General features: G+C 35.1%; 66 protein-coding genes (2 of these 66 running past the window's edge). 38 read left to right on the plus strand and 28 right to left on the minus strand.

The features are described 5' to 3' along the window. Together CIB95_RS09650 and CIB95_RS09655 are read left to right on the plus strand one after the other, a co-directional pair. Positions 1-770, plus strand: the 3' portion of a protein-coding gene (locus CIB95_RS09650) for a hypothetical protein (RefSeq protein WP_094924617.1). 277 nt of this gene lie to the left of the window's left edge; 770 of the gene's 1,047 nt are visible here — the last part of the coding sequence; its start codon lies off the left edge, out of view; its stop codon occupies positions 768-770. Beyond that, a complete protein-coding gene (locus tag CIB95_RS09655) occupies positions 767-1,222 on the plus strand; it encodes a TadE/TadG family type IV pilus assembly protein (RefSeq protein WP_094924618.1) in 456 nt (151 codons plus the stop codon). Before CIB95_RS09650 ends, CIB95_RS09655 begins: the two co-directional genes overlap by 4 nt. A 42-nt stretch (positions 1,223-1,264) precedes the next feature. Here the strand turns inward: CIB95_RS09655 and CIB95_RS09660 are convergent, their stop codons facing one another. Continuing rightward, a complete protein-coding gene (locus CIB95_RS09660; RefSeq protein ID WP_094924620.1) occupies positions 1,265-2,173 on the minus strand; it encodes an HD-GYP domain-containing protein in 909 nt (302 codons plus the stop codon). 39 nt (positions 2,174-2,212) lie between these two features. Beyond that, positions 2,213-2,623, minus strand: coding sequence for a hypothetical protein (locus CIB95_RS09665; RefSeq protein WP_094924622.1), 411 nt, complete (start codon positions 2,621-2,623; stop codon positions 2,213-2,215). Between the two features lie 220 nt (positions 2,624-2,843). Between CIB95_RS09665 and CIB95_RS09670 the strand changes: the two genes are divergently transcribed. The 4 genes from CIB95_RS09670 to CIB95_RS09685 all read left to right on the plus strand — a co-directional run bounded on the left by CIB95_RS09670 (position 2,844) and on the right by CIB95_RS09685 (position 5,614). Continuing rightward, positions 2,844-3,380: a sigma-70 family RNA polymerase sigma factor gene (locus CIB95_RS09670; RefSeq protein ID WP_094924624.1), complete on the plus strand. Its 537-nt coding sequence runs from the start codon at positions 2,844-2,846 to the stop codon at positions 3,378-3,380. Positions 3,381-3,383: 3 nt separating this feature from the next. Then, complete coding sequence (locus CIB95_RS09675) at positions 3,384-4,199, plus strand: hypothetical protein (RefSeq protein WP_094924626.1); 816 nt, start codon at positions 3,384-3,386, stop codon at positions 4,197-4,199. Continuing rightward, positions 4,193-4,585, plus strand: coding sequence for a DL-endopeptidase inhibitor IseA family protein (locus CIB95_RS09680; protein WP_094924628.1), 393 nt, complete (start codon positions 4,193-4,195; stop codon positions 4,583-4,585). The genes CIB95_RS09675 and CIB95_RS09680 overlap by 7 nt, the downstream gene beginning before the upstream one ends. Positions 4,586-4,774: 189 nt before the next feature. Then, on the plus strand, positions 4,775-5,614 hold the full coding sequence (locus CIB95_RS09685; RefSeq protein ID WP_094924630.1) for a YihY/virulence factor BrkB family protein: 840 nt from the start codon (positions 4,775-4,777) through the stop codon (positions 5,612-5,614). Positions 5,615-5,811: 197 nt separating this feature from the next. Here CIB95_RS09685 and ytzI read toward each other — a convergent pair whose 3' ends face one another. Both ytzI and CIB95_RS09690 read right to left on the minus strand, forming a co-directional pair. Continuing rightward, entirely contained in the window at positions 5,812-5,979 is a 168-nt protein-coding gene (gene ytzI / locus CIB95_RS16070) for a YtzI protein (RefSeq protein WP_142296488.1), read from the minus strand. Positions 5,980-5,992: 13 nt separating this feature from the next. Next, entirely contained in the window at positions 5,993-7,924 is a 1,932-nt protein-coding gene (locus CIB95_RS09690) for a heavy metal translocating P-type ATPase (RefSeq protein ID WP_094924632.1), read from the minus strand. A 220-nt stretch (positions 7,925-8,144) separates the two neighbouring features. On the opposite strand from CIB95_RS09690, the gene CIB95_RS09695 reads away from it, so the two are divergent. After that, positions 8,145-8,621, plus strand: coding sequence for a VanZ family protein (locus CIB95_RS09695; RefSeq protein WP_094924634.1), 477 nt, complete (start codon positions 8,145-8,147; stop codon positions 8,619-8,621). A 25-nt stretch (positions 8,622-8,646) separates the two neighbouring features. Here the strand turns inward: CIB95_RS09695 and CIB95_RS09700 are convergent, their stop codons facing one another. Next, positions 8,647-9,096 (minus strand): TlpA family protein disulfide reductase, encoded by a 450-nt coding sequence (locus CIB95_RS09700; RefSeq protein WP_094924636.1) that lies wholly within the window; start codon positions 9,094-9,096, stop codon positions 8,647-8,649. 160 nt (positions 9,097-9,256) lie between these two features. After that, on the minus strand, positions 9,257-10,426 hold the full coding sequence (locus CIB95_RS09705; RefSeq protein ID WP_094924638.1) for an MFS transporter: 1,170 nt from the start codon (positions 10,424-10,426) through the stop codon (positions 9,257-9,259). Positions 10,427-10,594: 168 nt separating this feature from the next. Here CIB95_RS09705 and CIB95_RS09710 point away from each other — a divergent pair, with 168 nt between their 5' ends. After that, positions 10,595-10,981, plus strand: coding sequence for an OsmC family protein (locus CIB95_RS09710; protein WP_094924640.1), 387 nt, complete (start codon positions 10,595-10,597; stop codon positions 10,979-10,981). 48 nt (positions 10,982-11,029) lie between these two features. Beyond that, the gene (locus CIB95_RS09715; RefSeq protein ID WP_094924642.1) at positions 11,030-12,637 is read left to right on the plus strand and encodes a hypothetical protein; all 1,608 of its coding nucleotides are present in this window, start codon (positions 11,030-11,032) and stop codon (positions 12,635-12,637) included. A 9-nt stretch (positions 12,638-12,646) separates the two neighbouring features. Here the strand turns inward: CIB95_RS09715 and CIB95_RS09720 are convergent, their stop codons facing one another. After that, the gene (locus CIB95_RS09720; RefSeq protein ID WP_233144104.1) at positions 12,647-13,522 is read right to left on the minus strand and encodes a mechanosensitive ion channel family protein; all 876 of its coding nucleotides are present in this window, start codon (positions 13,520-13,522) and stop codon (positions 12,647-12,649) included. A gap of 142 nt (positions 13,523-13,664) precedes the next feature. Between CIB95_RS09720 and CIB95_RS09725 the strand changes: the two genes are divergently transcribed. Continuing rightward, on the plus strand, positions 13,665-14,300 hold the full coding sequence (locus tag CIB95_RS09725) for a YczE/YyaS/YitT family protein (protein ID WP_094924644.1): 636 nt from the start codon (positions 13,665-13,667) through the stop codon (positions 14,298-14,300). 85 nt (positions 14,301-14,385) lie between these two features. Continuing rightward, positions 14,386-15,201, plus strand: coding sequence for a YfkD famly protein (locus tag CIB95_RS09730; protein WP_094924646.1), 816 nt, complete (start codon positions 14,386-14,388; stop codon positions 15,199-15,201). Positions 15,202-15,255: 54 nt separating this feature from the next. Here CIB95_RS09730 and yfkAB read toward each other — a convergent pair whose 3' ends face one another. Beyond that, on the minus strand, positions 15,256-16,374 hold the full coding sequence (gene yfkAB, locus CIB95_RS09735) for a radical SAM/CxCxxxxC motif protein YfkAB (RefSeq protein ID WP_408607212.1): 1,119 nt from the start codon (positions 16,372-16,374) through the stop codon (positions 15,256-15,258). A gap of 112 nt (positions 16,375-16,486) precedes the next feature. Between yfkAB and CIB95_RS16210 the strand changes: the two genes are divergently transcribed. After that, a complete protein-coding gene (locus CIB95_RS16210; protein ID WP_158217608.1) occupies positions 16,487-16,645 on the plus strand; it encodes an SE1561 family protein in 159 nt (52 codons plus the stop codon). 116 nt (positions 16,646-16,761) lie between these two features. Further along, on the plus strand, positions 16,762-18,306 hold the full coding sequence (locus tag CIB95_RS09740; protein WP_142296489.1) for a fumarate hydratase: 1,545 nt from the start codon (positions 16,762-16,764) through the stop codon (positions 18,304-18,306). Between the two features lie 94 nt (positions 18,307-18,400). Here the strand turns inward: CIB95_RS09740 and CIB95_RS09745 are convergent, their stop codons facing one another. The 3 genes from CIB95_RS09745 to CIB95_RS09755 are packed head-to-tail and all read right to left on the minus strand — an operon-like array spanning position 18,401 to position 19,419. Then, on the minus strand, positions 18,401-18,607 hold the full coding sequence (locus CIB95_RS09745; protein ID WP_233144105.1) for a hypothetical protein: 207 nt from the start codon (positions 18,605-18,607) through the stop codon (positions 18,401-18,403). Between the two features lie 35 nt (positions 18,608-18,642). Further along, positions 18,643-19,023 (minus strand): MmcQ/YjbR family DNA-binding protein, encoded by a 381-nt coding sequence (locus CIB95_RS09750; protein ID WP_094924649.1) that lies wholly within the window; start codon positions 19,021-19,023, stop codon positions 18,643-18,645. An 18-nt stretch (positions 19,024-19,041) separates the two neighbouring features. Further along, complete coding sequence (locus CIB95_RS09755; protein WP_094924651.1) at positions 19,042-19,419, minus strand: VOC family protein; 378 nt, start codon at positions 19,417-19,419, stop codon at positions 19,042-19,044. 104 nt (positions 19,420-19,523) lie between these two features. Between CIB95_RS09755 and pdaA the strand changes: the two genes are divergently transcribed. The 4 genes from pdaA (at position 19,524) to CIB95_RS09775 (ending at position 24,439) form a co-directional block, all read left to right on the plus strand. Next, a complete protein-coding gene (gene pdaA / locus CIB95_RS09760; RefSeq protein WP_094924653.1) occupies positions 19,524-20,321 on the plus strand; it encodes a delta-lactam-biosynthetic de-N-acetylase in 798 nt (265 codons plus the stop codon). Between the two features lie 122 nt (positions 20,322-20,443). Further along, positions 20,444-21,343 (plus strand): DNA-3-methyladenine glycosylase family protein, encoded by a 900-nt coding sequence (locus CIB95_RS09765; protein WP_094924655.1) that lies wholly within the window; start codon positions 20,444-20,446, stop codon positions 21,341-21,343. Beyond that, positions 21,340-22,725 carry a 23S rRNA (uracil(1939)-C(5))-methyltransferase RlmD gene (gene rlmD, locus CIB95_RS09770; protein WP_094924657.1) on the plus strand — a complete coding sequence of 462 codons (1,386 nt, stop codon included), beginning with the start codon at positions 21,340-21,342 and terminating at the stop codon, positions 22,723-22,725. Before CIB95_RS09765 ends, rlmD begins: the two co-directional genes overlap by 4 nt. Positions 22,726-22,774: 49 nt before the next feature. Continuing rightward, positions 22,775-24,439, plus strand: a complete 1,665-nt coding sequence (locus CIB95_RS09775) for a glycoside hydrolase family 13 protein (protein WP_094924659.1) — start codon at positions 22,775-22,777, stop codon at positions 24,437-24,439. 104 nt (positions 24,440-24,543) lie between these two features. Here the strand turns inward: CIB95_RS09775 and CIB95_RS09780 are convergent, their stop codons facing one another. From CIB95_RS09780 to CIB95_RS09790, 3 genes are all read right to left on the minus strand, one after another. Then, the gene (locus CIB95_RS09780; RefSeq protein WP_094924661.1) at positions 24,544-24,927 is read right to left on the minus strand and encodes a hypothetical protein; all 384 of its coding nucleotides are present in this window, start codon (positions 24,925-24,927) and stop codon (positions 24,544-24,546) included. A 13-nt stretch (positions 24,928-24,940) separates the two neighbouring features. After that, positions 24,941-25,471, minus strand: a complete 531-nt coding sequence (locus tag CIB95_RS09785; RefSeq protein ID WP_094924663.1) for a GNAT family N-acetyltransferase — start codon at positions 25,469-25,471, stop codon at positions 24,941-24,943. Positions 25,472-25,590: 119 nt separating this feature from the next. After that, positions 25,591-27,276, minus strand: coding sequence for a M4 family metallopeptidase (locus CIB95_RS09790; RefSeq protein ID WP_408607219.1), 1,686 nt, complete (start codon positions 27,274-27,276; stop codon positions 25,591-25,593). A 359-nt stretch (positions 27,277-27,635) separates the two neighbouring features. On the opposite strand from CIB95_RS09790, the gene CIB95_RS09795 reads away from it, so the two are divergent. The 6 genes from CIB95_RS09795 (at position 27,636) to CIB95_RS09820 (ending at position 35,947) form a co-directional block, all read left to right on the plus strand. Next, the gene (locus CIB95_RS09795; RefSeq protein ID WP_094924667.1) at positions 27,636-29,852 is read left to right on the plus strand and encodes an amidohydrolase family protein; all 2,217 of its coding nucleotides are present in this window, start codon (positions 27,636-27,638) and stop codon (positions 29,850-29,852) included. Positions 29,853-30,058: 206 nt separating this feature from the next. Next, positions 30,059-30,826, plus strand: a complete 768-nt coding sequence (locus CIB95_RS09800) for an LSm family protein (RefSeq protein WP_094924669.1) — start codon at positions 30,059-30,061, stop codon at positions 30,824-30,826. Between the two features lie 27 nt (positions 30,827-30,853). After that, on the plus strand, positions 30,854-31,153 hold the full coding sequence (locus tag CIB95_RS09805; protein ID WP_332893205.1) for a hypothetical protein: 300 nt from the start codon (positions 30,854-30,856) through the stop codon (positions 31,151-31,153). A 15-nt stretch (positions 31,154-31,168) separates the two neighbouring features. After that, positions 31,169-31,468: a hypothetical protein gene (locus CIB95_RS09810; protein WP_233144106.1), complete on the plus strand. Its 300-nt coding sequence runs from the start codon at positions 31,169-31,171 to the stop codon at positions 31,466-31,468. Positions 31,469-31,488: 20 nt separating this feature from the next. After that, positions 31,489-35,133, plus strand: coding sequence for a multicopper oxidase domain-containing protein (locus CIB95_RS09815; protein WP_094924671.1), 3,645 nt, complete (start codon positions 31,489-31,491; stop codon positions 35,131-35,133). A gap of 34 nt (positions 35,134-35,167) precedes the next feature. Further along, entirely contained in the window at positions 35,168-35,947 is a 780-nt protein-coding gene (locus CIB95_RS09820) for a hypothetical protein (protein WP_233144107.1), read from the plus strand. Positions 35,948-35,986: 39 nt separating this feature from the next. Here the strand turns inward: CIB95_RS09820 and CIB95_RS09825 are convergent, their stop codons facing one another. Together CIB95_RS09825 and CIB95_RS09830 are read right to left on the minus strand one after the other, a co-directional pair. Continuing rightward, on the minus strand, positions 35,987-36,526 hold the full coding sequence (locus CIB95_RS09825; protein ID WP_142296491.1) for a hypothetical protein: 540 nt from the start codon (positions 36,524-36,526) through the stop codon (positions 35,987-35,989). Between the two features lie 715 nt (positions 36,527-37,241). After that, positions 37,242-37,448 (minus strand): PLDc N-terminal domain-containing protein, encoded by a 207-nt coding sequence (locus tag CIB95_RS09830; RefSeq protein WP_408607214.1) that lies wholly within the window; start codon positions 37,446-37,448, stop codon positions 37,242-37,244. A 514-nt stretch (positions 37,449-37,962) separates the two neighbouring features. Between CIB95_RS09830 and CIB95_RS09835 the strand changes: the two genes are divergently transcribed. Beyond that, entirely contained in the window at positions 37,963-38,583 is a 621-nt protein-coding gene (locus CIB95_RS09835; RefSeq protein ID WP_094924677.1) for a TetR/AcrR family transcriptional regulator, read from the plus strand. A gap of 395 nt (positions 38,584-38,978) precedes the next feature. On the opposite strand, the gene CIB95_RS09845 is transcribed toward CIB95_RS09835, so the two are convergent. From CIB95_RS09845 to CIB95_RS09865, 5 genes are all read right to left on the minus strand, one after another. Next, positions 38,979-39,167, minus strand: coding sequence for a YfhD family protein (locus tag CIB95_RS09845; RefSeq protein WP_094924681.1), 189 nt, complete (start codon positions 39,165-39,167; stop codon positions 38,979-38,981). 83 nt (positions 39,168-39,250) lie between these two features. Next, positions 39,251-39,376, minus strand: a complete 126-nt coding sequence (locus CIB95_RS09850; RefSeq protein ID WP_094924683.1) for a YfhE family protein — start codon at positions 39,374-39,376, stop codon at positions 39,251-39,253. 63 nt (positions 39,377-39,439) lie between these two features. Continuing rightward, the gene (locus tag CIB95_RS09855) at positions 39,440-39,988 is read right to left on the minus strand and encodes a GNAT family N-acetyltransferase (RefSeq protein WP_408607215.1); all 549 of its coding nucleotides are present in this window, start codon (positions 39,986-39,988) and stop codon (positions 39,440-39,442) included. 210 nt (positions 39,989-40,198) lie between these two features. After that, on the minus strand, positions 40,199-41,326 hold the full coding sequence (locus tag CIB95_RS09860) for an amidohydrolase (protein ID WP_094924685.1): 1,128 nt from the start codon (positions 41,324-41,326) through the stop codon (positions 40,199-40,201). Further along, positions 41,313-42,230 (minus strand): TIGR01777 family oxidoreductase, encoded by a 918-nt coding sequence (locus CIB95_RS09865; protein ID WP_094924687.1) that lies wholly within the window; start codon positions 42,228-42,230, stop codon positions 41,313-41,315. The genes CIB95_RS09860 and CIB95_RS09865 overlap by 14 nt, the downstream gene beginning before the upstream one ends. An 86-nt stretch (positions 42,231-42,316) precedes the next feature. Here CIB95_RS09865 and recX point away from each other — a divergent pair, with 86 nt between their 5' ends. After that, positions 42,317-43,138 carry a recombination regulator RecX gene (gene recX, locus CIB95_RS09870; RefSeq protein WP_233144108.1) on the plus strand — a complete coding sequence of 274 codons (822 nt, stop codon included), beginning with the start codon at positions 42,317-42,319 and terminating at the stop codon, positions 43,136-43,138. On the opposite strand, the gene CIB95_RS09875 is transcribed toward recX, so the two are convergent. Beyond that, positions 43,135-43,809, minus strand: a complete 675-nt coding sequence (locus tag CIB95_RS09875; protein WP_094924689.1) for an SDR family NAD(P)-dependent oxidoreductase — start codon at positions 43,807-43,809, stop codon at positions 43,135-43,137. The two genes, recX and CIB95_RS09875, sit on opposite strands and share 4 nt — an antisense overlap. Before the next feature lie 87 nt (positions 43,810-43,896). Here CIB95_RS09875 and CIB95_RS09880 point away from each other — a divergent pair, with 87 nt between their 5' ends. After that, on the plus strand, positions 43,897-44,226 hold the full coding sequence (locus tag CIB95_RS09880) for a YfhH family protein (RefSeq protein ID WP_094924691.1): 330 nt from the start codon (positions 43,897-43,899) through the stop codon (positions 44,224-44,226). Positions 44,227-44,248: 22 nt separating this feature from the next. On the opposite strand, the gene CIB95_RS09885 is transcribed toward CIB95_RS09880, so the two are convergent. Together CIB95_RS09885 and sspK are read right to left on the minus strand one after the other, a co-directional pair. Continuing rightward, complete coding sequence (locus tag CIB95_RS09885) at positions 44,249-44,413, minus strand: YpzG family protein (protein ID WP_094924693.1); 165 nt, start codon at positions 44,411-44,413, stop codon at positions 44,249-44,251. 20 nt (positions 44,414-44,433) lie between these two features. Beyond that, positions 44,434-44,577 carry a small, acid-soluble spore protein K gene (gene sspK / locus CIB95_RS09890; RefSeq protein WP_094924695.1) on the minus strand — a complete coding sequence of 48 codons (144 nt, stop codon included), beginning with the start codon at positions 44,575-44,577 and terminating at the stop codon, positions 44,434-44,436. Between the two features lie 86 nt (positions 44,578-44,663). Here sspK and CIB95_RS09895 point away from each other — a divergent pair, with 86 nt between their 5' ends. Then, positions 44,664-44,930 carry a YfhJ family protein gene (locus tag CIB95_RS09895; protein WP_094924697.1) on the plus strand — a complete coding sequence of 89 codons (267 nt, stop codon included), beginning with the start codon at positions 44,664-44,666 and terminating at the stop codon, positions 44,928-44,930. Between the two features lie 605 nt (positions 44,931-45,535). On the opposite strand, the gene CIB95_RS09900 is transcribed toward CIB95_RS09895, so the two are convergent. Then, positions 45,536-46,516 carry a metal-dependent hydrolase gene (locus CIB95_RS09900; RefSeq protein WP_094924699.1) on the minus strand — a complete coding sequence of 327 codons (981 nt, stop codon included), beginning with the start codon at positions 46,514-46,516 and terminating at the stop codon, positions 45,536-45,538. 70 nt (positions 46,517-46,586) lie between these two features. Here CIB95_RS09900 and CIB95_RS09905 point away from each other — a divergent pair, with 70 nt between their 5' ends. Then, positions 46,587-46,898, plus strand: coding sequence for an MFS transporter (locus CIB95_RS09905; RefSeq protein ID WP_094924701.1), 312 nt, complete (start codon positions 46,587-46,589; stop codon positions 46,896-46,898). Between the two features lie 29 nt (positions 46,899-46,927). After that, a complete protein-coding gene (gene mutY, locus CIB95_RS09910) occupies positions 46,928-48,016 on the plus strand; it encodes an A/G-specific adenine glycosylase (RefSeq protein ID WP_094924703.1) in 1,089 nt (362 codons plus the stop codon). On the opposite strand, the gene CIB95_RS09915 is transcribed toward mutY, so the two are convergent. After that, a complete protein-coding gene (locus tag CIB95_RS09915; protein ID WP_094924705.1) occupies positions 48,013-48,237 on the minus strand; it encodes a hypothetical protein in 225 nt (74 codons plus the stop codon). The genes mutY and CIB95_RS09915 overlap by 4 nt on opposite strands. A 78-nt stretch (positions 48,238-48,315) precedes the next feature. Here CIB95_RS09915 and fabL point away from each other — a divergent pair, with 78 nt between their 5' ends. The 6 genes from fabL (at position 48,316) to CIB95_RS09945 (ending at position 52,860) form a co-directional block, all read left to right on the plus strand. Further along, on the plus strand, positions 48,316-49,065 hold the full coding sequence (gene fabL, locus CIB95_RS09920) for an enoyl-[acyl-carrier-protein] reductase FabL (protein ID WP_094924707.1): 750 nt from the start codon (positions 48,316-48,318) through the stop codon (positions 49,063-49,065). A 78-nt stretch (positions 49,066-49,143) separates the two neighbouring features. Next, a complete protein-coding gene (locus CIB95_RS09925) occupies positions 49,144-49,347 on the plus strand; it encodes a gamma-type small acid-soluble spore protein (RefSeq protein ID WP_094924709.1) in 204 nt (67 codons plus the stop codon). 185 nt (positions 49,348-49,532) lie between these two features. Further along, positions 49,533-49,793 (plus strand): YgaB family protein, encoded by a 261-nt coding sequence (locus CIB95_RS09930; protein WP_094924711.1) that lies wholly within the window; start codon positions 49,533-49,535, stop codon positions 49,791-49,793. 250 nt (positions 49,794-50,043) lie between these two features. Next, positions 50,044-50,571 (plus strand): nucleoside tri-diphosphate phosphatase, encoded by a 528-nt coding sequence (gene ntdP / locus CIB95_RS09935; protein ID WP_094924713.1) that lies wholly within the window; start codon positions 50,044-50,046, stop codon positions 50,569-50,571. A gap of 51 nt (positions 50,572-50,622) precedes the next feature. After that, a complete protein-coding gene (locus tag CIB95_RS09940) occupies positions 50,623-52,368 on the plus strand; it encodes an ABC transporter ATP-binding protein (protein ID WP_094924715.1) in 1,746 nt (581 codons plus the stop codon). Positions 52,369-52,467: 99 nt separating this feature from the next. Then, the gene (locus CIB95_RS09945) at positions 52,468-52,860 is read left to right on the plus strand and encodes a hypothetical protein (protein WP_094924717.1); all 393 of its coding nucleotides are present in this window, start codon (positions 52,468-52,470) and stop codon (positions 52,858-52,860) included. Positions 52,861-53,012: 152 nt separating this feature from the next. Here the strand turns inward: CIB95_RS09945 and CIB95_RS09950 are convergent, their stop codons facing one another. Together CIB95_RS09950 and CIB95_RS09955 are read right to left on the minus strand one after the other, a co-directional pair. Beyond that, the gene (locus tag CIB95_RS09950) at positions 53,013-54,086 is read right to left on the minus strand and encodes an FUSC family protein (protein WP_094924719.1); all 1,074 of its coding nucleotides are present in this window, start codon (positions 54,084-54,086) and stop codon (positions 53,013-53,015) included. Positions 54,087-54,201: 115 nt separating this feature from the next. Next, entirely contained in the window at positions 54,202-55,503 is a 1,302-nt protein-coding gene (locus tag CIB95_RS09955) for a glutamate-1-semialdehyde 2,1-aminomutase (protein WP_142296492.1), read from the minus strand. Between the two features lie 138 nt (positions 55,504-55,641). Between CIB95_RS09955 and CIB95_RS09960 the strand changes: the two genes are divergently transcribed. The 3 genes in view from CIB95_RS09960 to CIB95_RS09970 are tightly spaced (at most 4 nt apart) and all read left to right on the plus strand, a layout consistent with a single transcriptional unit that may run on beyond the window. Next, on the plus strand, positions 55,642-56,652 hold the full coding sequence (locus CIB95_RS09960; RefSeq protein WP_094924723.1) for an ABC transporter ATP-binding protein: 1,011 nt from the start codon (positions 55,642-55,644) through the stop codon (positions 56,650-56,652). Next, on the plus strand, positions 56,645-57,436 hold the full coding sequence (locus CIB95_RS09965) for an ABC transporter permease (RefSeq protein WP_094924725.1): 792 nt from the start codon (positions 56,645-56,647) through the stop codon (positions 57,434-57,436). Before CIB95_RS09960 ends, CIB95_RS09965 begins: the two co-directional genes overlap by 8 nt. Positions 57,437-57,440: 4 nt before the next feature. Continuing rightward, positions 57,441-57,671, plus strand: the 5' end (the start) of a protein-coding gene (locus CIB95_RS09970; protein WP_094924727.1) for an ABC transporter permease. Its footprint extends 555 nt past the window's final position; only the first 231 of its 786 coding nucleotides appear in the window; it begins with the start codon at positions 57,441-57,443; its stop codon lies beyond the right edge, outside the window.

Raw genomic sequence — 57,671 nt, forward strand, 5'->3', positions numbered from 1 at the left:
TTATCCATCCGTATGCTTCTGATCAAATGGTGGAGTTCATTAATTTAATGGAAATTAGCCGTCATAATCATTTGCCGCCTAATCAATATAAAAATTGGGTAAGTAAGTTAGTTAAAAAAGCAGGATATAACTCTGGAAATACTGTCGACAATTTGCAAATTATTGAGCGAATGGAAAGTGAACGGGAATATCTCTTTTTTACAATAAAGAAAAGTGTGATTGAACCGTTAACTCATATGGAAATGAAGTTAAAAGATAATACTGATGGTACTGAAGATGTTACGGGGCTAGAAGTTGTCAGTAAAGTATTAACTGATTTACAAACGTTAATTCAGCATTTTGATCCTTCTTTATTTATCGGCAATACGTTATTTCCGAATTTAACAGCATTAATTGAAGACTTTTCAAAGCGTTCCGATGTGACTGTCCTATTAAGTGAGACAGGGAAAGAATTAAAAATAAATCAAACAGTTGGAATTAGTATTATTCGGATGATTCAAGAAGCATTAGAACTTTGTGAAAGAGAGCGTAATGCAACTGAAATTGACATTCGTATCCGCTGGGGAATAAAGAAAGTTTATGTGCAAATAAAAGATAACAGTAATAAAGTTTTTAACCGAAAAAACTCACAGAAATCACTTAGATTTATTGAGGAAAGACTTCATTTATTAGATGGAAGCTTACGTCTGAATGTATTACAAGATCAAGGAGTTCGCTTTTTACTAGCAATTCCTATCGAAGAACCAGGCGAAAGTGAAGAAGATCAATGAGAAATGATGAGAAGGGACAAAGTTTAGTAGAGTGGGCAATTATTTTACCAATTATAATACTGCTATTCGTTGGAATGATAGATTTTGGTTATGCATTTGCTAAGCAACATGCCGTTAGCCAAGTGGCAAAAGAGCTTGCTAGATCTGCTAGTATTGGTGAAACGATTGCTGATTTACAAACAGAGGCCTTTAATATGGCTGGAGCAATCATTAATCCAGACACTATTACACATACTGAAGTAAGTAATACATCAGTATTTACAATTACAGCTACTGATGGGAAACAAGTGATTATTACTTTTGATGAATCTTTAAAAACAAGAGCAAAAGGGAAAAAATTTAGAGTATTAGTCGAGTATACGTATGTACCATTTACGCCAATCGTTAACAATGCTGACATCCCATTAGCCTCGCAATATTATACAAAATCGGAAACAATGCAAAGTAATTAAAATGAAAAAAATCCCCAAGTTTGTTTATGGGGATTTTCTATGTTAGATGATTTTTTCGTCCTTTAAGATGTCTATAAATAAGCGTACGATTTCTGGATCGAATTGTGTTCCTTGACAACGTTGTAACTCTTTTACTGCCATTTCAGGAGCAAGACCTTTTCGATATGGACGGTCAGATGTCATAGCATCATAACAATCAGATACAGCAATAATCTTTGCTTCAATGAGGATTTCATCATCTTTTAAGCCGTGAGGATATCCTTTTCCATCTAAACGTTCATGGTGTTGAGCAATGATTTCACTTAAATTTTTGAAGTAAGTGCCTTCAACCATCTTTGAGCCATCTAACGGGTGTTTTTTTATTATTTCGTATTCTTCGTTTGTTAGACGACCAGGTTTATTTAAGATTTCGATAGGAGTATGTATTTTACCGATGTCATGAAACAAAGTCGCATAAAATAATACTTCTAATTTATCTTTTGGCCAGTGAAGACGTCTAGCTATTTTCAGTGCATAATCTTGAACGCCAAGGCTATGTTCTAGCGTATATAAGTCTTTGTTTTGCACTTCCTGAACAATTTTCTTAAGTTCTTTCACTCGTTCACTTAAGTAATGAAAGACAGGCTTTGTCGATACATATAAAAGTTTCACTTTTGTCATTGCAGTAAAGTAAAAAGGCTCAGTCAAATTTTGTGTATAGAAGTACTCACCTTTTTGTAAGGTGGTTTTTGATGTAGTGCTTTCTGAGAATATTTCACCTTCAATGATATAGAAAAATTCTAGCGTTGCATCACTACCACTAGGGTCTAAACAAAATGCCATATCCTTCTCAATATCTTGGAACATAATTTCTGCGCCATCGCCTTTAGCTATTAGACATAACTGGTCGAAATCTTGGACTGTTTTTTCTATACATGATGTTTCTTTTCCTAAGAATAATCCATTTGTCATTTCTTTCACCTCTTGGCGCTAGCTTGTCATAGTATATAATTAGCGATCTAGTTTTCCGATTACTCGAAGTGGATCTACAGGGACTGTTTTGTCACCAATCGTAACATCTATAAAGTAAATTTCTACCTTATATCCTTTATTTTCAGCATAATCCTTCGTTTTTATTGAGATATCTTCCGTTTTCTCTTGAAGTTGATCAATAACAGCTTCTCTTTCAGAAGTATACTCTTCTAAAGACATCTCACCAGTTTGATAGGCATTGTAGAGATCAGAGCCTTCTGCAACGGCCTTAGCAATTAACTCGTCAATTTTCTCATTAGCATTATCAACTTTTTCTTGAACAGATTGCATGTCTTTATCTTCGTTAGAATTTACATCGGCAAATGCACTTGGAATCGATAGTGTTAATGCCATAACAATAGCTAATGTTGTATTTAGTAGTTTTTTCAAGTGATTACCTCCAGCTAAATAATAGTTTCCTTATCTTATATAATGCCATAAAGTCGCTATTTCTTGCTACAATTATTTTTAGAAAATACTTACTTTTTGTATGTTTATGTCGTTTAATTTAAATATGTAAAATCATGACAAGTTGTATTATGAAAATTGCAACCTGAAATGAATGTGTTACGTCTAAATAGTGAATTACAGTAGAAAGGAAGTGATAAAGTTGAGTGACCGAAAACACTTCGCAGATAAGGACAACTCATTAGAAATATTAATGGATGTTTATGGAGAAGAAATTGTCAGATTATGTTACACATATGTAAAGAGTTGGGCTGTTGCTGAAGATGTTACGCAGGAAGTTTTCCTTACTGTTTATCAAAAGCAAGCTCAATTTAAAAGAAACTCTTCTATAAAAACTTGGATATACAAGATTGCTATAAATAAATGCAAAGATCATTTAAGAACGTGGCACCATAAAAATACAATACTTTCTGAATTTGTGTCGAAGTTTATTAAGAGTAATGAAGTCTCAGTTGAAGAACAAGTGACAATGTTGGAAGAACAAACAGAGTTAACGGAAAAGGTCATGAAATTACCTTTGAAATACAGGGAAGTCATTTTACTACATTACTATAAAGACTTTTCAATTAAGGAAATGAGTCAGCTCTTAGTTTGTAAGGAATCAACGATAAAATCAAGGTTATTTCGTGCTCGTGCTTTATTAAAAGTAGAGATGGATGAAAAAAAGGAGGCGAGTTAAGGAATGGCTAACGATAAATTAAAGTGTTTAAAACATGAGATGGACCCATACTTATCAAAAAAGCAAAAATTCACCCCTGATTTAAGGAAGAGAATTCGTAGTAGTGTTAAAGCATTGGAACAGGAAAAGGATAGTAGGGCTCGCCTGCCAAAGTTTCTCTTTCCAAAACTGATGACAGCTGCCTTATCACTAGTACTAGTACTTAGTATTGGCTGGGTTATTTATGAAAATACTTCTTTTGGGACAAAAAGTGGAAACGAAGGAAAAGATGATCCGATAGTACTAAAGGATGTAGAGGGAAATAAGGATAAGGAAGAGTCACCTCCTATAGGTGAGGAAGAAAGAGAAGAAAAGTTTTATTTAGAAGGTGTTTATCTAATGGATGATGCCGCTGAAGTACTTGCTACTTACGGAGAGCCGGAAGAAAAGTATTATGATGATAAAACTGGGATTGAAACAATGAAGTATTCAATTCAAGAAGAACCATTCGTCTGGATACATTTCAGCATCTTAGATTCAAAAATCGTTGGACTTTCTATGTATTATGATGGGCCGATTCACGAAGAAGGCGTTTATAATAAAAATAGATATATCAGTGACTTTGGAGAACCAAGTGAAGTACGTGAAGTATCCTGTTACCACACAGCTACTTGTGAGGAATTAGTGTATCGAACGAAAACAGCTGAAAAAGTAGTCCGCTTTTCATGGGAAGGACATTTAGAATTTGTTACGATTAAAAATACTGAAGTGTACCGTACTGCCCTTTCGGAAGAAGATATTTTGTCGCTAATTCTAAAAGGAAGCGAGCATTTCTGGTAGCCTTTCATGGTGGGAATGATACAAACCATGAGACTTTTAGCTATAATGATTGGGAAGTAGAGTTCGACTATTTTGGTGAAGATTTAGACACAGCTGAAAAGATGATCGACTACTTAGATGTTGTATACTCACAACGAATGATTGAGTATCTATTTATGAAATATGATTGGATTGAACATGATGGGAAGTTAGCACGACCACTAACGGGGTTAGGAAGCTTAGCTAGTTGGCAAGATTTAGTTTTTCTTAATATTGAGCGAACCGCAACTGAAATGGTTGTATCGGTTGAAGTTCCACTTGGAGATACTGGACAAGTGATTGAAGAAGAAGTGATCTTAATCTATTCGGAAGAAAAAAGTTGGTTATTGGATACAGAAATTCGCTAATGTATTTAAGACTTAGAACTTTACCGGTTCTAAGTCTTTTTTTCATAGTAAGAAGGACTTCTGACGTCGGTTATGGAAGTGGGTTAAGGCAAGAAATTTTCAAACGAAAAGAACTTTATAAAAGTCATAATAAAGAAAAAAGCCTGTCATATACTATATCTAATGTCTTTATATTAATGAGGTGATGAAATGAGTCAAGCAACTAAGCCGGTCTCGCTAAGCCGCTTTTTGAAAATAGTCTTCAAACGGTTTATAGATGATGATGTAATTGGGCTTTCCGCACAGCTTGCTTTTTTCTTTTTGTTATCATTATTTCCTTTCTTATTATTTACAATGACCTTACTAAGTTATTTGCCAATTTCGGTAGATGACGTTTTAAATATCATTAATAAATATGCGCCAGGGGAAGCAATGAAAGTAATTGAAACAAATTTAAGTTCCATCTTAAACGTTCATAGAGGTGGACTATTATCAGTCGGAATTATCGTAACCATTTGGTCGGCTTCAAATGGTATTAATGCTGTCATACGCGCACTTAACCGTGCTTATGATGTTCAAGAAAGCAGGCCATTTCTGTTAGCAAGATTAATGGCAATTTTACTCACAATTGCAATGATTGTTGTTATTATTATCGCATTATTATTACCAGTGTTTGGAGAGCAAATTGGTATTTTTGTTTTCTCTCACTTTGGCTTATCTAATACATTTTTAACGGTTTGGAATACAATTCGTTGGTTATTGAGCTTCGTCGTAATTATCACTGTGTTTGGCTGTCTATATTTCTTTGCACCAAATAGACGCTTACCATTTAAAGAGGTGTTAGTTGGAGCTTTTTTTGCCACGCTAGGGTGGCAAGTTGTATCATTAGCATTTTCCTACTATGTAACGAACTTCGGTAACTTTACTGCAATGTATGGTAGTATCGGAGGTATTATTATTTTGATGTTTTGGTTTTATTTATCGGCAATGATCCTCATATTAGGTGGGATAATTAACGCAACTATCTTTAAGTTGAAGCATAACGTATGATTTTTCTTATCGAGGTTATTCTAACAGTGTATCTTGGATTTCTAGGATGAGAAAGGTGGGCAACGATGAGCGACAATAAGGAAAATAACAATGTGAAAAACAATAAAAAGCAAAAAAGTGGTGGAAAGCATAAAACAAGTAGTAGTGCTAATAAGAAAAATAACTTCCATTAAAAAGAAGAAACCGCTACCTATAGGTTAGCGGTTTTCTTCTGCGCTCTGTTCCTTTTTATCTTCTGGTAATGGATCTATTTTACTAGCTTCTGGGAGAACTTCATAAGCTTTATTCGTAACTGCAATCGTCAAACCGACAACAATAGCTATAATAACGAATGATACAATCATAATCCACATCATTGTAGTCATGCTTGTGTTCCTCCTAACGTAACAGACGTAAGCTGTTTAGAATAACTAAAATGGTACTGCCTTCATGTCCTATAACAGCAAAAGGTAAATCAAGGAATTGTAAAAAGTTCGATATAATAAGCATAACAATAACTGTTATTGAAAAGAAGATATTTTGTTTAATAATGCGATTCATTTTTTTCGATAATTTAATTGCATCAGCAATTCGTGACAGGTCATTTTTCATTAAAACGACATCTGATGTTTCAAGTGCTACATCAGTTCCTTCCCCCATGGCAATTCCGACATTAGCTGTCGCAAGAGCAGGGGCGTCATTAATGCCATCACCGACCATCGCCACATGGCGATATTGTTTATTTAATGTTTTAATGTGATTAACTTTTTCTTCTGGTAAACATTCAGCAATAAAGTTTTTTACCCCTGCTTCGCTAGAGATTGCTTCTGCAGTTTTTTGACTGTCTCCAGTAATCATCATTGTATATAGTCCTGCATCATTTAACTGTTTTACCGCAGCATTACAGTTCTGTCTTATTGTATCTTTTAAGGCGAAAATCCCTGCTATTCCGTTTTCATCACTAACGTAAACGATTGTTTTTCCTTCTTCTTCAAGTTCCTTGCTAATCCCATTTGCAAAGGAGTTTGCTTCCTCCTCGCCTACGAACCCTTTTTTTCCAATCGTCCACTCTTTTCCGTTAAGAATCGCTTTAACTCCCCATCCTGACACATCTTTCATTTCATCAACAGACATAAAAGTCGTAATATCTCTGCTTTTTGCATAAGTAACGATTGCTTGTGCAAGAGGATGGTTAGAGTGATTTTCGATGGATGCAGTAATAGTAATTAATTCATTTTCATCCATACCTATTCTTTGCTTCATATCTGTTACTACAGGTTTACCATTCGTCAATGTTCCTGTTTTATCAAATGCGATTGCTTCAAGTAGTCCTAATTGTTCGATGTGGCTTCCGCCTTTAAACAAAATTCCTTTTCTTGCGCCATTTGAAATGGCTGACAATGTTGCTGGCATTATCGATGCTACTAGTGCACATGGCGATGCGACAACGAGTAACACCATTGCTCGATAGATGGTTTCTTCCCAGCCCCATCCAAGCGCATAATGGGGTAAAAATAACATAAGTCCAACGAATGCTAAGACAGCTTTTACATAATAGCCTTCAAACTTTTCAATAAATTGCTGTGAAGGGGATTTTTCATTTTGTGCTTCTTGTACTAAATGAACGATCTTCTGGAATAGTGTTTCATCACTTCTTTTCGTAACTTCAGCAGTAATCGAACCTGTTAAGTTAACCGTACCTGTATAAATAACACCGTCGTTTTCTTTACTAACAGGAATAGATTCTCCCGTAATTGCCGATTCGTCAATTGTAGTTTTTCCAGTAAGAATTTTACCATCGGTAGGAATGCGTTCCCCTGGTTTAATTTTAACGATATCACCAAGGTTTAATTGAGAAACAGGAACGACAATCTCATGATTCCCATCAATAACTAAAGCTTCATTTGGTTGGAGATCCATTAGTGATTCGATTTCTTTATGACTTTTGTTTAATGTATATGTTTCCAATGCACCGCTAAGTGCGAAAATAAAAATTAGGATTGCACCCTCAGCCCAATAGCCAATAATTGCAGAACCTATTGCAGCTAGTATCATAAGTATTTCCACGTTTAATTCTTTATTTGCAATTGTATCTTCAATACCTTCTTTTGCTTTTGCAAAACCTCCGATGGCAAAGGCTGAAAGATAGAGAATGACAGAGGTAGATTGATAGTTTTCAAATAGTAACCAGCCGATTAAAATGAGTAATCCACTAAAAAGTGCAGCGATAAGCTCACTATGTTTCATTATAAGTGGTATAAGTTTTTTAATTGGCTGTGCTTGATTATTATGGTGTTTAGGAGTTTCCACGTTTACTTTTCCTAGTTCCATTTCGCTCACCGCTTTCTTATTGAGAATGAAAATCATGCTTATAAAACGACGAATGCTGCCATCAATAGACGGCAGCAGGCATAAATACAAGTTTTCTTTCGAACAATTATTAAGTTAATGAAATTATACCATTATAGGTCTTAAAAGGGAAGGCAAACCGTTTTAATGAACTTCGATATGTGATAATATGCTAGTATGAAAATGGATTGGGGAATACAAAATGGAAATAGAAAAGAATGATATAAGTTATAGCTATTTACGGACACGCATCAAAAGGTTTGCTTTTCTTTGTTTTGTTCTCTATTTTTTCTTTCTAGGATATATCACATTGTTCACATATAACTATTACGTATACGGACCTTCCTTTAATGTTGTAATCTTCGATAGTATTAAATTAATGCTTAGAAGTGGAAACTACTGGCTGTTCTTTAAGAATGTCATTGGCAATGTGTTGTTATTTATGCCTTTAGGCTTCTTACTGCCACTCATTCATAGAAAAATGAGAAACTTCTTTTATATGTTTGCTACAGGCTGGTTACTAAGTACGTTTATTGAGCTAATTCAATATACGGTTGCTAAAAGAATTTTTGACATTGACGATATCCTTTTAAATACAATAGGCACAGTTGTTGGGTTTATACTGTTTCACCTTTTTGCTTTCATATATAAGTTAACAATTAAAATATTTGTAAAATAAAAGGAGAACCGCAATGCGGCTCTCCTTATTTTGTTTCTTCACCTAGAACACGATTAACACGTTTCGTTAACATTTTCATTCCGCTTCCACCAGCTTGGAAGTGACGTAAGTTTCCTTCACGGTCAAATACGTAATAAGCGGGTACATATTGATTTTCAAAAGCATCAGTTAATTTATGGTCATTGTCGACATAAATAGGTTGTGTAATATCGTGCTCAGCTGCAACTTCTTTTACTTGTTCTAAATCTGTATCTTTTTCAGAACGAGGCATATGAACAGCGATAACATTTAATTTATCTTTATATTCATCTCGGAAATTGTTAATGTCCGGCATAGCTTCTTTACACATTCCACAGCTTACTGACCAAAAATGAATGAGTGTTGGTTTATCGCCTACAAGATCACTTTTAGACACTTCACCATTTAACCAAGTAGTAGCACCTGTTAGTTCTGGCATTGGTTCACGTAACTTCATAAAATCACCTCTATTTTTTATTGTTATTACATTGTAATCATTATAATTAAAGTATAGTAGTGAGCTTTAATGATGTCAATGTTCCAGCTTAGAGATTGTAGTATTCCACAATCACAGTCTTTCCATATACATTACATATTATATGCTTGTGAAAAAAGTGTTATTTCGCTAACACGGTGTTTTTCCCAACTGAAATATAAGTGATAAAAGTGATTAGAAATAACCCACTAATAATAGCGAAAAAACTAATATTATAGAAATATTGGATAAATAGTCCACCAATAGATGGTCCCATTAAACTACCGATGCTAAAAAAGATACCACACATTAAATTGCCAGTTGGTAGCAAATTTTTAGGCATTAAATCGGCCATATAAGTAATTCCCAGTGAGAATGTTGAACCGACTAACATCCCAGCAATAAATAAGCAAATAGTTAAAGCAGTAAAGGAATGTTCTAATAAACTTGCTAAAGTAAAGCTAATAAATCCGAGAAAAAGAATTGTTTTCAAAACGATACTCCGGCCAAATTTATCACTGATCATTCCTAAAGGTAATTGAAAGATAATTGCTCCAATTGCAAATGCTGCTAAAATAATTGAAACACTTGGCACATCGAGCCCGATTCGCAATGCATAGACTGGAAAACTACCATTAAGTGAAGCTTCTAAAAATCCGTATATGAGTGGCGGTAAAAAAGCGACCCAAGCATACTTCCAGGCAGTTGAAAAACGTTTAAGTGTATCAAAAAATGAGTTTACACCAATATCTTGTTCGGGAAGTTCATTTTTAAGTGCAAATAAAAATAGCCAAGCGATTAAACATAATAAGGACGATACGATAAAAGGAATTGCTTCATTTATTTCAACAAGTGGTGTCATTAATGGCCCTAATGCAAAGCCAATTCCAAAAAAAAGTCCATAAAGTGAAATGTTACGTCCTCGTCTATTCTCAGGTGAAAAGTCGGTAATCCATGTTTGGGTTGCAAAATGTAAGGCGTGATCGCCAACACCGATTGCTAAACGGAGAAAGAACCAAAACCAAAAAGATTGCCATAACGGAAATAAGGCAAGAGAGACTATAACTAACAATCCGCCTAAGATAATAATTGGCTTATATCCAAATTTTCTTAGTGGTTGTTCCATAAACGGAGATGCTAAAAGAATACCTATGTATAATGCAGTAGCATTAAGACCATTTAAAAATGAAGAGACCCCATTATTTTCAAAAATAATAGCTATTAATGGTAATAACATACCTTGACTAAAACCAGAAATAGCTACAATACTAACTAATACCCAAAATCGAAAATTCGTATTTTTCTTTTTCATGATGTGTCTCCAATGTTTATTTTTAATAAGTAATTTTCATTTTACAAGAAAATGGTCGATGGAGAAACTAATATTATTTTTTCTATGAGTAGAAGTAAGCTCTGCATATGGACATTGTTTTCCTAAGTTAGTTATACTTGAATCTATAATGAAATGGAGTGATTTTATATGAAATTTGAAATGAAAGAAGATGTTGGTTTTAAAGTAGATTTAGCATATGGCGAGTTACATGTCGCTGGAGACGAGGATTATGGATTTCGTCCTTTTCAACTAATGGTATCTTCCATTGCTGTCTGCAGTGGGGGCGTTCTAAGAAAAATACTAGCAAAGCAACGCGTAGAAATAACAAATATGACGATCGAAGCTGATGTAGAAAGAAATGAAGAAGAGGCAAATCGAATTGAAAAAATACATATTCATTTTTTAATTAGTGGTAAAGATCTCAAGGAAGAAAAATTAAGAAAAGCAGTTGAACTATCCTCTAAAAATTGTCCGATGGTTCAATCTGTTAAAGGAAGTATTGAAATAAAAGAAACATTTGCAATAGTTGATTAGGACATTGTTTAAAAATAAAATAAAAAATTTGAAAAAGGTGTATAAAGCATGCAACGGAAGAAATTCTTCTTATTAATTTTACTGATGGTTACAGCTATTGGTTTTGGGTTATCCTACTTTTTAGTAAATGACGATTCAAAAAGTGATTATCAAAATACAAGTGAAATAGTATTGAATGAAACATATAATATTTCTGCTTCTGTTAATAATTACGAATTAGAATTAGAAAATATAGAAACGAAGAACATGTATGGGGTAAAAGATACAACATACGATTTAATTCTTAAAAATAACTCTGGTGAAAATGTCGGATTAGCTTATGTAACACTTAGAGAAGTACCAAATGATGATATGTTTGTTTATGTGCATTTAAATGCCAAGGAAAACATTCAAATAACCCTATTAAATAAGTTGAAAAGTAATTCCTATCAACTAAAAGAATTAAACCGTTCAACAGCAGAAGTATATCCACATCGAAAGAAAAATAAAGTGGATCCGACAACTAATATATTTACTTATATTAATTTTATTAAGGAAGGAAAATCACAAGGTAGTATTTTTATTGGGGGACAGTATTTATTTAATAAATTAGAACATACTTACCCTGAAAGTAATAAAACAAGTACAGTCTATGAATTAATTTCAGAAAGAAGGGATATTCAAATTTCCCAAGATGAAGATGTCACGGAAGTCGCTATTACTACTACAGCTAATAACAGCCTCGGAGAATCCTGGTATCTCATTAGTAAAGACCAGTTATTTACTAGTGATGATGAATTTGAATTAGCTCAGAAAATAGGAATAGATGAATATAAGTGGCTAACTCCTACGGAAGTTATTACCAAATCTGTTTCTTCTATTTTTCCTTTCTCAGATATGGGTTACGTTCGCTCCTTAGTGCGTCAAAGCGCCAAAAAATCGATTATCGCGAATGAAGAAACAAAGGCTAGATTTTTCGAAGATATCAATTGGAATTCATTTGTTCAGTTGGAGTTAATTCGAGAAAATGATGGGCTCTGGTATTCTAATTACACTAGCACATGGCTCGAAGGGAAATATGGAATCCCTACCTATTATGTAGATACTAGACATAATGATAACATCTTTAGGGAGCAAATGAGGCGAGCAAACGTACTAGGCATAGACGAGTATAATGAAAATTATAAAATATATGCGGACTTTCTAATAGAAAAATTAGAAGAAGGTCAAACAATTAATACTGAAAATGGTATGTTTTTAGTTGATTACTTTTCTGATTATGGGCATAGCATGACTCACACATCATTAAACCATGGCTTAAGTTTAATGAATTATTTTTATTATTCATATCAGAAGTCAGGAGATGAAAAGTACCTAGAGGCAGGGGATAAACTTTTAAATGCACTTATTGATACAGGTGATCGTTGGATCGATGAAAAAGATGGAAGTCTTTTTTATCAAATAAACCAAGATAAATCATTTCAATCCAAAGATTATAAATTAGTTACTTATTATGATTTACTTTATACAAGAAAATTATTATTAGAGATTAAAGGTAGTTCTGTACCTATAGTTGAAAAATTAATTGATGTAAAAGTAAAATATTTAAAGAAGCATGACCTTAATACAGAAATAAATATGGCTAAGATTGAAGATTATGTTGGTATTATTGAATAAAAAAACAGCTTATGATTTTTCATAAGCTGTTTCTTTTGTATTCATCGTTCTACTTAGTAGACGCACGTTCTCTTCTGCCATTTGGATGCCTTCATTATAAAGGTGTTGGGCGATTGTTAACCTTACATTTTTTGCAGCGGTAAAATATATTTTATCTTCAACTAATCCGATAACTGTATACTCATATCCCCGGAATGTAGCATTTACTGATGTCATCCCGTACACTTGAAACTTTTCAATAATTTCTCCAGTTGGTGTTTTTAAAAGAAAATTCGTATGTTTTGCATTTAGTTCGTTACAGGCACCTTCCAAAACATTCATTACTTTAGCTGGGTTTTCTTGAAAGCTGATCGCTACTTTTTCGATTACTCTCATTTTGTGCATATTAAAATTGAGGATTTCAGAAACTTCACCATTTCTAATTGTTAGAAGTTTCCCACTCCATTGCCGGATTTTTAAAAGGCGTAATCCTATTTCTTCGACTGTTCCACTATATTCATTATTGACTGTAATAAAATCGCCTTTATGTAGTTGCTTTTCATATAAGAGCGTTACACCACTTAATATATCTTTTATTAAACTTTGTGCACCAAAACCAACAATGATCCCAATGACTCCTGCGCCAGCTAACAGCTTGCCTATTTCAACAAAGTGCGATAATGCAAAAATGATAATCCCTATGGAAGCTGCATATTGAGCAATGGAAACAATCATACTTTCTAATGTTTTTTCACGACGTTCTGATAAAAAATCAGTTTTTGCAAAAAAGCGCTGCACAGCTATGCGAATAATTACAACACTAAAATAGGCAATTAGTATTACTAAAAATAGCTGTACGAAAAAATTTGAAAGAATTGGCTTTGTCATCTCAATTATGTATGTCATTTTATTTCCTCCATTATAATAACTATTACCATTATATCACTTTGCTTTTTGAAGATTATTAATATTTCCTTTCAGGTGTACAAGTATAAAAAAAGGCATTATACTAAAAACTTACATTGAAGAGAACTTACTGGAGGAACTTATGCAAAAAGAGACGATTATTCGTGGTTTATTTTATATAGTGGGATTAGCAATTATATCTTTTGGAGTGCCTTTAACTATTGTGGCTGATTTAGGAACAGGTGCATGGGACGCTTTAAATGTGGGCCTTTCTGAAACGATTGGATTATCAGTTGGAAACTGGGTTATTATCGTTGGTTTACTTTTAATAGCAATCAATGCATTACTTTTAAGAACATTCCCAGATTTATATGCGATTATTACAGTTGTCCTTGTTGGTGAGATGATTGATTTTTGGTTAGAATTTGTATTCCAAGGATGGATGGCAACAACTTTATGGCTACAAATTGTCATTTTGTTTATTGGTATTGTGTTGCTTTCATTAGGAATTGCAACATATTTACAAGCAAAGTTTGCTTTTATTCCAATCGATGGATTTATGATGGCAATTCATAAAACGACTGGGTTAAGTGTTTCTATATCAAAAACTATAGGGGAATTAACAGCACTCGTTTTTGCCTTACTATTCTCAGGACCTATTTTTGTCGGAACAATTTTAGTAACATTTCTCATTGGACCTTTAATTCAATTATTTATTAAACCAATAGAAAAACTTTATGGATCATTTACAGCTAATAACCTTTACGATTTATCGTAAAGGTTATTTTTTTTTCGCATTTTTGGATAAAGCAGGCATAGAAAGAAGAAAATAAGCGAAATGAAGCAAACAAGGAGGAATAGTTATGAAGAAATTCACCGCAGTTATTGCAGCATTATTGCTTCTATTAATGAGTTCAAATGGTTATGGTTCTGTCTTTGCGGAAAAGAAAGAGGAAAAAAGTAAACAGTTTGAGGTTCCAAAGTCTGTTATTAATATCTCAAAGGAAAATACTTATCCAAATCCGGCTCAAGACTTGCCACATTTACAGCCTAGTGAATTAGCTAGTGAATTATTAGAAACTGCTGAAGTAAAAGTTGAGAATCCAAGTTTAATTCGATTATTAAATGAATCATCAATTAAAAGTACACCGTTCGCAGTAGGATACAGAGCTACAATCTATTTAGGATTATGGCCGTTATCTTATGAATCGCGTGAAACGAGTGTCAATTGGGAATACCGTAAAGCAAATGTGAACCGCATCGATAATCGTGGTGGTAACAACATTCAAAAAGTGCATTATGTCCAAGAAGAAGAAGCAAAGATGAGTGGTGGATTAACGTCAAAAGCTCCTAATAGTGATGAAGTGAAAAAAATGATGATGTTAAAAGCAAGTGAAAAAACAGGTTTACCATTATCGTTTGACACAGTTATTGGCAAAGGAACGAAGACAGAAAGCCAAGTTTATAATGTACAACCGAAAAAATTAGGTTACATTTACGGATTTGTTCCTGCAGTTAACGAAAAAGGGAAGATTACGTATGGTGAAGTTTATTTAGTTTTAAAAGGCAGTAAAAAAATGCTAGTTGTAAAAAATATTACGCAACAAGGAATTGGTGCTTGGATTCCTGTACAAGATCATCTATCGCTACAATTTATCATGTCAGATACGCCACAGTAAAGTTGCCAGCAAATATGGAAAAAGCCAATCATCGATTGGCTTTTCTTTTCCGGTCTATAAATTTGATGTTCGTTTAGTAAAGTCTATTTCGGGGTAATAGGCATCTTTAACTAAAATGTTTGGTCCAAGGCATTTAACGCTAGGACAGTGGCAGTTTATTTCTTTTGCGATCGTAGACTCTTTCCACTTATTATAAGCATCTTGGAGGGAGTCGGTTTGTATATTTCCTAGTGGTGGTGTGTCACCAAAATCAGTCACAATAATATCACCGTTAAAGATATTTACATTTAATCTAGAACGACCGTCGGGATCATTTCTCACTGTCACATTTTCCTCTGTGTGTAACCTTTTTAATAAAGCGAGATCTTCTTCATTGTTATTACATGAATAAAAAGGAAGTGTGCCAAATAACATCCAAACCTTTTTATCCCTATGATCTAATAAACGATGAATACCTTCGCGAATTTCAGGAAGCGAAGCGACATCTAATTTACTAGCAAAATCACTTGGGTACATTGGGTGTACTTCGTGCCTTTGACAACCCATTGCGATAACTTGTTTATGTATTTTTTCTATATTAGAAAGAGTTTTTGTATTAATCATCGTTTCAGCGGAAACGAAAACACCAGCTGCCGTAAGCTTCTTACAATTGTCGACCATTCGGTCAAAGTAAGCAGCACGTTGTTCATAGCTTGGTTTTTTATCCATTACAGCAAATCCAATATTTACGAAGTCATCGACACTACCGTAATTATGGGAAATATGTAATACGTCTAAGTATGGAATTATTTTTTCATAGCGACTATATTCCATCGTTAAATTCGAGTTAATCTGTGTTCGTATTCCACGCTCATGGGCGTATTTTAAAATCGGTACTACATAATTGTTAACCGATTTTATCGAAAGCATCGGTTCTCCGCCAGTTATACTTATAGACCTTAAAGTAGGGATTTCCTCTAACCTGTTAATAATTATATCAAGCGGAAGTGGTTCTGGATCTTTAACTTGCAATGTATAGCCAACTGCACAATGTTCACAACGCATATTGCACAAGGTAGTAGTAGTAAATTCAACATTAGATAAAACCATTTCTCCATGATCTTCAATATCTAAATAAGCTTCCCAAGGATCATTGGTCGGAGTCATTTGTTCTTTTTTCATATTCATCTTCATTCTCCTCTCCATAAAACATCATATAGGAAAAAGAACAAGATAAGAAGTATCAAAAAATAAAATTTGTTGAAATACGTGATGTTCGCTACAATATTTACTAGAGGTGAGAACAATGGCAAATGAAGGAATCGTAACTTTAAAAACAAAAGTCGATAAGTTGTATAAAGCAATCGATGAGATTGAACCAGAGCAAGTTGACTTATCTGAAATTGATCGTATTTTAGAAATGGTTACAGACTTAGAAGAGACATGTAAGCAACTAAAAGATTAAATTAAAAACGATAACGTGCCCGGATGCAATTGCATTCGGGTTTTTCTCTTTCACAAAAGTAGAGTAGCCTTTATAATAAGAATGGAGAGAAACTGGATAAAAAGGGGAAATGAATCTTGGAACAGTTCAAGAAAAGTATGTACGATTTAATTGTGGAAACGTCAACAAAACTACCAAAAGACGTACGCCGTGCCATCGTTAAAGCGAAAGCACGTGAAAATGCAGGAACTCGTGCTGCGATGTCTTTAGATACAATTACTAATAATATTAAAATGGCTGATGAAAATGTATCGCCAATTTGCCAAGATACTGGATTACCGACATTTAAGATAAAGGTACCAGTTGGTGCAAACCAAATCGAAATGAAAAAAGCAATTTATGAAGCAATTGCAGAAGCAACGAAAAATAGTAAGCTTCGCCCGAATTCTGTTGACTCCATTACAGGGGAAAACACTGGGGATAATTTAGGGTTAGGAACACCGGTCATTAAGTTTGAACAATGGGAAAACGACTACATTGATGCTCGCCTAATTTTAAAAGGTGGCGGATGTGAAAATAAAAATATTCAATATAGCCTTCCTGCTGAGTTAGATGGATTAGGCCGTGCTGGACGTGATTTAGATGGTATTCGCAAATGTATTATGCATTCCGTTTACCAAGCACAAGGGCAAGGCTGTAGTGCTGGATTCATCGGTGTAGGAATTGGTGGAGACCGTACTTCTGGCTACGAATTAGCAAAAGAACAATTATTCCGTAACAATGATGATGTTAATGAAAACGAAGATTTGCGTAAGCTTGAAGAATATGTGATGGACAATGCCAACGAACTTGGTATTGGAACAATGGGGTTCGGCGGTGAAACAACGTTACTAGGTTGTAAAATAGGTGTAATTAACCGTATACCAGCAAGCTTCTTCGTGTCTGTTGCGTATAACTGTTGGGCTTTCCGCCGTTTAGGAGTGAAAATTGATGCTTCTACTGGAAGTATTAACGAATGGCTGTACATGGAAGGCGAAGAAATTGATTTCACGGAACAAGTGGAAAAAGAAGCGGCTAAACTTGAAAGTGAAAATGGACCGAAACATGTAACACTTCAAGCGCCAATCTCAGAAGAAGAAATTCGCCAATTAAATGTTGGGGATGTTGTAACAATTAACGGTATGATGTACACAGGTCGTGATGCGATCCATAAGCATTTATCTGATCATGATGCACCTGTAAATTTAGATGGTCAAATCATTTACCATTGTGGACCCGTTATGATGAAAGATGAAGCTGGAAAATATCATGTGAAAGCTGCAGGACCGACGACTAGTATTCGCGAGGAGCCTTACCAAGGTGATATTATGAAAAAATTTGGTATCCGTGCAGTCATTGGAAAAGGCGGAATGGGACCGAAAACATTAGCAGCTTTAAAAGAACATGGTGGAATTTACTTAAATGCAATCGGTGGGGCAGCACAATATTATGCTGACTGTATTAAATCGGTTGAAGGCGTTGATTTAATGGAATTCGGAATTCCTGAAGCTATGTGGCATTTAAAGGTTGAAGGCTTTACAGCTGTAGTAACAATGGACTCTCATGGAAACAGCTTACATGAGGATGTAAATAAATCATCACTTGAAAAATTAGCGAAATTTAAAGACCCAGTTTTCAAATAAATCAAACAAAGCATTGCACTTATAAAAAAAGTGTAGTGCTTTTCCTTTTCTTTCAACTTAGACCGAAGAAAAAACGACACAAGTGTCGTTTGAATTAAGCCTTTTTCTTTTGCTCTGTAATCACAGGGGTATTATCTAATTGCTTCAGCTCCAATTTCTTCATTTCTAATTCTAATTTTTTATGCTTCAGCTGAATCTCCATTTCTTTTCCGCGAAACTCATATTTCTTTTTTGCAATATACCCATAATAAAGCAGATAAATTCCGATTGCGATGACTAGATAAAACCAAAAATCCAACATTTTCACCTCCATGTCGACCTTTTTCAAGTGAACGATTATGTCGATGTTTTTTGATAATCCTTAACAATACTTTTCGGTGCACATCGTAAATATCCTTCTAATATTAGATCCTTCATTTCCTCCCAATCAATGGCTGATACATCTAAAACAGTACTCCAACCATGTCTGCCGATGTAAGGAGATTTTTTAAACTTTCCAGATTGTATTAATAGCTCTTGCGTTTCCATTAATGTCTTTATTGACATAGTAATATTACCTTCATATTCGCCAAAGATTATAAACGGCTTGTCCTTAATACGAAACGACGTATGGCCAAATTTATCAATACCTTCTGTCACTTCACGGAAATTTATACAAATCTCCCGAACCTTTGCTACTAATTCTGATCCTTGTTTAGATGATAAGACATCATACATAACTTAACCTCCTCACTTTTATTCATGAATTGCTAGTACAGCGCCTGCTGGGTCTTGAATAATACAAAATAACATTTGTCCCATCTGACGTGGGCCATCAATGATTTTCCCGCCATTTTCAACACATACTTCTGCACTCTTTTTTACACTTTCAACTTTTACGTACATGAGCCACTGGGCTGGAATGTTAGCATTACTTTCTTTCGCATGACAAATTCCTGTCACCGTGTCTCCTTCAGGTGTCTTAATATCAAAATCATGGTAATCTCCCATGTCATGGGGGCTAGCTTTCCAACCAACGACTTTACAGTAAAAATCTTTTATCTCCTCAGCATTTTCCACAGTGAGATCTCGCCAAGCGATGGTTCCAATACTACTTTTATTTTTCTCACTCATCCTTCAGTCCTCCTCGTTCTTTTTCTCTTATCCATCAATTTCGGCACTTCATACATGATTTCCTTTGTTCCTACGAAAACTAGGTAAAAAAGAGGAGAATGGATATGAAAAAGTTACTATTGATTGGCATTGTTTTATTAATAAGTGTGGCGTTACCAATATCAGCGTCGGCAACACAATACGAAAATAAACCGTATCATTGGGGATTTAAGAAAAGTAAGAACCATCAACCAGCCTCAATAGCGCAAGAACCTTTTGCCCCGTTAATCCCTAAATATGAAAGCTTTTTTATCGGTAATATTGAAGAAAAAGAATTGTATTTAACGTTTGATAATGGCTATGAAAATGGCTATACAGAAAAAGTGTTAGATGTGCTCCTAGAAAAGAAAGTACCTGCTGCATTTTTCGTCACTGGACATTATTTGAAGGATCAACCACATTTAGTAAAACGGATGGTGAAAGAAGGGCATACTGTTGGAAACCATTCGTGGCATCATCCAGATTTAACGACAGTTAGTGATGCAAGGCTAAAAGAAGAGTTGGATAAAGTAAAAAGTGAATATGAAGCACTGACTGGTAAGAAAGATATGACATACTTACGTCCGCCACGAGGGATTTTTAGTGAGCGAACGTTAGCCTTAAGTAAACAGCTTGGCTACACGAATGTGTTTTGGTCACTTGCCTATAAAGATTGGGAAACTGACAATCAAAAAGGCTGGAAATATGCGTACGATAAAATTATGCAACAAGTACACCCTGGAGCGATCATGCTACTTCATTCCGTTTCCAAAGATAATGCGGAAGCGTTAGGAAAAGTAATTGATGATTTAAGAAAACAAGGATATACGTTTAAGTCGTTGGACGCATTACTTTTTGATGATCCAATGCAAAATGCTCGATAATAATGAAGCTCCCATTTACAATGGGGGCTTATTGTTTAAGTAGATTTTGCCGAGCCTTTAGCCCATAAGCATTTTTTACTTTCTGTTATAATTAAATGAAAAATGAAAATGAGTGAAGTATCATGTGGGAGTACATAGTTAAATTTAAAGGACCGTACAATTTTAATTTATTAATAAACCGTTTGGGTAGGGACCCGTTACATGAAGTTAATAAAGAAGAAAGAAGTATAAAAGTTCCTTTGCTAATTCAAAATGAAAAACGTGTCGTCGAAGTACAATTTATTGGTAGGACCGAAGACCCTGCTTTTAATGTAAGAAGTATAAATGCTCCAAAGAGTGAGCAAGATCTAATACTGAAAAATTTGAATGAAATATTTCAGTGGGATAAATCGCTAAGTAAGTTGCAGGAGCATTTCGCCAAAACAGAGTTAGCCCCTCTATTTTATTTGTTTGCAGGTGCACCGATTATCCGTGAATTTGATCCTTATCGTTGTCTTGTTAAATGTATCATTCACCAACAATTAAATTTAAAATTTGCAGCAACGTTATCAGAACGCTTTGTAAAAGGATTTGGTGAAGAGGTGGAAGGTGTTTGGTTTTATCCTACACCAGAAAAAGTTAGTAGTTTAACGGTAGAAGAACTACGTGAAATGCAGTTTAGTGAGCGTAAAGCAGAATATTTAATCCAAACGTCAGAGAAGGTTGCATCAGGACAATTAGATTTAGAAAAACTAAGTGAATTGTCAGACGAGGAAATAATCAAGCAGCTAACGGCATTACGGGGCATAGGTCCATGGACTGCAGAAAATATGCTCTTATTTGCATATGGTCGAGAAGATATTTATCCAGTAGGAGATATTGGTATTCAAAATGCACTAAAGAAATTACTCAACTTAGAAAAAAAGCCTACTAAAGATATGATGATACAACTTGGTGAAAAATGGGCACCATATCGCAGCTATGCCACATTATATTTATGGCTTAGCATGGAAAATGAGAAAGTACGGAGTGAATCGGAATGAAAACAAAAGAACAAGCACAATTAAAAGTCGGAGATACGTTTCCACTTACAATAAAAAGACTTGGGATTAATGGAGAAGGTGTTGGCTATTTCAAGCGAAAAGTCGCCTTTGTTTACGGTGCTTTGCCTGGTGAAGAAGTCGTAGCTACGGCAGTAAAAGTACATGAAAAATTTATCGAGGGCAAAGTGAAAAAAATTCGCAAAAAATCTGCCCATCGAGTAGCGCCACCTTGTCCAGTTTATGAGCAATGTGGTGGATGTCAGCTTCAGCATTTAGCATATGATCAGCAGTTAAAAGAAAAGCGAGACATTGTAAAGCAAGCATTTGAAAAGTATTTGAAACATATTGCTGACAAACTAACAATTAAAGAAACAATTGGCATGGAAGAACCGTGGCAATACCGAAATAAAAGTCAGCTTCAAGTCGGCAAAGAAAAAGAAAAAGTAATTGCGGGGCTATACGGCTTAAACTCACATCAGCTCGTAGATATTAGTGAATGTGCAATTCAGCATCCAGCAACGAATAAAGTGACACAAACTGTCAAAACGATATTAAGTGATTTAAATATATCAATTTACAATGAAAGAAAACGAAGCGGCATCATTCGCACCATCGTTACGAGAGTCGGGTTTGAGACTGGACAAGTACAACTAGTTTTAATTACTACCCAAAAAGACATTCCGAAAAAGAATATTTTAATTAGAGAAGTACAAAAGCGTCTGCCAGAAGTTACTTCTATTTTACAAAATATTAATGGCGAAAAAACGTCACTTATTTTCGGAGATAAAACACTTCATTTAGGCGGTGAAGAAGTAATTCAAGAAACACTTGGAGATTTATCTTTTGAACTTTCAGCAAGAGCCTTCTTCCAACTTAATCCTATTCAAACTGTAAAACTATATGATGAAGTGAAGAAAGCAGCAGCATTAACTGGAACGGAAAAAGTCGTAGATGCTTACTGCGGTGTTGGTACAATAGGGTTATGGCTTGCCAAAGATGCCGCAGAAATTCGCGGAATGGATGTCATTCCAGAATCGATTGATGATGCGAAGAAAAATGCAAAAAAGCATAATTTTCAACAGGCAACCTATTTTGTAGGAAAAGCGGAGCAATTAATGCCCAAGTGGGTAAATGAAGGTTGGAAGCCTGATGTCGTTGTTGTTGATCCACCTCGGACAGGTTGTGATCAAAAACTTTTAGAAACAATTGTAAAAGTAAAGCCGAAAAAAGTTGTTTATGTTTCATGTAACCCATCTACTCTTGCCAAGGATGCAGGGTATTTATCTAGTAAAGGGTTCGGAATAAAGTCGATTCAACCTGTAGATATGTTCCCTCATACTGCGCATGTCGAATGTGTCGTGGAATTTTCTCTTAAAGGATAGCGTCTTCGCTAGGAACAAATGCAATAGCAAAAATGAGAGGTAGATAGTGATGCAGAAAAAATGGTGGAAAGAAAGTGTTGTCTATCAAATTTATCCAAGAAGCTTTATGGACAGTAATGGTGATGGTATTGGTGATTTAAAAGGTATTACCTCAAAGCTTGATTATTTAAAACAATTGGGTGTTGATGTCATATGGCTATCTCCTGTATATAAGTCACCGAATGATGACAACGGTTACGATATTAGTGATTATCAAAATATCATGGACGACTTTGGTACAATGGCTGACTGGGATGAGTTGTTAGCAGGATTGCATGCGCGTGGTATGAAATTAATGATGGATTTAGTCGTTAATCATTCATCAGATGAACATCATTGGTTTGTGGAATCGCGAAAATCAAAGGATAACCCTTATCGTGATTATTATATTTGGCGCAAAGGAAAAGATGGGCAGGAACCGAATAATTGGACATCTGTCTTTAGTGGATCTGCCTGGGAATATGACAAAGAAACAGATGAATACTTCCTTCATCTATTTAGTAAAAAACAGCCAGATTTAAATTGGGAAAATGAGAATTTACGTAAAGAAATTTATGACATGATGACGTGGTGGCTTGATAAGGGAATCGATGGTTTTCGAATGGATGTCATTAACTTAATATCAAAAGCTGAAGGACTACCTAGCGTTCCTGGTGGAAAAAGATATGAGTGGGGCGGGGATTATTTTATGAATGGCCCTAAAGTGCATGATTACATTCAAGAAATGAACCGAGAAGTTCTATCTAAGTACGACATTATTACTGTTGGTGAAACGCCAGGGGCATCTACGGAAGATGCCAAGCAATATGCGAACGAAGAAGGAACGGAATTAAACATGATCTTTACGTTTGAGCATATGGATCTCGATTCAGGACCAGGTGGTAAGTGGGATGTTAAGCCATGGAAGCTAACGGACTTAAAAGAAGTGATGACAAAATGGCAGAAAGAATTAGAGGACAAGGGATGGAATAGCCTTTACCTAAACAACCATGATCAACCTCGTATGGTTTCTCGATTAGGGGATGATCAAGAATATCGCGTGATATCAGCAAAGATGTTAGCAACATTCCTACACTTCTTGCAAGGAACACCTTATATTTATCAAGGTGAAGAAATTGGAATGACTAATGTTCAATTTCAGTCAATTGAAGAATATAACGACATTGAAATACATAACATGTATCGGGAAAAAGTTATTGATGGTGGGGAAGACCATGAGAAGATTATGGAGGCCATCTATATTAAAGGGCGTGACAACGCGAGAACACCGATGCAGTGGGATGCAACTGAGCATGGAGGTTTTACTACTGGGACTCCGTGGCTGAAAGTTAATCCTAATTATAAAGAAATTAATGTTAATAACGCACTTGCAGATGAAAATTCGATTTTTTATTTTTATCAAAAGTTAATTAAGCTGCGGAAGGAAAATGACATTATCGTTTACGGATCCTATGATCTAATTTTGGATGATGATGAAAAGATTTATGCATATACACGAACGCTCGGTGAAGAAAAACTGATCGTATTATGTAATTTTTCAAATGAAGAAGTTGGGTTTGAGTTGCCAGATTCCTTATCTTTTACTACTAATCGAAAGCTTATAGGAAATTATTCTACTAATGAACTATTATCACCACTTAAACCGTATGAAGCGAGGGCTTATTTGATAAAGTAACATCCAGTAAGTTGCATGAAACATTACCAAACGCTTTGTGGGACATAAGACGAAAAACTGCTACCTCCTTTTTAATTAGGTAGCAGTTTTTTAATTTGATTTGATTAAGCTGCGCTTTTATGGAAGAAAAATTTTGAAACGATAACTTGAATAATATAGAAAAGAGAAGCAGCTATTGCACCAAAAAGAAGTAAATGGATATATTCAAACCCGTAAAGGTTTATAATGATATCAAGTACAGCAATTAGTAATGCTCCTGCTAGTGCGTATAAAGATAAACTAATGAAGAATGTTATTATGGCACTTTTACTTTTCACATGTTCGTTAATTAATTTATCTACATAGAGAGAAATAGGGACCCCTAAGGCTAAGTAAATAACAGTAGAAAATATTAAGTAAGTTGTAAAATATTCTTCAGCACCATTAGCTGTAAAGTGAATCGTAAATATTATTGCACAAATAAGACCGACGACTAGTTTCTTTACCATTTACAAGCCCCCTTTATTTACTTTTGCGAAGCACTGTAATAAATCCATCTAAAATATCATGACTAACGGAAAATCCTTTTCTCTCGTAAAACTTTAGAGCTGTCTCATTTCCATTCGAGACGAAAACAAAATAGTCTTCAATGTCTTCAAAATTTTTTAACCAGTCCATCGACATCTGGATTAACTTAGAGCCTATTCCTTGATCACGATAGCCTTCTTTTAAATAAAACTGTGATAAACAACCAACATCGGGTTTCTTAACAGATGCAAGATCAAAAAATGTTGCAAAGTCATTATCATATACTTCCTTCGCTGAGATGTTTGCATAAACATAACCAACGGGTATTTCTCCATCCTTTACAACTGCAATATAATTATATTTCGCATTTGTAACAGATGGAACGAGGCGTGTTTCAAAATTCATTGAATCAAAAAACTCTTGATGCACTTTCGCTTTAGACTTTTGAAAAGCCATTAGTTCATTACATAGCTCTCGTAAAACTTCAATATTATTTTCTTCTATTACTTCATATGTAATTGCCAAAGTGATGCACTTCCTTTATTTAACAGTACTTCATCTTTATTATAGCTTTATTAGATTAAAAATAAAATGAAAAGGATGCAAAATTTCTTTGCATCCTTTAAAACTACGAAACTATAAAATTAATTAACTCCAACTGCATCAAATGCTTGATTAACAGATGCTACTTCAGAGCTATTTGCACCATATAGGTCGGTAGCACTTTGAACTGCAGCTGCACGTAGGTGACTAAAGTTAGAAGAAGCAGTTAAGTATTGTGTTAATGAACGGTAGAAAATTGCCCCCATTTTGTCATTACCAATACCGGTTACAGCTACACCATAGTGTGTTCCACCTTGGCTTAATAAGTAAGCTGCTTTATTGATGATACCGGAGTTCCAATGGACGCCACCGTTGTCTTGTGTACCAGTATAACGAACTGAATAGTGATCTGGATCGTTACTTGCTGTTGGATCTGCCATCGAGCGCAGTGCATCTCCTTCAATTCCAGGAGTATATATATCTTCACCAACTAACCAATCTGGGTTGTTATTAGCGTGAAACTCCGTTAACGTTCCAAAAATATCAGACATTGATTCGTTAATTGCGCCTGATTCATTTTGATAGATTAAGTCAGCACTGCTGTCTGTAACGGCATGTGTCAATTCATGGGCAACAACGTCAAGTGCTCCTGACAATGGAACGAAAGTTGTACCATCACCATCACCGTATACCATTTGCTGACCATTCCAGAAAGCATTGTTGTAGCTTCGACTATAGTGCACAGTGGAATGTAATGCAGCACCGTTGCCATCATAACTATTTCTGTTGAATTTAGTCATAAAGTAATCATACGTTACACCAGCATAGTAATGTGCATCTACTGCGGCAGCATCATAGGAAAGATTAAATTGTGCATCTAAATCTTCCCATAGCTTACCTGGTAATCTCGTACGATTGCTTGCATCATACGTGTAAATCCAACCATCACGAGTACGATCTTCTAAGTAATAAGAAGAACCTTTTTGCGTAATATTCAACGTTTTTGCATCCCCTAATACACCAGTACCAGTTCCTGTAGTTTTAATCTCAGTACCTCCAGAACCACCGCCTGGTTTCCCACCTTTTCCACCTTTTGCGTAGTGCATGGCATTAAAGCTATTAAGGACGTCGCCACTTACAGCATCAACCGTAAACATCCAATTCCCTGGCTCAGGATAAAGGAAGTTTAAGTTAACAACGTAAGCTAAACTTGCTTGTCCATCTTTTGTATAGACCATATATTCAGCATGTGGTTTCTTTTCGTAGTCTGCAGTAAATCCTAACTTTTCTTCAGCAACTTTGATTGCCTCTTGCGCAGTTAATTTACTATTTTTCTTTAAAGAAGATTTCTTCTCTAAATCTGGAATTACTGTTCCTGAAACGGACATTAACGTCCCATTTTTAACATGTGCTGTTAATTGTGAACCGTATACGGGAATTCCTTGATGCATTTGTTGTAGGCGTAAATGTGTAAAACCAAGATCATCTTGATTTACTTCAAGTATTTTAAATGATTGTTTCGCATGAGGTGAAGAGAACTTGAAGAGGTTTTTCTTAGAAGATAAATAGTCTAGTACTAACTCCTCGGCAGTCATAGATGTGCTGGTTGCTAGAGTTCCAGTAACAAAATATGGAGTTCCTGTTTCGCTATTCCAACTTATCGATACAGTTGATACGTCTTTGTTTACTGTGACAGTTGAGATATCAGCAGCACTTGCTGAAGCATACGCTGAAAATGCTAAACCTAAGGAAAGTGTCACAGCAGTAATTGGTTTTTTCAATTGTATCACCCTTTCTATTTAATTATTCACAATATTATATTAATTCAGAAAACAGTGCAATCTATTTTTTGAAATCTAGTGGAAAATGATAGGAACGTTCTATAGAATCGCGCTGAAATCATAGTACTAAAGAAGTATTTATTTCTAGTGAAACAGATAAGTGATGATTACATATAAAGTAGAATAATTTATGGTTTTTCATCTACTTGAAACATGGAAAAACATACTGTAATGTTAGAGGAGAAACTGCTCGAAAGATGTAGATGGCACAATAATGACATATACTTAAGAGTGGACAAGTTCTTATTTTATATTTGAATTATGTATTACATAAATACCAGTCATAATTATTTAGGGGGAAAACGATGAATAACAAAATGCTTTTAATTATTGCGGTAGTTTTGTTAGCTGCGAGTGCATACTTCTTTACGAAAGATTCTTCTAATGAAACGAATGAAGAAAATAACCAAAGGGAAGAAGATATAACTAGCACAGAAGACGAAAATGAGCCAACTGATGAAATGCTCAACATTTTAGGTATTACCTTTGCTGGAGAAGAGTACTATGTTTTAGTAAGTGAAGGCGACCAAAAAGCTTTGTATGTAGGTAATCATGAAGAAGGTAAGATAGGTAATCTATCTCTCGTTAGTGAAATAGAATTGTCAGCTAATGCAAAAGATTTTCAAAATATAGAGATTAATAAAAACAACAACTATTTATATATACAAGGAATTGATAGTAATGGTCAAAATGTAATTGATGTTTTTGACTTAACAAGTAAGACAGCAGTAAAAGAGATTTTTGTAGAAGGTAACGAGAAAATTAGTAATATTAAATATAAAGACGGCTATATGGAAGGTATGTTTTATGCTAAAACAAACTCCCAAGAAAAAAAGGCAGAAATTATTTTAAATACATTAGTCTTTGATTCACATATGGATGTATTAGTCGTAGACCTACCAACAGAGGAATCTTTCATATCATGGATTGATGTAACGGAAGATATTGAAAATGTCGTATATACAATTACAAATGGGAGTAAACACACGACTTACATTCACAAATTAGCGACAAATGAAACGAAAATGGTTGATGAGACAGAAAAGGAAGCAAAATTTATCTTAAATGATAAGTTATTATACCGCGTTGCAACAGAGCAGCCAAAAGGTGGCTTTGTAACAAGTGAAGTACCATACACATTCGCAATTGAAAATGAAACGAATGACGAACTCACATATGATGTGGTTATTTCAAATGGTATTGTTGTTGATCCTGAAACAGAAACAATGAAATTCGGTTATAACATTGGTATTTTAGGTGACGAGATTGCAAAAATTTCAAAAGAACAGCTAAATGGTGTTGAAGAGATTGATGCAAGTCATAAAATTGTCAGTCCTGGTTTCATTGATATGTTGTCATTTAACCCAAACTTAATGGCGGCAAAATTTAAAATCGGAGATGGAGTAACTACAAACCTTTCGATGCATGGTGGAACTTCAGATTTCGATAACTTTTTCTCGCAATACACGAGATACCCAACGTTAGTAAATGTTGGTGGTTCTTTATATGCTATACGACTTCGCTATGAGCAAGGTCTCGGAAATCATGGAACACCAACACAAGAGCAAATTGAGAAGATGGCACAACGTGCTCGTGAAGAAATTCAAAAAGGCGCACTAGCTGTTTCCTTTAGTCCTGAGTATTATCCTGGAACAACGTCAGAAGAGATTAAAGCGATTATGAAAGTTGCGAAAGAGTATGGGATTCCGACTCATTTTCACGGGAGATATTCAGCGATCACTGGCGAAAATACAAGTATTGATACAGTGAAAGAAGTGTTAGGGTATGCACGAGAACTTGATGCTCCTGTTCACTTTATGCACTTGCATAGTACTGGTGGAACTGGTGCGATGGATGAAGCGATTGCAATGATTGAAGAAGCAAGAGCGGAAGGGTATCAAGTAACATTTGATATTTATGCTTATGATTCGTGGGCAACAAACATCGCTTTTGAACGTATGAGTGGGGATTGGCAAACTCGTTTTGGTATCACATATTCTGACATTCAAGTGGCAGGGACAACTGAACGACTTACAGAAGAAACGTTCAATGAAATGCGTAAAAAGGGCGGTATCATTATCGTTCACGCAATGGATGAGGAAGAAGTAATCCAAGCGATGCAAGTTCCTCACAGTATGATTGGTAGTGACTCAATCATTGATATCGTTAAAGAACACCCTCGTGGTGCTGGTAACTTCGCAAGGTTTTTAGGTCACTATGTGCGTGATAAAGATATCGTTCCATTTATGTTAGGTTTGCAAAAAGTAACATATTTAAATGCCAAGCATTTAGAGAAGTTTACACCATCAATGCAAACGCGAGGTAGAATAAACGTAGGGGCAACAGCTGATATTACTATTTTTGATTATAACGAAATTCTTGATACAGCAACTCCTGAAAACCCGGCATCATACTCAGCTGGAATAGAATATGTGTTAGTATCAGGAAAAATTATTAAAGATCATGAAACGATTTATGACAATGTAAGGAATGGAAAAATAATAAAAGCAGAGTTTCAATAATAAAATAAAGTAAGTAATCGAAGAAGCAGCGGAATAGACCGCTGCTTTTTTACGTTTTGCTTTATTAAATTGTAGATCATAAGTATGGAGCTTATGCCAACAACAAAAGAATCAATGCTTATAGCAAATATCAAACTATGTGTATAAATTTATTTTTCGCAAATAAAATATAGCGATACTTTTATTCAAGAAATGAGGGGGAAAAGTTGAAAAAAGAGATACGGCATAAAGAATATGTCGAGCGCTTAAAAGAACTTAGGCAAAAGGAATATATCGAGCATGAGCATGATCCTATTAACTTAAGAAGTATCAAAAGAGGAGAAGGTCTTACATCTCCGACAACAAATTTATCAACTGAAGAAACACGAATATTAATGGATTATATAGAACAACAGAATCTTTTTAAGATTACCTCAAGGTCACCTATGCTAAAGAAAAGTTTGACATTAAAAATGTTCTTTAAAAAGAAAAGAAATCAACAAGTTGAAGTGTTTTCAAAAGTCGGAGATATATCTCTATATACGGAAGGAAAGGTTAGTGCAGTAGGGAGAGACTTTGTGATGCTGACATCAATTAATAAACAGGTTTGGATACCATTCCGCGAGATAGATTCAGCTAACATCCCTTATGGAATCCCAAACTACGCTAATACTTATCAGCATTTTTATTATGATAACAATCTAAAAGGAAAATTGCTCAGGAGCTTTGGGGAGACGGTTACTAAGAGGGAAACATTAATGCAGCAATTTAATGAAGATACGTTAAGAACAAGTTTATCTAGGTGGAAAAAAACGTGGGTAAAAGTGCAGTTAGCACCAGAAGAAGTGCATTCCGGCAAAATTGTATCTGTCTCAAAAGAAAACATTACTTTAGCAAACTACAAGAAAAAAATGACAATAAAAATAGCGGATGTTTCATATATTGAAACGTTGAGTATTCTTCAAGTATTTACCATATGGTTAAAAAACCAATAAATTCATGCAGTAAAGGAGGAGTAACGAGTGAATAATAATGATATTAATGGTGATTTAATGGCAGAAGAGCTTTCTCAAATGATCGGGCAAGAAGTTTTAGTTGTTACAGAAGCACCCCAATTAAATTTATTAGGTCAAACATTCCGTCCTATTTTTTGCGGCACAGTTAATGAGGTAGACGTAGGCCACATTACACTTTTTCCGGTTATTATAAAAATGGTTAATGCCCCTTTTTACCAATTTCCTCTTCCACTAAGTATTCCTCTAGATAAATTAGTTGCAATTACATCTAACTTTGATTGTGATACCGTGTTCCCATTAACGTAGAAGGAGGTTAGAAAGTTGAAAAAAGTAGATGAAAGTAGAGAGATGAAAAAAGATATTAATGCGATCCAAAGTGAAGCGCTTATTCAGCATTTCATTGATGGAATTGGTAGGAAAGTTTTTATCCTAATGCCAGGTTTTCCATTTATGTTTATAGGAGAGATACTTGATGTTGTTGGAGATGTTGCCAAAATTCATATAGAGACAACGCAAACGGCAGTTTTAGAGGATCGAAATTGGCTTGTTCATATTCATAGTATCGAAGTTTTCTATATTGAAAGAGACGGAGGTCCAAAAATCCCAGAGCTAAGAGATTAATAGGTAAAGGGGGTTGCATAATGAAGCGTTGCTACCACGTTGTAGCTATACCAATTCGGATAGTAGTTAATACGTTTGGAGACTATAATCCGAATGGAGCAATATACGTATTAAAAGAAAACGAAAAAAAGGTAAGGACTTTAGTAAAGAAGAATCCTTTCACACCAGTTGAGTTAATCGAACCACTAACGATTCGCGCTAATGAGGGAGACATTGTAGAAATAATCTTTGAAAATAAGCTTCCATTTGCTGCAGGAATGCATTTTCAAGAAGCTGATTATAATGTTTTAACTTCAGATGGAGCAAATGTTGGTTTTAATCCTGATACGACAATTTCACCAGGTGAAAAAATAAAGTATCAAGTTTCTGCTACTCGTGAAGGAAATTATTTCTTTTCCGATCTTGGCAATCCCTCAAGCACTGAGAAAGGCTCAAATAGTAATGGCTTATTTGGTGTATTAATAGTGGAGAAAAAGTATTCTTGGTGGACAGATCCCGTGACAGGAGGTTCTTTATCTAGCGGGGCAGTTGCAGACGTTCACAATCCTTTACTCCCTTCTTTCCGTGAATATACATTTTTCTTTCAAGATGAAATGGAAATTAATGATATTACAGGAAATAACCCAATAAATGCAGAAACAGGACAAGAAAGTGAGTCTTTTCACGGCATTAATTATCGCTACGAACCATTGCATAGAAGAAAACAATTACTTTCTGAAGGTGTCGTCTGCCCTGATTGTGATGGAGAGGAAGTACATCATGATTCCTGGGTGTTTGGCGATCCTGCGACGCCTATTTTCCGAGGGTATGTTGGTGATCCAGTTAGATTCCGTTTAATTCACGCTGGTGTAAAAGAGACACATGTATGGCATTACCATGCTCACCAATGGTTTAATGACCCGCAAAACCTTGATTCAGAAATATTTGACTCCCAATCTACCAGCCCTCAATCCCACTACAATATCGAACCACTATATGGCTTAGGAAGCTTAGAACGGACAATTGGTGATGTAATTATCCATTGTCATTTATACCCTCACTTTGCAGTAGGAATGTGGACGATTAATCGTATTTTTGACAAACTCCAAGATGGTAGTCAATGTTACCCGAATGGTGTTCCTATTAAAGCACTACAGCCACTACCAGACCGCCCTGCACCGCCAAAACCGACAAAAGAAGAACCGGGGTTTCCTAATTTCATTCCAGGCAAAGTTGGCTGTAAAGCACCACGTCCACCGCTAGGAATTGTAGGTGGGAGAGAAATGACGGAGTTAGAAAAGAATGCAGCTGTTCCTAACCCAAGACCAGGAGCTGTGTTTGCTGATCCATGTCCGGAAGATGTTGAAGTTAGAGAATTTAACATCTCGGTAATTGAATTACCAATAACATATAACAAGGCAGGTTGGCATGACAAACAGGGAAGAATATTTATTTTGGATGAAGACATTGAAGATGTTTGTTCTGGGAAAAAAGAACCAGAGCCACTTGTAATTCATATGCCTGCAAATACTTGTATCCGCATTAACTTTACAAATCGATTACCGCACATATTAGATGGAGATGCCTTTCAATTAGTATCACGGACATATGAAGTAGGGTTGCATGTACATTTCGTTAAATTTGATGTCTTAGTTTCAGATGGGGCAAATGTTGGGTGGAACTATGACTCTAGCGTCCTTCCAGGTGAAACTATTCGATATGAATACTTTGCAGATTCAGAGTTAAAGGCATGGTTTTTCCATGACCATTTGTTTGCAGGCTTGCATCAACAAAGAGGTGTCTTCGGTTCAGGTGTCATTCACCCAAGATTTACAAAGTTCTTTGACTCTAGTACAGGGGATGAAATAAATCATGGTGCACAAATTACTTCCTTGCACCCAATTATACCTGATTATCGAGACTTTACCTTAATGGTTCATGATTTTACCCTTCTTTTTGATAAACAAGGAAGACCGATTAATCCACCAAAGTATCCCGGATCGCAAGAAGATCCTGGTGTTTTTGGTGTGAATTATAAAAATGAACCATTGCAGTTTCGTTTAGGAAAAGATTGTGATCCAGCATACTCTTTCAGCTCTTTTGTTCATGGAGACCCAATCACTCCTATTTTAAGGGCTTATGCAGGAGATCCGATACGAATTCGTCTCTTACAAGGAGCACAAGAAGAATCTCATAGCTTTAATGTGCATGGGTTAAGTTGGAAGTCTGAACCAAAAGACCTTGATTCAATTCGAGATGATCAGCAACATATCGGGATATCAGAATCCTTCACATTTGAATCATTTGTTGAAAGAGCTGGTGATTACTTATGGACGTTTGAGACAGAAGAAGACTTGTGGAATGGACTTTGGGGGTTAATAAGAGCTTATGATCAAAGAGTCCCAGATTTAATTCCTTTGGCAGACCAACGTATGCCAAACATTCGAACGAGACAACTGCCAGAATGCACAGGTAAACCGCCAGCACCAGCAAAGAAAGTAAAAAGTGTAGGACCAGTTAATAGCCCAGTGAAATGTTTTAATATTGTCGCTTTCCAAACACCAATCATTTTTAATCAAACATATGGAGAGAAAGAGCCATACGGTATTGTATTTGCTTTAGAGGAAGATGTCGAGGATATTTTGTGTGGAAAGAAAAACCCAGAACCTTTAATTATCAGAGCAAATGTTGGCGACACTGTCGAAATAAAGCTGACTAGCCGCTTATCGATTGAAAACTTTCCATTTAAAGACGGGATTTATGATTATCCTGTTGTTAAAGAACAAGCATTTTATCCACCTTCATTAAGAATTTCTCTGCATCCACAATTAATTCAATATGATGTAAAAACATCGGCAGGAGAAACGGTAGGATACAATGCCGATCAAACGGTTGGACCTGGAGAGACAATTACGTATCGTTGGTTTGTAGATAGGCCCGTTGGCGTATGTGGTATGTGGGATATGGCAGATATTAGAAATCATCGCTCGCAAGGTGCATTTGGAGCTTTTATTTGTGAACCTCGATTTACAAAATATGTACACCCTGAAACGCTTGAACCGATAGAAAAGGGAGAAAGCGCAGTGTTAGTAAACCCTTTATTACCAAATACAAGGGAATTCGTTTTAATTATGCATGATGGAGTAAGGCTATTAAATAATAAGGAGCAGCTGATTATTGATCCTGTGGACGGAATTTTATTAGGTGAAGGAGAAACAATAGACGATTTTGATACGTATGATCAAGGGTCTAGAGGATTTAATTACCGTACAGAACGGTTAATCAATCGCTTTGAAGATAAACCAGAACTTCGTAATTTATTTAGTTCTAAAATTTTTGGTGATCCAGCAACGCCAATTTTTGAAGCGTACCCTGGAGACCCAGTTACTGTAAGGCTTGTGACACCGGCGGAACGGAGAAGAACACATACTTTTCATTTGCATGGCCACTATTGGAAATTTGATTCCAATGACATTGTCTCTAGAATAGAGTCATTCGTAGGATTTAACGTGATGGGAAGGAAAGCTAACTTACAATTAATAAATGGAGCAGGTGGGTTATTTTTCTATCCTGGAGATTATATGTATCGATCGGGCAATATTAGCTGGGACATTGAATTAGGGATGTGGGGGATCTTACGCGTTCACAAAGAAATAAAACCACATTTACCTCTACTTGAATATTAATATATGAGAGTGTATGCCTGAAATAGGAGGTGAAATGATGGAAGATGAGAAGTCGAATTGTGAAGGGTTCCGATGCCCTGAATTTTTGTCTGAATCAGCTGAAGATGACCAGTTTTTTATTCCGAAAGATTGTTGTGGGAATGAGAAAATCCCTCAACCTAAATTTCCATCGCCAAATTCTTGTTTAACTGAGGAAGAGCTTAAGGAAGTCGAAGAAAGAATAGCGAGAGCAAATGAGTTACTATTAGATATTGCGTTGTCTAATACACGTGAAGATAATGAAGTATTTCAAAAGGCATTCGACGGAGTTCAAGGGCAAAGCGTGAAGATAGAAATTGATTGCATTTCAAAAGAAAATCCAGAACAAAGCGCCACCTTCAGTGGAGTAGTAATGGTAGTTGGCTTTGACTTTGTTGTATTAAAGACAAAAGAGGGGTTCGAGGCAATTATACCGTTTGAAAAAATTAAGCATATTAAATTAAGTGGTAAGTTTGCAGAGAAACAAGAAGAAAAAAGATTGATTAATATTGATCCTATTTTTAGAAGGAAACTAACTTATCACTTTGGAAGAACCGTATCCTCTTCCCCACAATTAATCCAGATTTTCTTTCGGTTACGTATTAAAATTTATATGATGCTTCTAATTGAAGAAAAGGTAAAAGTAAATGTGGAAGGAGATACTATGGAAGGGATCGTCTTTGATGTTCACAACGAATCATTCACATTAAAAATAAGAGAGAAGATAAGAGAAATACCAATAGAAAAACTGTGCTATATTGTTGTAATTAAAGAATCGAATGAGAAAAAAATATAAAGTAAAATCGCATGCTAAGTGCATGCGATTTTTTTTCGTTTAACTTTCTGATTCGAACTCATCGTTAAGTTCAATAAACTTAATTGTTCGAAATGGGACAATTAATCCATGATGGGACTTTGTTTTCTTCATCTTTCTTTTCTTTTTATTAATTTCTTCGTTCTTCTCAACTGCATTTTCTTCAACAACTTCTTCTATATCAACTTCAATCAATTCATCTAGAACACTATCATTTTTCTCAAGCTCTTCAAGGACATCAACTTCAACAAAGTCAGAGCCTACAAAACAAATGTGGGCATTAATTTCTTTATCTTCATCAAGTTCCATTTTAACGTTGCAGCCAATAAGCTGTCTGAGACGAAAATTAAGCCCACCTTGCAGTCCTCCTAAATTAAAACGGAAATCATCATCACAAATAAAACGGTCGCAACTATCACAATGATGGTGACAATCGCAATTTAAATGGTGATGGTCATGAAAACAGCTACAATCATCGTGATAACTAAAATGTCGATGTTTCTTTCTTATAAATCGTTTACGTTTCTTACCACACTTTGAACAATGGGAGTCTTTCATCATGTCACCTCCTTATCAAATAATATATTCACTGACCAATAAAGAGTTAGGCGAAGTAACCCTTTGGGTTTTCTTTTGTTTTTATTTCAGCAGTTTAATTGGTACGATTGACATAATCATTTTCGCAGCAGTTACAATTAGTACATGATTTTCTTTTTCTTTTCGGTAAAGGATTCAAAATGAAATTTCTGTTCACTTGCTCAAACCTGGGGAAGCGGGAATTTTCACTAGTAAATGGAAGTTTTTTAGGGGGATAACAATTGTACTCATGCTCATGCATGTGAAAATGGTGTAAATATCGTTGACTACCATAACTTATCGAGTTACTTAGAGTTTCTTGCCTGCAATTACAATCTTTATTACCTTGTCTTCTATAATGACAGCAATGACTGTGTTGGAAATCACAAATGTTTTTATATTCGTCTCTTGCCAACAAAGTACTACATTTTTGACAAGTGTGGTCACAACATAGGTAACAACATTGATAACAACATTGATTGCAACTTTGATGACAAAATTTTATACGGTCTATTTGTCTCCTTTTCTTTATATTCCCCATAATATTCACCTCCTATTTGGAGAGTTATAATAGTTTATTAGAATGTTGCAGATGTTGTATGTACGTATTTCTTATTTTTAAAGATTTTATCTTTCAAGGAATAGAAAAAAGACACCAGAAGTATATTCTGATGCCTTTTGTAAATCCTTATTAAATTTTTTAATAACGATCTTTTCGAATAATTAAATATACTATTAGTCCTACGATTGGGAAGCAAATTGTTGCTACTAATATAATTACTGCATATTCTTTACTGTTTCCTTTACGAAGAGCATCGCGATAAGCCCAAATGCTCGTTAAGATATTTAAAATAAAGCCACCAATAAAAATAAAAAAGAAAAATCCAATAGCTAAAGGTATCTCCAACAGTTCTCCTCCATTTCTGTGTAAATTATTATGGAAATCTACTATTGCAATTATATTAGTTTATTTCATTAAATTCCAACATATGTATTTTTTCTTGTGTTTAACCAAACAAAATCTATAAATAATACATATTTTTAGTTATATTGTAGAGTAAGTTTGCATTTATTTCGTCTATTAAGTGTGGGAAGAAAGGAGGGGAGAGATATATTAAATGATATATTCATCGCAAAGTTAAAGCGCAAGGATGAAAGCGCGTTTCGCTTGTTAATTGAGGAATATGGAAATGCGATATACAATTTTGTAATATTAAAAGAAGATAATTCGAAAAGCAACTATTGGATTAGGTTTGCATCATCTGCAAATATTAGATGTGGATTACGTTAACGTAAATGTAATTGAATAAGCTGTGAAAAAAGCATCTTATATATAAGGTGCTTTTTCCTTTTTGAAGATGGTGATATGATAAGATAGTTATGAGGATCTAGAATATAGAAAGGCTAGTCGAGGTGATATTTTGAGTTCGAAAAAGAATGACATTATATGTAAAGTTGCTGAAATAATACATTCTAATGGATATGCTAATACAAAGTTAAGTGACATATTAAAAGAAACTGGAATAGGTAAAGGTCAATTTTATCACTACTTTCAGTCAAAACAAGACCTTTCGTTAGCTGTAATAGATTATCTCATCTCAGAGATGGAGAAGGCTTTGTTTACTAATGTTTTAGATAAAGATTTTCCTCCAAAAGAAAAACTAAATTTAATGTTAGATGAAATATACAAAATGCAAGAAATTGGTGAGGGGAAAAACGGCTGTCCTATAGGTAATTTAGCTGTAGAAATTAGCGAAGAAGAAGCGATGTTCAGAGATAAAGTAGCTAGTTTTTTTGACCTTTGGGAAAAGAAAGTTCAGGAAGTTTTAGATAATATGTATCGAAATGGCGAGCTAAGAATGAAAATAGACACGAAAAAGCAAGCAAGGTCAATCATAGCAATGATTGAAGGAGCTATTTTACGAGTAAAGAACAGTCATGACATACAAGTATTTCGTGATACGATAGATGTCATAAAATTTCAGTATCGTTTGTTAGAAAACGGAGAAATTAATGAGAAGAATACAATTCACTTGCTGTAATGTAACGGGCAGATGAAGGGTCTTCTTCTTTTTTGTGAACAAATTTAAGTAGAAGTATATTATTTGGGAAATAATTATATAGAATATAAAATGAATTAAATACGAACATACATTTGTCAACAGGATTTGCCAGTTACTAACAGGGTTATACACATAATAATAGGATATTTAGTGGTACTCCACATACTTATTAACAATATCCACATATTCGTAAGTGGTTATCCACAAAAAGTTATTAGAATTAGAAAACCTATTAAACTAGCAATCATAGAGCTTTTCCACAGTATCCACATCGTTGTGGATGAATTATTTCCACAAGTAGTTTGGGCTGTAAAAGAGATAAAAAATCCCTTTACTCAAAAAGAGCAAAGGGACGTTGTACTATCTATAAATAATTAAACTTCTCTAGATTTAGCACGAGCATCGGCTGCTTGCATACGAGCTTGTGCTTCCATATCTTCTGAATCTGCAAGTTCACGGGAGAATTCTACTTCTTCCACACCTTTTAAGTTCTTTAAGCTTTTCGGTGTATTAGGTAATGTAACGGAATTTTTATCGCGTTTTTTAGAGCCTTTTTTACCCATGAGCAATCCCCTCCAATTATAAATAGCAGTAATGAATACTGCACTTCTAGTTTGTGCAAAAATGGAGGAGATATAAAGGGATTTTATGGCATTCTTTTATAGCCGGCTGCACGATCGGCGCGACGAAACTCTTTAGAGTACGTAACTTCCTGCATACTATTTAATGTTCTTTTCGCATCTCTTGCTTTACGAGCTTTGCTTTTTTCCATAAATAATGGACCTCCTCAAAATTTATGTAGGACATCCATTATTCTTTCCTTATTTTATCAATTTTATGCTTCTTTAATTTCATCTAATTGACGACGAATTGGCGAATGTAAAATTGTGTGCATTAAATATTTATCTTTTTCAATCGCATATAGGTGAAATAGTCCATTTGTATCTTCTGGCTCATAAGAATCGCTAACTAACGAAACGTATGGCATTTTCTCCGTTGCTTTTTGAGAACGTACATTTTCTTTTCTAATGCGGATATAAATAGTTTCGATATCTTCTTCAAAAAATAATTCATTAAAGAAAGCAGTTTTTGCTTTTTGATTATAACCTTTTCCGAAATAATCTTTTCCAATCCATGTTGCAAGAAAACCAGTATTATCTTTAATATCATATAAATTAATGGTACCAATAGGTTGGTTCCATTCGTCAACAATTGTTCTTGAAATTAACTGCCCTTGTTCTTCAGCTTCCATCGTTTGCTTAGTCATAAAGATATATTCATCATACGATCCTGCTTTGTGACGAACAAAAGGGAAGACAGCTGGATCAACCATATGCGTAAACAATTGTTGGCACTCGCTTAAATCACGTTCGCGAATGATCATAACAAATCCCTCCGAATATTCCGAGGGCAGTCCTGTGGAGATTGTCCACCCTCGAACAAAATTTTAGTGTGAAAATAAAATTCTATTCGGGGTGGGAATCGAACCCACTAGAACCAGTTTACTGGTGGCGCACCATTTGCCTTCCCTAGCACGTATTTATTTATCTGTAGATATCATATTAAATTTTCACCAAAAAGTGAACAATTTTTTTTAACTTTTTTTATATATAATTTTTCCATCTATTATTGTCATGAAAGGTGATGCTAAATAATCAAAAGGATGCTTGTTCCAAAGTACTAAATCAGCATCTTTTCCAACTTCAATACTTCCGACGCGATCGTCTATTTTTAACGATTTAGCAGCGTTAATCGTTATACCTTCTAATGCTTTTTGTTCAGGCATTCCAGAACGAACAGCTAATGCAGCACAGACGTTTAAATATTGCACTGGAACATACGGATGATCTGTAGTAATGGAAACAGCAATTCCATGGTCTGTTAATTCCTTATATGTTTCCCACGTTTTATTTTTCAATTCAATCTTTGATTTTCTAGTTAATGTTGGGCCAACAGTTACTTGCAAGTTTCTACCTGATAGCTCATCTGCAATTAAATGACCTTCCGTACAATGTTCAATTCGTAAATCTAAATCAAACTCATCGGCAAAGCGAACAGCTGTTAAAATATCATCAGCACGATGAGCGTGAACTCTGACTGGAATTTCTTTGTTTAATGCTTTTTTAATTGCTGAATACCTAGGGTGTTTTGCACTTTCATCTTTTGCTTCATAAAAAGCTTCGCGAAGCATACCCATAATACCCATTCGAGTTATCGAGTCGTTTGATGAGCCGCTATGAATACGTTTTGGGTTTTCCCCTAAGGCAATTTTTAATCCAGCAGTCTCTTTAATAATCATTTTCTCGATGTTTTTTCCATGTGTTTTAATAACGGAAGTAGTTCCACCGATTACATTGGCACTTCCAGGCATAACTTGGACTGCTGTTATTCCAAACATAACAGCATCTTTAAATCCTGGATCTAATGGATAGACACCATCTAAAGCTCGAATATGTGGTGTAATAGGTTCAATGGTTTCATTGGCATCGTTTCCAGCCCACCCAGTTCCTTCGTCATAAAGTCCAAGGTGTGTATGTGCATCGATAAAGCCAGGAAATAAGAGTTGACCATTAGCGTCAATAACTTCCATATCGGCCTGTTCATTAATGTTACCTATTTCGGAAATTTTTCCATCAACAACTAATACATCCCCTTTTTCGATCGTGTCTGAAGTAATAGGATAAATAGTTGCACCTTTAATTAATATTTTAGTTTGTTTCATTGTTCTTCTCCTCATTTAACAAGTTAATTAAAGCTGAATTAATATCGGCATATTGAAAAATATAACCGTGTTGAAGTGCTTTTTCTGGCAATACTTTTTGACCTTTAAGTAAAAGGTCACTCATCTCCCCTAATAAAATATGAAGAGCAAATGAAGGGACAGAAAGCCAATGAGGCTTCCCAGTAGTTTTTGCAATTGCTTTCCCAAACATTTCATTTCTAACTGGGTTTGGTGCAGTGGCATTAATTGGACCGTTAATATCTTTGTTAGTAATTGCAAATTGCAGCAAACCAACAACATCATCAATATGTATCCAAGATAACCATTGTTTTCCGCTGCCAACATTACCTCCTATCATAAACTTATAAGGCATAATCATTTTTGGAAATGCGCCACCTTCTGTTCCTAAGACAACACCAAATCGGCTATAAACAGTCCGGATTCCTAGTTGCTCAACATTTTGTGCTTCTTTTTCCCAAGCAACGACAGTTTCTGCTAAAAAATCAATTCCGTGTTCTAAATCAGCTTCAGTAAACGTTTTTGCTTCAGAAGTTCCATAATAACCGATAGCAGAAGCATTTATATATACAGATGGTTTGTTTACAAGTTCTTTTAAAAGGGTATAAACACGATGAGTTATCTCGATTCTGCTCTTTAGGATTCTATTTTTTCTTTTTGTCGTCCAGCGTCCACTATTAAGTGACTCTCCTGCTAAATTTATAAACACATCTATACCATCTAATTCGCATTGTAGGTCGTCATTCCAAGTTAAAAAGTTGATTCTAGGTGTGGAGGATTGTTTTGTTGAACGTGATAGGACATATACTTCATGACCTTTACGTGTAAAATCATTTACTAATGCTTTACCAATAAAACCTGTTCCACCAGATATAGCGATGCGCAAATCTCTCACTCCCATCTACTTCTACTTTTTATTGTATACTTAAAGCATACGGTTCATTAATGTAACAATTATAAGGGTGATTAACTGTGTCGAAAACAATAATTAGTAAAATAACGACGCAAAAGAAAAATATGGAACGCTTTAATATATTTATAAAGAAAAATGAGCAAGAAAGCTATGCTTTTTCTGTCGATCAAGATGTTTTAATTACTTTTGGCCTAAGAAAAGGGATGGAAATAGATAATAAGCTAATTAATGAAATCTTATATAAGGATGAAATAAAAAAAGCATACAACCAATCGTTAAATTATTTATCTTATAGAATGCGTTCTGCTCATGAAGTTTCTGTATATTTAAAGAAAAAAGAAGTTGAACCTCACATTATTGATGAGGTTATTGAAAAATTATTTTCCTATAATTTTTTAAATGATTTAGATTTTGCCAAGGCATATGTGAGAAGTAAGAAAAATACTTCTGTTAAAGGTCCGACTGTAATTAAAAATGAGTTAAAAGAAAAGGGAGTTAGCCAATTGAACATTGATGAAGGACTAAAAGAGTATTCTTACGAAGAACAATTAGAAAAAGCTAAAATGTTTGCAGAAAAGAAAATCGCCAAGGAAGAAAATCGCCGTTCTATGAAAGAGTTAAAGGATAAAGTTGGCCAAACATTGCAGATGAAAGGATTCTCTAGAGATATTATTAACGAAGTGTTTAATGAAATATCAGTTGAGAAAACGGAAAATGAAGAAAGAGAAGCGTTAGAATTTCACGGAAGAAAAGCTCACAGAAAGTATCAAGGCTATGATGGCTGGGAATATGAGCAAAAAATGAAAACGTATCTTCTTAGAAAACGCTTCTCTTATGATTTGATTCAACAGTTTATTTCCGAAATGAAAGATGAGGATTAACGGTCAATAAATATTTCAGGTTGGCCGTTATCTTCATTTATAATTTTTTCGGCAACAAATTTAGGATCTTTTAGACGGGAGGAATCTTTAATATGATTGCTTCCTTCCCAAAATGGAGTAGACATTCCTCCCATATATACGGCAGTGACTGCTATGTTTGTATCAGCAAACTCTTTTACCAAGCTTTCGGTAAAGCCCCGTACAGCAAACTTAGAGGCAACGTAAACAGATTCGTTTACTTTTCCTCGTAAACCAGCAGTCGAAATAATGTTCATAATTTTTGCTTGTTCTGCTTTACGCAACAGTGGCAGCACTTTAGACGTTAAATAAATGGTACCTTTGACATTTGTATCAATCATTTCATTAATTTCTTGTTCGGTTAGCTGTTCGAGATTACCGAAGTAGCCTACACCTGCATTATTAATCACACCATTTATTGAAGGGAACTGTTTAGCTATTTCTTCAATCACTCGTTCTACATCAGCATAATTTGCAACATTACATGTGAAAATAGTTGCTTTTCCCCTTAGTTCTTCAATTTCATTCTTCGCTTTTTCGAGACGACTTTTTGTTCTTCCGAGTAAAATAATATGGAAGCCTTTGCAGGCATATAGTTTAGCAAGTTCAGCACCTAAGCCTGAGCCTGCCCCAGTAATAATAACATGTTTCATATGGACCACTCCTTTATAAGGTTGCTTAATCACTATACCAAGTACTATACTAATAGTGCAAAATGTAAGAAAATTGGGGATGAAAATATGGAAAAAAGATATAGCCAAATGTCTGAGTTTGAACTTAGACAGGAAATTGGTCACTTAAATGAAAAAGCAAAAAAAGCAGAACAAATGGGTATGGTCAGTGAATTTGCTGTGCTAGAACGGAAAGTAGTAATGGCAAAGGCATATTTATTAAACCCAGATGACTACAAATCTGGAGAAGTGTATGAAATTACTGGAGATCCAGGGTATTATTTTAAAATTAATTACATGAATGGTCATTTTGCATGGGGACATCGATTAAACTCTAGTGAGGAAGAGGCATTTCCAATTTCTTTATTAGGTAATCTTGTGGATATAAAAGAGAAGTAGGCATATTGCCTACTTCTTCAAATTATGAACGCTTTCTTGTTTGGCGTTCTAAAATAATTGTGTTTTGCGCTTGCTGTGTTTCACCGTTTACTTGAGCATAGGCATGTTTTGCATTAGCTCGTGGAGATTGGAATGGATCACTGTATCTATTCTCACTGAATTTTTTTCGGTTATTTTCTTTTACCAAAAGAAACACCTCCCAAACGTTTAGCGGTGACTTGAATTTCTCATACGATCTTCTGGATGCGTATTAATTGTTCCATTTGCACGTTTTGAAGCATACTCTTCTTTCGCTCGCGGTTCCCCGTCGTAAGAAATCCGGTTAGGGAAGCCTTTTTGTTTATTTCGCATAAGTGAAGTTCCTCCTTTTTAACCGGTACATCTGTTAGTATGAGGTGTTTTCCACTTTGATATGTAAGGGAAAGGATGTGTTATTATTGGAAGAAATTTTTGAGCGATTAACAAAACAATTATTAATAAAGAATAGTGATTTAACGGAAAAACAAGCACGTACTTGGGTTGAAGTATTGTGGGAAGATTTTGAAACAACGCGAGCAAAAGCAGGTAGAAAATATTTAGGTAAAGAAATGACAGAGAATATGGTTATACAAATGATTAACCATTATGGAAATAGACTCCATGAGTTCGCCGCAACTAATCCAAAGTACGCACATTTATTAAATGATAATGACTTCTTAAATTAAAAGCGATGGCAGCTGCCATCGCTTTTTTGTTTTGATTAAAGTGTTAGGGACAGAGTTTTATACATTAAATAATTGTATACTTCGTGAAAATACTTCGCTTTCCACGGGCACGGCCTCAGCCTAACGGGAGCTTCAGCTTTTCTTTATTGATCCAGCTTCAGCTCCCAACGCCTAGTAACCTATCCACTTTTCACTTTCGATAAGTCAGCATCGGTTCGCTTTGCTCACCGTGTTTCCTTTATCTTAGCTCAAAGTGCTCTAAGGTTATACGGCGCTAAACGGGAGCTTCAGCTTTTCTTTATTGATCCAGCTTCAGCAATCAACGTCTAGAAAACTTCACACTCCTCATCTGCGATAAGTCGACATCGAAGGTCTTAGCCCTCCGTGTCTTCTTTATCTCATTCGAAGTGCTCCAGTTTTTACGCCGTTAAACGATTGCTTCAGCTTTTCTTTATTGATCCAGCTTCAGCTCCCAACGCCTACAATTCTTCACCCTTTTTATTTACGATAAGTCAACATCGAATTACTCCCGTAATTCGTGTTTCCTTTATCTCAAACAAAGTGTTCCAGAATTTATGGCGCTAAACGGGAGCTTCAGCTTTCCTTTATTCCCTGATTGCAGCATTCATTTTCTTCATTAATTTCTTCTCGCTGAATATCCATCCTGTAAAAGAAGACAGTCGCTCTAAGTCATAATCAAGATGAACAACAGCAACAAACGGATAATGTCCCTTACTGCGATAGCGTAGATCTATAAACCTGACTTCGATAAAGTCTTCAAATTCATTAATTTCCCACCTGTGGATCGGAGAAAAGGATAAAAAGGCAGCAATGTTTTTATCTTTTTTAGCCGCAGATATTATGTCATTTTTAGGTATTGGGACAAAGTCATATTCATCTAGTATTTCAATTTTACCGTTATACGATTTAGCGACATAAAGTTTAGTATCGGTTTTAATAACTAAATGCCACTTATACCAATTAAATGTAGGAGATATAATTACTTTCCCACCTGGGATGATGCTACAAGCTTGCTTGATAACATCGTGCTTTGCCTTTATTCTCCATAAGTAATAACCTATAATGATTATATAGATAACAATAAATGTATAACCTGGATCCTGACCATAAATCCATAATACAAAGCCTATGCCATGGGCAGCCAATATAAATGGATCCATCGTGTTAATAACACCTAACGCTAGCCACTTTTGTGAAAAAGGTCGAAGTGCTTGCGTTCCATAGGCATTAAAAATATCAACAAACACGTGTAAAAATACTGCCAAGAAAGTCCACAACCATAAATGAATGCCGTTAACTTCAGGCACAAAAAAATGAATAATAGATGAGATGACAATTGGCCAAAGTAATACAGCAGGGATGGAATGTGTAGCCCCTCGATGGTTTCGTAAGTATATGGCGTTACTTTTTAATTTTAGTACTGTATCTGTATCTGGAGCTTGCGAGCCTAATACTGTAGCAAGCAAAACTGCATTTGTAGCAACGGGATCTTGTGCAATAACTGGGTCAAGAGTAGCGATTCCACCAAGCGCAAACCCCATTGCAAAGTGTGTTGCAGTATCCATAAGTAAGCCTCCTGTTCAAGTCACTTATTTTATTTATAACCAATAAAAAATGTTTTAAAAGGAGTAAATAATGACTAATAAAATTCAAGTATTTTCCGAATACAAAATAAAAAACAATGATACTAATTCTTATGAAAAAGCGATGGATGCTGTTATTGCTCGTTTAAAAGAAGATGGTGCTAGAAACATCCAATGGTATAAGTCGGTTGACCAAAATAATTTATATGTTGAAATGTATGAAGTAGACTCCATGGATGACTATAATCGAATTAAAGTATTAAGAAAAAGTAGTGTAGAAGAGCGATATAAAGACATACACCCTTTTATTGAAGGTGATGCTGAGAAACTTCATATGTGGGCGTTTGCAACGGTTAAAAAATAATCTGATTTAAAAAGTTAGGGGAACAAAGCGTGAATAAAGAGGAAAATTGGTACGAGGATTTTTCAATTGAAGGATTTCAGACAGATTTAATAAGTTGGTTTGAAAATGAGCAACGAATATTACCTTGGAGAGAAAATAAAGACCCATATCGTGTATGGGTCTCAGAAATAATGCTACAACAAACAAAAGTAGATACGGTCATTCCCTATTACAATCGCTTTATGGAACTATTTCCGACTACCAAACATTTGGCAGAAGCGGAAGAAGAGCGTGTCTTGAAAGCTTGGGAAGGGTTAGGATATTACTCTAGAGCACGTAATTTGCAAGCGGCTGTTCGTGAAGTTGTTGAAAGATACGGTGGTACGGTACCAAATGACCCTGAAAAAATAGCAAATTTAAAAGGAGTAGGACCATATACTACTGGCGCTATCTCTAGTATTGCCTATGATCTGCCAGAACCAGCTGTAGATGGAAATGTGATGCGTGTATTATCGCGCGTTTTCTTTATTACTGAAGATATTGCAAAACAGAAAACGAGAAAACTCTTTGAAGAGATAGTTCGTACAATAATTTCTAAAGATAATCCTTCAGCATTTAACCAAGGATTGATGGAATTAGGTGCATTAATATGTACGCCAAAGTCTCCTTCCTGTTTATTATGTCCTGTACAAGAGCATTGTAAGGCATTTGCGGAAGGAGTAGAGGATGAACTACCGATAAAAAGTAAAAAGAAAGCACCAAGACCACTTGCGATGGCAGCGATAATCTTAACGGACGAAGCAGATAATATTGTGATCCATCGCCGACCAGAATCCGGCTTACTGGCAAATTTGTGGGAGTTACCTAACCATGAAACGCAAAATGGTGGAGCTGACCAACACGAACAATTAAAAAGCTTTCTGCACGATGAATATAGCCTTCATGTTACTATTGGTGAACACATAGCTAACTTAGAGCATATTTTTTCACATATAAAGTGGAATATTGCAGTATATGTTGGCAAATTGAATAAGCAATTTGCCATGCGAGATGACTTACGTATAGTAAACAAAAAGGAATTGGAAAAATATCCATTTCCAGTATCACATCAAAAAATTATTGCAAGCTATTATCGCTAATCATACTGTGGTTTCGTTCCATGAGTCCAATCAGCTTCGTGGCGATTAAAGCCACCGCGAGCTTCAATTTCTTTAATAATTTCACGATGGATTGTAACACCTTCACTATTTAAGTAAGGAGTCATTTGTTGTAAAGATTTATGAAAATAAGCGAGTTCACTTTCATTCCATTCTGTCTTAGGCATCATGGATAACTCCGTCATATCTCTTCCTACATACATTGAAATCACTCCTTTTCTTATTTCTAAGATAGTTTTTGTATAATAAAGAATAAGTATTCAATGAAAGTGGGAGAAGATATGAATAATAAAGTTGCGTTAGTTACAGGAAGTAGCAGGGGAATTGGTAGAAAAATTGCAATCATGTTAGCGGAAAAAGGCTATGACATTGTTGTTAACTATGCAAGAAGTAAAAAAGGTGCTTTAGAAACAGCAGAACAGGTTGAAGCTTTAGGAAGAAAAGCCTTAGTAGTAAGAGCTAACGTTGGTGATGTTGATAAAATTAAAGAAATGTTTGCAGAAATAAATGAGACATTTGGACGTTTAGACATTCTTGTTAATAACGCAGCATCTGGCGTATTAAGACCAATTATGGACATTGAAGAAAGTCACTGGGATTGGACAATGAACATTAATAGTAAAGCTTTGTTATTTTGCGGACAAGAAGCAGCCAAGCTAATGGAAAAAAATAATGGTGGTAAAATTGTAAGCATTAGTTCACTTGGTTCTATTCGCTATTTAGAAAATTACACAACAGTTGGTGTATCTAAGGCTGCAGTTGAAGCGTTAACACGATATTTAGCAGTGGAATTAGCAGAAAAAAATATTGTAGTTAATGCAGTGTCTGGTGGAGCAGTAGATACGGATGCATTAAAACATTTCCCTAATCGAGAAGAGTTATTAAACGATGCTGCGAAGCGGACACCGGCGGGTAGACTAGTCGAGAAAGATGATATTGCAAATGCTGTTATGTTTCTTTTATCAGAGGAAGCAAGCATGATTCGAGGGCAAACGATAATAGTTGATGGTGGAATTTCTCTACTCACATAAAAAGAAAATATTCATAAATTTTTTTAGGATAAGACCACCTTCACTTGGTTAAATTATCTTTTGTGGAGGTGATTAGTGATGAACAAACAACCAAATCAAACAGCATCTGGTACTAACATCCAGCATGTTAAACAACAAAATGCGCAAGGTCAACAAGGGCAAGGTCAATATGGTACTGAGTTCGGTAGTGAAACAGATGTGCAAGAAGTAAGACAACGTAATGCACAATCTGCTCAACGTAACCAACAGCAACAAGGCCAACAAGGTCAGCAACAACAGTAATTTAAAAAAGCACCCATTCGGGTGCTTTTTTATTTGTTTCTAAGCAACTACATAAACATCTTCCCAAAAAAAACTCCGCATCTATCCTACTGACAAAACTTCTTAAACATCAACAAACTTAGTCAAAGGGAAAAATAAAGAAAAGGGGAAATAGTCTATAGAGTATAATTTGAGGAGGACAATTTGTGGAGCGGTTTGATCAATTAATACATGAACAATTACTAATAACGGAAAAAATGATTCAACTCCAAAAAGAAATAGATAATTCGCAACAAACATTAAAAAAGATTAATGATGATGGTGCTTGTAAGGAAGATTTAATAACCTTATTAATGAAAATTGCAAAAGATAAAAAGAATTTTGAAGAACTACAATACGAATTTAAAAAACGGACGGATGAAGTGATTCGATGTTACCGTGATGATAAAGAGAAACACTATATTTAAAGTATCTATGCCTCGCCACTTTGGCGAGTTTTTTTGTGAAAAGAGGATATTTTTAGTTTAGTAAATATGTTTATGAATGTTCGAAAAGTAAATACCAAAAATAATATTCGCAATAATAAATAGCATGCAAGTCATCCTGATTCCCTTCTGTCCAATTTATGGGTATAATAGAGATGGTATTTAACGGATAAGTATAAAAATTAGCGGAATTAGGACAAACTCGGAAAAAATGAGAGGAAAGGAGTAAAAAATGAATCTTCCCGAAATTGGACAACGTATCCAAATCCAAAGTTACAAGCACAATGGTTTGCTGCATCGAACATGGGAGGAAACTGTCACTTTAAAAAGTACGCAATCGATGATAATTGGCGGAAATGATCGAACAACAGTAACGGAATCGGATGGCAGAACGTGGCGCACTAGAGAACCTGCAATATGTTTTTTTCATACTGACTATTGGTTTAATACAATAGCAATGCTAAGGAATGATGGTGTTTATTATTACTGTAATTTAAGTTCCCCGTTTACATGGGATAAAGAAGCGGTAAAATATATCGATTATGATCTAGATATTAAAGTTTTTCCTGATATGACATATGTTTTGCTTGATGAAGATGAATATGAATTACATAGTAAACAAATGAGATATCCTGAGGCAATTGACCGTATACTAAAAAGAAATGTTGATCAGCTAATATCATTTATCAATATGCGAAAAGGACCGTTTGCACCTGACTTTGTTGATCGATGGTATGAACAATATTTAAGATATTACTAAAATCTGTTGTCTAATAGCAACAGATTTTTTGTACGTTAGGATGGTGATGATTTGAACAGTATCAAAAGATATTTGGCTTTTGTTACCCCATACAAAAAAGAGATTATTTTTACATTTATTATCGGGATTATTAAATTTGGTATACCACTTTTAATTCCATTATTACTAAAATACGTTCTTGATGATATTATTATTAGCACGCAATTGACTCCTGATGAAAAAATGGATCAATTATTGCCGATTATGGCTGGTGTATTTTTCATTTTTTTAATTGTCAGACCTCCTGTTGAATATTATCGACAATATTTCGCGCAGTGGACTGGAAGTAAAGTATTATATGATATCCGTGATCGATTATTTGCACATATACAAAAATTGAGCTTACGCTTTTATTCAAACAATAAGGTTGGGGAAGTTATATCCCGAGTCATTCATGATGTCGAACAAACAAAGTCATTCGTAATTACTGGCTTAATGAACATTTGGCTAGATATGGTTACGATTGTCATAGCAATTTCTATCATGATGTGGATGGATTTTTGGTTAACAATTGTCGCAATTTCTTTGTTCCCTTTATACGGATTTGCAGTGAAGTATTTTTATGCAAAGTTACGTAGGTTGACGCGCGAACGTTCGCAGTCGTTAGCTGAAGTACAAGGTCATTTACATGAACGTATTCAAGGTATAAGTGTAATAAAAAGTTTTGCAAATGAAAATTATGAACACGAACAATTTAAAGGAAGAAATGATAATTTCTTAAATAAAGCTTTAAAGCATACGAGTTGGAATGCAAAAACCTCTGCCGTTGTTAACACAATTACAGATATAGCACCAATTATAGTTATTTTTGTCGCGAGTATCGGCGTACTAAAATGGGGACTTTCTGTAGGTACATTAGTTGCATTCGTGGCATATATGGATAAGCTATACAATCCATTAAGAAGGTTAGTTAACTCATCAACGACGTTAACACAAGCCATTGCTTCAATGGATCGAGTGTTTGAATTTATGGATGAAGCATACGATATCGTTGACCGTCCAGGAGCAAAAGAGCTGAAAAACGTTAATGGAGAAATTTCATTTAAAGATGTAACTTTTAAATATAGCGAAGAGGATAAAAATGTTCTCTCAAATATTAATCTCAATGTACAAGCTGGTGAAACAATTGCTTTAGTTGGAATGAGTGGTGGAGGAAAATCTTCCTTAGTCGGTTTAATTCCGAGATTTTACGATATTGACCAAGGGGAAATTTTACTTGATGGTACAGATATTCGTGATTTCACTGTAACTAGCTTGAGAGATAAAATTGGAGTTGTCCTGCAAGATAATATTTTATTTAGTGAATCTGTAATGACTAATATTATGATGGGAAATCCAAATGCTTCAGAGGCTGAAGTAATTGAAGCGGCAAAAGCAGCGAATGCACATGAGTTTATATTAAACTTACCTGAAGGATACGATACAAAAATTGGAGAACGTGGTGTTAAGTTATCTGGTGGGCAAAAGCAGCGCTTAGCGATTGCTCGAGTATTTTTGAAAAATCCACCTCTTTTAATATTTGATGAAGCAACATCAGCACTTGATTTAGAAAGCGAGCATTACATTCAAGAAGCACTTGAGAAATTAGCAAAAAATAGAACGACTTTTATCGTTGCGCATCGTTTAGCAACAATAACACATGCTGATCGAATTATTTTAATCGAAAATGGTGTAATTAAAGAAGAAGGTACACATTTAGAGTTAATGAATAAAAAAGGTAGTTATTATGACCTTTTTCAAGTGCAACATTTAGAATAATGTTAATACGGAAGACTTAAAATCACCTGTTAAGGTGATTTTTTTTAATATGACGCATAGTTTTAATAATGCCAATGAAAGCATTCTAGGAGGATAGTCATGTTAAAAAAGTTAGGTATTTACGTAGTAGTTACCCTTTTAGCAATATGCATTTTCAGCCGAATAAAAGAGTTAATGAGAGTAGAAGTTGTTGCCCAAGGTAAAGAGCTAAATGATGAACTAGTCAATTATTCTGAGCCGAGTGAGAACTTTAAAATACAGTTTAGCAAAGGGAAGATCTTTCAAAAAATAAATACTGCATTAAAAGAAAGAGGGTTAGCAGAAAAGGCAAGTTGCTCTGTCATCGGATCCGAACAATACTTTATGGTAGAGGCAAAAATTGAACCAAAGGTAGTTGAAGACGAGGACTTAACTAAAATTCAATTAGTAATTAATGAGATTCTAATTATTAATGGGTATGACGCAGACAAATTTAATATTTACATACAATGATGGTTTAAGATAAATGATAGTTAATTCGTGAAGTAAGCTTGAACAAAAGTTTCTTTAACAGCGAAAAGTCCGAACCTATATGAACTGCACCCCAATTGTTAGACACAATCTAATAATTGGAGGTGCAGTTTTTCTGATAGATTCGGACTATTTTAGCTTTCCTGTTCATCAATAAATTTATCAAAGTGAAAGGAATTGTAACTGTTTACGAGTTTATTTAAGTGTTCTAGTTCTTCACTATATTTTACAAACGCACCTAATAAAGGAAGAAACCTAGTTGTCAATTCATCGTCATCCTTTTCTTTGAAATAAGAAAAGAAAGTATTAGTTACCTTTACTTTATTAATGCTTACTTCCTCTTTAAATGTATCATTAGGCAGTTTCGTTTTTATTTTCCCGATAAATATATTTAATAGTTGCTCATGCAGCTCGGTGAGGCAATCAATTTCGTCCTCTATCCTTTCGCGCAACTCTAAAGGCAACTCCTGGAGCGCATTTTCGTAATGATGCATTGTTTTTAATAAGATCATTGCCTGATCTTGAGATGCCATCATATTACGAAATGCAACAAGCTTTCTAGCTTTCTTAAACCGTTTTTTTGCTAAGTAAACTCTTTCCTCTTTATAAAAGATATAAAATTGATCAATAGTAAACCGCTTTTTTTCAAGTCTCTCTATGTCTTTTTTTAGTACTAAATGCTGCGACCCGTGCTTGGCAATAAGTTTTAGCCACCTAATTGTGTCTTCTGTACTTTCTAATAGTTGATGAAATAATTTATTTTCATATTTTGGTGGGACAAACATTAAATTCACAATAAAAGCTGACAGGACACCTATCATTATTAATGTGAAGCGTGTGACAGCAACGGATGCGATTTCTCCACCAGTAGCACTTTCCATAATGACAACTGCTGAAACAAGAGCTAATGGAATGGCATTTTCAAGTTTAAATTTTAAGTGAATAATGATTACGATGATGGAAGCTAAGCCAATGACAATAGGTTCATTACCTAACGTCAGCATTAATATAATTGCTACTACCGCTCCAATTAAATTGCCTTGTACTTGCTCTAAGATAGATTGGTAAGAACGATAAATAGATGGTTGCAATGCAAAGATTGCTCCAAGTGGAGCAAGGACGATAGGATCGAGTTCTAACATTGTTGCTACATATAAAGAAATAATAATAGCTAATCCAGTTTTGAAAATTCTTGCACCCAGTTTCATTTAAAAAAATCCTTTCAAAAGTGTAGTAAGATAGATGGAATATAATATGTAGAATTGAAAAAAGCAAGGGGAAGAAAGAGACAAAGTGTAAAACTTTGTCCCTTCATGAAGTATATTACTCTTCAGTTTTATTTAATACAGCAAATGAATGATCAATTGCTTCAATTGTCGTATCAATGTCTTCTTCTGTATGAGCAATTGTAATAAACAAAGCTTCATACTTTGAAGGGGCTAGATTGATCCCTTGCTCTAACATTAATCGGAAAAACTTCGCAAACATCTCACCATCCGATTCGTTAGCTTCATCAAAATTCGTTACTTCCTTTGTAGTAAAATAAATTGTTAGAGCGCCATTTAAACGATTCACTTTTACTGGTAACTCATATTTCCTTGCCGCTTCAACGATGCCCTTTTCTAACTTCTCACCTAGTTTATCCAGCTTGTCGTATAGACCTTCTTCTTGTAGCACTTCTAAACAGGCAATACCAGCGGACATTGAAGCGGGGTTTCCAGCCATTGTACCAGCTTGATATGCAGGGCCTAGCGGAGCGACTTGTTCCATAATCTCTTTTTTGCCGCCATATGCCCCAATTGGTAACCCACCCCCGATAATTTTTCCTAGTGCAGTCATATCGGGTTCAACTCCGAGTAAGTTTTGTGCCCCACCGTACATAAAACGAAAAGCAGTAATTACTTCGTCATAAATGACTAACGCTCCAGCATCGTGGACTAATTCGTTCACCTTTTCTAAAAATCCAGGCTTTGGTTCAACAATTCCGAAGTTACCTACGATTGGTTCAACTAATACACAGGCAATTTGATCGCCCCATTTTTCCAATGCTTCTTTAAGTGGTTCAATCTCATTAAAAGGAACAGTAATAACTTCTTGAGCAATGCTTTTAGGGACACCGGCAGAATCAGGTGTTCCAAGTGTTGAAGGACCAGATCCAGCAGCTACTAAAACTAAATCGGAGTGGCCATGATAACAACCAGCAAACTTTAAAATTTTATCCCGACCAGTATAAGCGCGGGCAACGCGAATTGTTGTCATGACAGCTTCTGTTCCTGAATTGACAAAGCGGACTTTCTCCATAGCTGGCATTGCTTCTTTCAGCATTTTTGCGAACTTATTTTCTAGTGCTGTCGGAGTTCCATATAGCGTACCATTTTCAGCAGCTGTAGTGATAGCTTTCGTAATATGTGGGTGAGCATGACCTGTAATGATAGGCCCGTATGCGGCTAAGTAATCGATATATTTATTTCCATCAACATCCCAAAAATAAGCCCCTTTTGCACGTTCCATAAAGACAGGTGCTCCTCCGCCGACTGCTTTAAATGATCGAGATGGGCTATTTACTCCACCAACGATATGGTGTAATGCTTCTTCGTGAAGTTGAATAGACTTTGTATGTTCCATTTTTATACCTCCAATAAAAACCGTTTATCTTCCTGCATTATAAGTAAAACAGAGAGTTGATGCAAAGAATGAAGGTAGAATAGTTGAGTATTAACTTTTCATTCTGTAAACTTACGAGTGAATATGGAGGTAATAAGAATGAATAATATGATAGATGTAAAAAAATTAAGAAAAGAATTTCAATCTCATTCAAGTCGCCAAGGGTTAAAAGGGGCTTTTCGTGATTTGTTTACGAGGAACTATAAAACGTTAACGGCTGTTAATGATATTTCATTTACTATTAAGCGAGGAGAAATGGTTGGCTACATCGGTGAAAATGGTGCTGGGAAATCAACGACAATAAAAATGCTGACTGGAATATTAACTCCGACAGCTGGAGAAATAACGATAAATGGCATGAACCCGCATAAAGAAAGAGAAAAATTTGTAAACACAATCGGAGTAGTCTTCGGACAACGATCTCAGCTTTGGTGGGATATTGCTGTGCAAGAATCGTTTCGTCTTTTAAAGAAAGTATACAAAGTTTCTGATGAAGATTATGAAAGCCATATGAATCATGTTATTGAAACGTTGGATATTGGACCGCTATTGGACAAGCCTGTTAGAAAACTATCGTTAGGACAAAGGATGCGTTGTGAGTTAGCTGCGGCACTAATTCATAATCCACCATTATTATTTTTAGATGAACCTACGATTGGATTAGATGTCTTAGTGAAACTTAAAATTAGAAGATTTCTAAAAGAGATAAACGAAAAATATGGAACTACAATTTTACTAACAACGCATGATCTTTCCGATATTGAGGCGCTTTGTGAACGAGTAATCATGCTTGATGACGGAAAAATTATTTATGACGGACAATTAGATGATTTACGAGAGAACTGGGGAGAAGGGAAGCAAATAGAATTTCAATTTGCAAAACCAGTCCAATTGAATGAGGTAGAAAAATTAACTAATAGTGAACAAATTGTTTGGAGTCATGGAAATACTAGTTCACAATTAATTGCTAATGTCCGAGATGACGAAGAAGTATCAACACTTGTTGCTACAGTTGTTTCTAAATTCGATATTACAGGCGTTAAGATGAATGAAATAAGTACAGAAGAAATAGTCAGAAGCATTTATGAAGAGGGCGTTGTCAATGGCTAAATACATTGAGATGATTAGAATTCGCTTTTTAATGATGCTGGCTTATCGAACAAATTATTATAGTGGAATATTAATTTATAGTATCAACATCGGGGCGTATTATTTCTTATGGAATGCAATCTACGGTGGCAGAGAAGATATCCAAGGGCTTTCTGTAACACAAATGACAACATATATTGCAATAGCTTGGATGGCGAGAGCATTTTATTTTAATAATATAGATCGGGAAATTGCTAGTGAAATAAAAGAAGGAAAAGTAGCGATTGAAATGATCCGTCCCTATAACTACTTAGGGATGAAAGCAATGCAAGGACTAGGGGAAGGTATTTTCCGCTTGGCATTTTTCTCTGTACCAGGAATGGTTATTGTCAGCTTCGTTTTTTCCTTGCAACTTTCAAATGTCCTTTCCCAATGGCTATGGTTTTTAGTTGCAATTATTTTTAGTTTTATCATTAATACACAAATTAATTTAGTTGTTGGATTGTTAACGTTTTTCTTTTTTAACAATGATGGATTAATTAGAGCAAAACGAGTTGTCATTGATTTATTTTCTGGTCTCTTGCTACCAATAAGCTTTTATCCATTATGGGCGCAAGATGTCATGAAGTTCTTCCCGTTTCAAGCGATTAGTTATATTCCGAGCATGATTTTCACAGGTGGATTCTCACCGAGTGAAATTACCTCAGCGCTACTGTTCCAAATTGTTTGGGCGTTGCTATTAATTCTACCAATCCAGCTATTATGGATCGTCGCTAAGAAAAAACTAATTGTACAGGGAGGGTAATCGAATGTTTTATTTTTCAATGTTTAGCCAATATTTTTCGCAATACTTAAAAACACGCTTACAATATCGTGTAGACTTAGCAGTTGAAATTTTTTCTGACCTCCTTTTTCAAGGAGTAAACTTAGTGTTTATTCTCGTCGTTTTCGGTCATACGCAATTTTTAAGTGGATGGAGTAGAGAGGAAATAATTTTTATCTACGGCTTTTTCCTCGTACCATTTGCTATTTTTGCAGCC

Origin of the sequence: Lottiidibacillus patelloidae, assembly GCF_002262935.1 — a bacterium.
Taxonomy (GTDB): Bacteria; Bacillota; Bacilli; order Bacillales; family SA5d-4; genus Lottiidibacillus; species Lottiidibacillus patelloidae.

Bases quoted from the DNA above. Each gene is read 5' to 3' on its own strand.
- CIB95_RS09655 (WP_094924618.1), top strand. From the start codon at position 767: ATGAGAAATGATGAGAAGGGACAAAGTTTAGTAGAGTGGGCAATTATT.
- CIB95_RS09660 (WP_094924620.1), bottom strand. From the start codon at position 2,173: ATGACAAATGGATTATTCTTAGGAAAAGAAACATCATGTATAGAAAAA.
- CIB95_RS09675 (WP_094924626.1), top strand. From the start codon at position 3,384: ATGGCTAACGATAAATTAAAGTGTTTAAAACATGAGATGGACCCATAC.
- CIB95_RS09685 (WP_094924630.1), top strand. From the start codon at position 4,775: ATGAGTCAAGCAACTAAGCCGGTCTCGCTAAGCCGCTTTTTGAAAATA.
- ytzI (WP_142296488.1), bottom strand. From the start codon at position 5,979: ATGACTACAATGATGTGGATTATGATTGTATCATTCGTTATTATAGCT.
- CIB95_RS09690 (WP_094924632.1), bottom strand. From the start codon at position 7,924: ATGGAACTAGGAAAAGTAAACGTGGAAACTCCTAAACACCATAATAAT.
- CIB95_RS09695 (WP_094924634.1), top strand. From the start codon at position 8,145: ATGGAAATAGAAAAGAATGATATAAGTTATAGCTATTTACGGACACGC.
- CIB95_RS09700 (WP_094924636.1), bottom strand. From the start codon at position 9,096: ATGAAGTTACGTGAACCAATGCCAGAACTAACAGGTGCTACTACTTGG.
- CIB95_RS09705 (WP_094924638.1), bottom strand. From the start codon at position 10,426: ATGAAAAAGAAAAATACGAATTTTCGATTTTGGGTATTAGTTAGTATT.
- CIB95_RS09710 (WP_094924640.1), top strand. From the start codon at position 10,595: ATGAAATTTGAAATGAAAGAAGATGTTGGTTTTAAAGTAGATTTAGCA.
- CIB95_RS09715 (WP_094924642.1), top strand. From the start codon at position 11,030: ATGCAACGGAAGAAATTCTTCTTATTAATTTTACTGATGGTTACAGCT.
- CIB95_RS09720 (WP_233144104.1), bottom strand. From the start codon at position 13,522: ATGACATACATAATTGAGATGACAAAGCCAATTCTTTCAAATTTTTTC.
- CIB95_RS09725 (WP_094924644.1), top strand. From the start codon at position 13,665: ATGCAAAAAGAGACGATTATTCGTGGTTTATTTTATATAGTGGGATTA.
- CIB95_RS09730 (WP_094924646.1), top strand. From the start codon at position 14,386: ATGAAGAAATTCACCGCAGTTATTGCAGCATTATTGCTTCTATTAATG.
- yfkAB (WP_408607212.1), bottom strand. From the start codon at position 16,374: ATGAAGATGAATATGAAAAAAGAACAAATGACTCCGACCAATGATCCT.
- CIB95_RS16210 (WP_158217608.1), top strand. From the start codon at position 16,487: ATGGCAAATGAAGGAATCGTAACTTTAAAAACAAAAGTCGATAAGTTG.
- CIB95_RS09745 (WP_233144105.1), bottom strand. From the start codon at position 18,607: ATGTTGGATTTTTGGTTTTATCTAGTCATCGCAATCGGAATTTATCTG.
- CIB95_RS09750 (WP_094924649.1), bottom strand. From the start codon at position 19,023: ATGTATGATGTCTTATCATCTAAACAAGGATCAGAATTAGTAGCAAAG.
- CIB95_RS09755 (WP_094924651.1), bottom strand. From the start codon at position 19,419: ATGAGTGAGAAAAATAAAAGTAGTATTGGAACCATCGCTTGGCGAGAT.
- pdaA (WP_094924653.1), top strand. From the start codon at position 19,524: ATGAAAAAGTTACTATTGATTGGCATTGTTTTATTAATAAGTGTGGCG.
- CIB95_RS09765 (WP_094924655.1), top strand. From the start codon at position 20,444: ATGTGGGAGTACATAGTTAAATTTAAAGGACCGTACAATTTTAATTTA.
- rlmD (WP_094924657.1), top strand. From the start codon at position 21,340: ATGAAAACAAAAGAACAAGCACAATTAAAAGTCGGAGATACGTTTCCA.
- CIB95_RS09775 (WP_094924659.1), top strand. From the start codon at position 22,775: ATGCAGAAAAAATGGTGGAAAGAAAGTGTTGTCTATCAAATTTATCCA.
- CIB95_RS09780 (WP_094924661.1), bottom strand. From the start codon at position 24,927: ATGGTAAAGAAACTAGTCGTCGGTCTTATTTGTGCAATAATATTTACG.
- CIB95_RS09795 (WP_094924667.1), top strand. From the start codon at position 27,636: ATGAATAACAAAATGCTTTTAATTATTGCGGTAGTTTTGTTAGCTGCG.
- CIB95_RS09815 (WP_094924671.1), top strand. From the start codon at position 31,489: ATGAAGCGTTGCTACCACGTTGTAGCTATACCAATTCGGATAGTAGTT.
- CIB95_RS09820 (WP_233144107.1), top strand. From the start codon at position 35,168: ATGATGGAAGATGAGAAGTCGAATTGTGAAGGGTTCCGATGCCCTGAA.
- CIB95_RS09825 (WP_142296491.1), bottom strand. From the start codon at position 36,526: ATGATGAAAGACTCCCATTGTTCAAAGTGTGGTAAGAAACGTAAACGA.
- CIB95_RS09845 (WP_094924681.1), bottom strand. From the start codon at position 39,167: ATGGGTAAAAAAGGCTCTAAAAAACGCGATAAAAATTCCGTTACATTA.
- CIB95_RS09850 (WP_094924683.1), bottom strand. From the start codon at position 39,376: ATGGAAAAAAGCAAAGCTCGTAAAGCAAGAGATGCGAAAAGAACATTA.
- CIB95_RS09855 (WP_408607215.1), bottom strand. From the start codon at position 39,988: ATGATCATTCGCGAACGTGATTTAAGCGAGTGCCAACAATTGTTTACG.
- CIB95_RS09860 (WP_094924685.1), bottom strand. From the start codon at position 41,326: ATGAAACAAACTAAAATATTAATTAAAGGTGCAACTATTTATCCTATT.
- CIB95_RS09875 (WP_094924689.1), bottom strand. From the start codon at position 43,809: ATGAAACATGTTATTATTACTGGGGCAGGCTCAGGCTTAGGTGCTGAA.
- CIB95_RS09880 (WP_094924691.1), top strand. From the start codon at position 43,897: ATGGAAAAAAGATATAGCCAAATGTCTGAGTTTGAACTTAGACAGGAA.
- sspK (WP_094924695.1), bottom strand. From the start codon at position 44,577: ATGCGAAATAAACAAAAAGGCTTCCCTAACCGGATTTCTTACGACGGG.
- CIB95_RS09900 (WP_094924699.1), bottom strand. From the start codon at position 46,516: ATGGATACTGCAACACACTTTGCAATGGGGTTTGCGCTTGGTGGAATC.
- CIB95_RS09905 (WP_094924701.1), top strand. From the start codon at position 46,587: ATGACTAATAAAATTCAAGTATTTTCCGAATACAAAATAAAAAACAAT.
- CIB95_RS09915 (WP_094924705.1), bottom strand. From the start codon at position 48,237: ATGTATGTAGGAAGAGATATGACGGAGTTATCCATGATGCCTAAGACA.
- fabL (WP_094924707.1), top strand. From the start codon at position 48,316: ATGAATAATAAAGTTGCGTTAGTTACAGGAAGTAGCAGGGGAATTGGT.
- CIB95_RS09925 (WP_094924709.1), top strand. From the start codon at position 49,144: ATGAACAAACAACCAAATCAAACAGCATCTGGTACTAACATCCAGCAT.
- ntdP (WP_094924713.1), top strand. From the start codon at position 50,044: ATGAATCTTCCCGAAATTGGACAACGTATCCAAATCCAAAGTTACAAG.
- CIB95_RS09945 (WP_094924717.1), top strand. From the start codon at position 52,468: ATGTTAAAAAAGTTAGGTATTTACGTAGTAGTTACCCTTTTAGCAATA.
- CIB95_RS09950 (WP_094924719.1), bottom strand. From the start codon at position 54,086: ATGAAACTGGGTGCAAGAATTTTCAAAACTGGATTAGCTATTATTATT.
- CIB95_RS09955 (WP_142296492.1), bottom strand. From the start codon at position 55,503: ATGGAACATACAAAGTCTATTCAACTTCACGAAGAAGCATTACACCAT.
- CIB95_RS09960 (WP_094924723.1), top strand. From the start codon at position 55,642: ATGAATAATATGATAGATGTAAAAAAATTAAGAAAAGAATTTCAATCT.
- CIB95_RS09965 (WP_094924725.1), top strand. From the start codon at position 56,645: ATGGCTAAATACATTGAGATGATTAGAATTCGCTTTTTAATGATGCTG.